Origin of the sequence: Sphaerisporangium flaviroseum (assembly GCF_039537005.1) — a bacterium.
Lineage (GTDB): Bacteria > Actinomycetota > Actinomycetes > Streptosporangiales > Streptosporangiaceae > Sphaerisporangium > Sphaerisporangium flaviroseum.
This window is the reverse complement of the sequence record NZ_BAAAZR010000057.1, coordinates 1-45,407: the sequence shown is the minus strand read 5'-3', so window position 1 is coordinate 45,407 and position 45,407 is coordinate 1. Positions and strand designations below refer to the sequence as shown.

General features: G+C 69.2%; 45 protein-coding genes. 25 read left to right on the top strand and 20 right to left on the bottom strand.

Annotation, left to right across the window (positions count from 1 at the left end; genetic code table 11):
- Positions 1-394: 394 nt before the first annotated feature.
- Positions 395-1,474: a trypsin-like serine peptidase gene (locus ABD810_RS38405; protein ID WP_344952739.1), complete on the top strand. Its 1,080-nt coding sequence runs from the start codon at positions 395-397 to the stop codon at positions 1,472-1,474.
- A gap of 250 nt (positions 1,475-1,724) precedes the next feature.
- Positions 1,725-2,801, top strand: a complete 1,077-nt coding sequence (locus ABD810_RS38400; RefSeq protein ID WP_344952737.1) for a trypsin-like serine peptidase — start codon at positions 1,725-1,727, stop codon at positions 2,799-2,801.
- A gap of 180 nt (positions 2,802-2,981) precedes the next feature.
- Here ABD810_RS38400 and ABD810_RS38395 read toward each other — a convergent pair whose 3' ends face one another.
- Positions 2,982-4,343, bottom strand: coding sequence for an NsdA family TPR-like regulatory protein (locus tag ABD810_RS38395; protein WP_344952735.1), 1,362 nt, complete (start codon positions 4,341-4,343; stop codon positions 2,982-2,984).
- A 182-nt stretch (positions 4,344-4,525) separates the two neighbouring features.
- Between ABD810_RS38395 and ABD810_RS38390 the strand changes: the two genes are divergently transcribed.
- Positions 4,526-4,924 (top strand): hypothetical protein, encoded by a 399-nt coding sequence (locus tag ABD810_RS38390; RefSeq protein WP_344952733.1) that lies wholly within the window; start codon positions 4,526-4,528, stop codon positions 4,922-4,924.
- A gap of 34 nt (positions 4,925-4,958) precedes the next feature.
- Here ABD810_RS38390 and ABD810_RS38385 read toward each other — a convergent pair whose 3' ends face one another.
- On the bottom strand, positions 4,959-6,089 hold the full coding sequence (locus ABD810_RS38385) for an NAD(P)-dependent malic enzyme (RefSeq protein ID WP_344952747.1): 1,131 nt from the start codon (positions 6,087-6,089) through the stop codon (positions 4,959-4,961).
- A 461-nt stretch (positions 6,090-6,550) separates the two neighbouring features.
- On the opposite strand from ABD810_RS38385, the gene ABD810_RS38380 reads away from it, so the two are divergent.
- Positions 6,551-7,093: a CGNR zinc finger domain-containing protein gene (locus ABD810_RS38380; RefSeq protein WP_344952731.1), complete on the top strand. Its 543-nt coding sequence runs from the start codon at positions 6,551-6,553 to the stop codon at positions 7,091-7,093.
- Here ABD810_RS38380 and sodX read toward each other — a convergent pair.
- Positions 7,051-7,386 (bottom strand): nickel-type superoxide dismutase maturation protease, encoded by a 336-nt coding sequence (gene sodX, locus ABD810_RS38375; protein ID WP_344952729.1) that lies wholly within the window; start codon positions 7,384-7,386, stop codon positions 7,051-7,053. The two genes, ABD810_RS38380 and sodX, sit on opposite strands and share 43 nt — an antisense overlap.
- Positions 7,387-7,477: 91 nt before the next feature.
- Here sodX and sodN point away from each other — a divergent pair, with 91 nt between their 5' ends.
- The 3 genes from sodN (at position 7,478) to ABD810_RS38360 (ending at position 9,342) form a co-directional block, all read left to right on the top strand.
- A complete protein-coding gene (sodN, locus tag ABD810_RS38370) occupies positions 7,478-7,879 on the top strand; it encodes a superoxide dismutase, Ni (protein ID WP_344952727.1) in 402 nt (133 codons plus the stop codon).
- Between the two features lie 228 nt (positions 7,880-8,107).
- Positions 8,108-8,545 carry an ATP-binding protein gene (locus ABD810_RS38365; protein ID WP_344952725.1) on the top strand — a complete coding sequence of 146 codons (438 nt, stop codon included), beginning with the start codon at positions 8,108-8,110 and terminating at the stop codon, positions 8,543-8,545.
- Entirely contained in the window at positions 8,542-9,342 is an 801-nt protein-coding gene (locus tag ABD810_RS38360) for an RNA polymerase sigma factor SigF (RefSeq protein ID WP_344952723.1), read from the top strand. The genes ABD810_RS38365 and ABD810_RS38360 overlap by 4 nt, the downstream gene beginning before the upstream one ends.
- Before the next feature lie 78 nt (positions 9,343-9,420).
- On the opposite strand, the gene ABD810_RS38355 is transcribed toward ABD810_RS38360, so the two are convergent.
- Complete coding sequence (locus ABD810_RS38355) at positions 9,421-9,798, bottom strand: hypothetical protein (protein WP_344952721.1); 378 nt, start codon at positions 9,796-9,798, stop codon at positions 9,421-9,423.
- A 60-nt stretch (positions 9,799-9,858) separates the two neighbouring features.
- On the opposite strand from ABD810_RS38355, the gene ABD810_RS38350 reads away from it, so the two are divergent.
- Complete coding sequence (locus ABD810_RS38350; protein WP_344952719.1) at positions 9,859-10,854, top strand: diacylglycerol/lipid kinase family protein; 996 nt, start codon at positions 9,859-9,861, stop codon at positions 10,852-10,854.
- Positions 10,855-11,141: 287 nt separating this feature from the next.
- A complete protein-coding gene (locus ABD810_RS38345) occupies positions 11,142-11,396 on the top strand; it encodes a WhiB family transcriptional regulator (protein WP_344952717.1) in 255 nt (84 codons plus the stop codon).
- A 165-nt stretch (positions 11,397-11,561) separates the two neighbouring features.
- Here ABD810_RS38345 and ABD810_RS38340 read toward each other — a convergent pair whose 3' ends face one another.
- The gene (locus tag ABD810_RS38340; protein ID WP_344952715.1) at positions 11,562-13,019 is read right to left on the bottom strand and encodes a histidine kinase N-terminal domain-containing protein; all 1,458 of its coding nucleotides are present in this window, start codon (positions 13,017-13,019) and stop codon (positions 11,562-11,564) included.
- 69 nt (positions 13,020-13,088) lie between these two features.
- On the opposite strand from ABD810_RS38340, the gene ABD810_RS38335 reads away from it, so the two are divergent.
- The 5 genes from ABD810_RS38335 to ABD810_RS38315 all read left to right on the top strand — a co-directional run bounded on the left by ABD810_RS38335 (position 13,089) and on the right by ABD810_RS38315 (position 18,584).
- The gene (locus ABD810_RS38335; RefSeq protein ID WP_344952713.1) at positions 13,089-14,315 is read left to right on the top strand and encodes an 8-amino-7-oxononanoate synthase; all 1,227 of its coding nucleotides are present in this window, start codon (positions 13,089-13,091) and stop codon (positions 14,313-14,315) included.
- The gene (locus ABD810_RS38330; protein ID WP_344952711.1) at positions 14,312-15,055 is read left to right on the top strand and encodes a GntR family transcriptional regulator; all 744 of its coding nucleotides are present in this window, start codon (positions 14,312-14,314) and stop codon (positions 15,053-15,055) included. Before ABD810_RS38335 ends, ABD810_RS38330 begins: the two co-directional genes overlap by 4 nt.
- 64 nt (positions 15,056-15,119) lie before the next feature.
- Positions 15,120-15,836: a dethiobiotin synthase gene (gene bioD, locus ABD810_RS38325; protein WP_344952709.1), complete on the top strand. Its 717-nt coding sequence runs from the start codon at positions 15,120-15,122 to the stop codon at positions 15,834-15,836.
- A 28-nt stretch (positions 15,837-15,864) separates the two neighbouring features.
- On the top strand, positions 15,865-16,863 hold the full coding sequence (gene bioB, locus ABD810_RS38320; protein ID WP_344952707.1) for a biotin synthase BioB: 999 nt from the start codon (positions 15,865-15,867) through the stop codon (positions 16,861-16,863).
- A 74-nt stretch (positions 16,864-16,937) separates the two neighbouring features.
- A complete protein-coding gene (locus tag ABD810_RS38315; RefSeq protein ID WP_344952705.1) occupies positions 16,938-18,584 on the top strand; it encodes an acetolactate synthase in 1,647 nt (548 codons plus the stop codon).
- Positions 18,585-18,645: 61 nt separating this feature from the next.
- Here ABD810_RS38315 and ABD810_RS38310 read toward each other — a convergent pair whose 3' ends face one another.
- Together ABD810_RS38310 and bsaP are read right to left on the bottom strand one after the other, a co-directional pair.
- Complete coding sequence (locus ABD810_RS38310) at positions 18,646-20,322, bottom strand: protein kinase domain-containing protein (protein ID WP_344952703.1); 1,677 nt, start codon at positions 20,320-20,322, stop codon at positions 18,646-18,648.
- A 170-nt stretch (positions 20,323-20,492) separates the two neighbouring features.
- A complete protein-coding gene (bsaP, locus tag ABD810_RS41300; protein ID WP_486387635.1) occupies positions 20,493-20,675 on the bottom strand; it encodes a biotin synthase auxiliary protein BsaP in 183 nt (60 codons plus the stop codon).
- Positions 20,676-20,902: 227 nt separating this feature from the next.
- On the opposite strand from bsaP, the gene ABD810_RS38305 reads away from it, so the two are divergent.
- A complete protein-coding gene (locus ABD810_RS38305; protein WP_344952701.1) occupies positions 20,903-21,283 on the top strand; it encodes a thioesterase family protein in 381 nt (126 codons plus the stop codon).
- Between the two features lie 36 nt (positions 21,284-21,319).
- Here the strand turns inward: ABD810_RS38305 and ABD810_RS38300 are convergent, their stop codons facing one another.
- The 8 genes from ABD810_RS38300 to ABD810_RS38265 all read right to left on the bottom strand — a co-directional run bounded on the left by ABD810_RS38300 (position 21,320) and on the right by ABD810_RS38265 (position 28,051).
- Positions 21,320-21,532 (bottom strand): biotin/lipoyl-binding carrier protein, encoded by a 213-nt coding sequence (locus tag ABD810_RS38300; RefSeq protein WP_344952699.1) that lies wholly within the window; start codon positions 21,530-21,532, stop codon positions 21,320-21,322.
- 101 nt (positions 21,533-21,633) lie between these two features.
- A complete protein-coding gene (locus ABD810_RS38295; RefSeq protein ID WP_344952697.1) occupies positions 21,634-23,019 on the bottom strand; it encodes an acetyl-CoA carboxylase biotin carboxylase subunit in 1,386 nt (461 codons plus the stop codon).
- A 195-nt stretch (positions 23,020-23,214) separates the two neighbouring features.
- Positions 23,215-24,498, bottom strand: a complete 1,284-nt coding sequence (locus ABD810_RS38290) for an HD-GYP domain-containing protein (protein WP_344952695.1) — start codon at positions 24,496-24,498, stop codon at positions 23,215-23,217.
- Positions 24,495-25,859: an HD-GYP domain-containing protein gene (locus ABD810_RS38285; RefSeq protein ID WP_344952693.1), complete on the bottom strand. Its 1,365-nt coding sequence runs from the start codon at positions 25,857-25,859 to the stop codon at positions 24,495-24,497. The genes ABD810_RS38290 and ABD810_RS38285 overlap by 4 nt, the downstream gene beginning before the upstream one ends.
- A 32-nt stretch (positions 25,860-25,891) precedes the next feature.
- Positions 25,892-26,014, bottom strand: coding sequence for a hypothetical protein (locus ABD810_RS38280; protein ID WP_344952691.1), 123 nt, complete (start codon positions 26,012-26,014; stop codon positions 25,892-25,894).
- Between the two features lie 117 nt (positions 26,015-26,131).
- The gene (locus ABD810_RS38275; RefSeq protein WP_344952689.1) at positions 26,132-27,064 is read right to left on the bottom strand and encodes an NAD-dependent epimerase/dehydratase family protein; all 933 of its coding nucleotides are present in this window, start codon (positions 27,062-27,064) and stop codon (positions 26,132-26,134) included.
- A gap of 29 nt (positions 27,065-27,093) precedes the next feature.
- Positions 27,094-27,363, bottom strand: coding sequence for a mycothiol system anti-sigma-R factor (rsrA, locus tag ABD810_RS38270; protein WP_344952687.1), 270 nt, complete (start codon positions 27,361-27,363; stop codon positions 27,094-27,096).
- 82 nt (positions 27,364-27,445) lie between these two features.
- Positions 27,446-28,051 carry a sigma-70 family RNA polymerase sigma factor gene (locus ABD810_RS38265; RefSeq protein WP_425567038.1) on the bottom strand — a complete coding sequence of 202 codons (606 nt, stop codon included), beginning with the start codon at positions 28,049-28,051 and terminating at the stop codon, positions 27,446-27,448.
- Positions 28,052-28,287: 236 nt separating this feature from the next.
- Between ABD810_RS38265 and ABD810_RS38260 the strand changes: the two genes are divergently transcribed.
- Positions 28,288-29,034: a class I SAM-dependent methyltransferase gene (locus ABD810_RS38260; protein WP_344952685.1), complete on the top strand. Its 747-nt coding sequence runs from the start codon at positions 28,288-28,290 to the stop codon at positions 29,032-29,034.
- 100 nt (positions 29,035-29,134) lie between these two features.
- On the opposite strand, the gene ABD810_RS38255 is transcribed toward ABD810_RS38260, so the two are convergent.
- Positions 29,135-29,467, bottom strand: a complete 333-nt coding sequence (locus ABD810_RS38255) for a TraR/DksA family transcriptional regulator (RefSeq protein WP_344952683.1) — start codon at positions 29,465-29,467, stop codon at positions 29,135-29,137.
- A gap of 243 nt (positions 29,468-29,710) precedes the next feature.
- Positions 29,711-30,472 (bottom strand): SOS response-associated peptidase, encoded by a 762-nt coding sequence (locus ABD810_RS38250; protein WP_344952681.1) that lies wholly within the window; start codon positions 30,470-30,472, stop codon positions 29,711-29,713.
- Between the two features lie 77 nt (positions 30,473-30,549).
- Between ABD810_RS38250 and aroA the strand changes: the two genes are divergently transcribed.
- The 8 genes from aroA (at position 30,550) to ABD810_RS38210 (ending at position 38,639) form a co-directional block, all read left to right on the top strand.
- Complete coding sequence (gene aroA / locus ABD810_RS38245) at positions 30,550-31,827, top strand: 3-phosphoshikimate 1-carboxyvinyltransferase (RefSeq protein WP_344952679.1); 1,278 nt, start codon at positions 30,550-30,552, stop codon at positions 31,825-31,827.
- A 26-nt stretch (positions 31,828-31,853) separates the two neighbouring features.
- Positions 31,854-32,894 (top strand): ribosome small subunit-dependent GTPase A, encoded by a 1,041-nt coding sequence (rsgA, locus tag ABD810_RS38240; RefSeq protein ID WP_344952677.1) that lies wholly within the window; start codon positions 31,854-31,856, stop codon positions 32,892-32,894.
- Between the two features lie 56 nt (positions 32,895-32,950).
- The gene (gene hisN, locus ABD810_RS38235; RefSeq protein WP_344952675.1) at positions 32,951-33,736 is read left to right on the top strand and encodes a histidinol-phosphatase; all 786 of its coding nucleotides are present in this window, start codon (positions 32,951-32,953) and stop codon (positions 33,734-33,736) included.
- A gap of 366 nt (positions 33,737-34,102) precedes the next feature.
- Positions 34,103-35,206: a phosphate ABC transporter substrate-binding protein PstS gene (gene pstS, locus ABD810_RS38230; protein WP_344952673.1), complete on the top strand. Its 1,104-nt coding sequence runs from the start codon at positions 34,103-34,105 to the stop codon at positions 35,204-35,206.
- 43 nt (positions 35,207-35,249) lie between these two features.
- On the top strand, positions 35,250-36,191 hold the full coding sequence (gene pstC, locus ABD810_RS38225) for a phosphate ABC transporter permease subunit PstC (protein ID WP_344952671.1): 942 nt from the start codon (positions 35,250-35,252) through the stop codon (positions 36,189-36,191).
- A gap of 2 nt (positions 36,192-36,193) precedes the next feature.
- Positions 36,194-37,075, top strand: coding sequence for a phosphate ABC transporter permease PstA (pstA, locus tag ABD810_RS38220; RefSeq protein WP_344952743.1), 882 nt, complete (start codon positions 36,194-36,196; stop codon positions 37,073-37,075).
- Between the two features lie 13 nt (positions 37,076-37,088).
- Complete coding sequence (pstB, locus tag ABD810_RS38215) at positions 37,089-37,865, top strand: phosphate ABC transporter ATP-binding protein PstB (RefSeq protein WP_344952669.1); 777 nt, start codon at positions 37,089-37,091, stop codon at positions 37,863-37,865.
- Between the two features lie 57 nt (positions 37,866-37,922).
- The gene (locus ABD810_RS38210) at positions 37,923-38,639 is read left to right on the top strand and encodes a response regulator transcription factor (protein WP_344952667.1); all 717 of its coding nucleotides are present in this window, start codon (positions 37,923-37,925) and stop codon (positions 38,637-38,639) included.
- A gap of 42 nt (positions 38,640-38,681) precedes the next feature.
- Here ABD810_RS38210 and ABD810_RS38205 read toward each other — a convergent pair whose 3' ends face one another.
- The 3 genes from ABD810_RS38205 to ABD810_RS38195 form a co-directional block, all read right to left on the bottom strand.
- On the bottom strand, positions 38,682-39,587 hold the full coding sequence (locus tag ABD810_RS38205) for a phenylalanine 4-monooxygenase (RefSeq protein WP_344952665.1): 906 nt from the start codon (positions 39,585-39,587) through the stop codon (positions 38,682-38,684).
- Between the two features lie 1,525 nt (positions 39,588-41,112).
- Positions 41,113-41,598: an Lrp/AsnC family transcriptional regulator gene (locus tag ABD810_RS38200; protein WP_344952662.1), complete on the bottom strand. Its 486-nt coding sequence runs from the start codon at positions 41,596-41,598 to the stop codon at positions 41,113-41,115.
- Between the two features lie 251 nt (positions 41,599-41,849).
- Entirely contained in the window at positions 41,850-43,538 is a 1,689-nt protein-coding gene (locus ABD810_RS38195; protein ID WP_344952660.1) for a substrate-binding and VWA domain-containing protein, read from the bottom strand.
- 626 nt (positions 43,539-44,164) lie between these two features.
- On the opposite strand from ABD810_RS38195, the gene ABD810_RS38190 reads away from it, so the two are divergent.
- On the top strand, positions 44,165-44,821 hold the full coding sequence (locus tag ABD810_RS38190) for a nucleotidyltransferase domain-containing protein (protein WP_344952741.1): 657 nt from the start codon (positions 44,165-44,167) through the stop codon (positions 44,819-44,821).
- The last annotated feature ends 586 nt before the right edge of the window (positions 44,822-45,407 follow it).

Below are 45,407 nucleotides of genomic sequence, written 5' to 3'. Positions count from 1 at the left end.
GTCCGGCAAGATCGTCACCTCCGATGGCGACCTCGTCACCAAGGCCTGACGTTCTAGTCGGCTAGAGCACAGCACCACCTAGCGGGACCCGGCATTCGTGCCGGGTCCCGCGACTTTTACACGCTTCGCTGGTTGAGTGATATAGGTCACATCGTGCAGAAAAGGTACGTCCCTAAAGCGCGTGCCAGAGGGTCCATTGGACCGTTTCCACCTGTGCCTGTGCGGATGGCAGCCCGACTCGTGGGCGCCCTCCCGGACGTCCTGATGGGCCGCGAAAGCCAACCATTGTTGAGCTTTACTGTCCATTTCTCAGGATCAGACCGATAGGTTCTTACCGTCCCTTTTGGGGCGAGTGGGGCAGGAGTCAGCTCCTGCGGCAGAACAAGGAGTCTCATTGAACACCCGAGTCAAGCGCCTCATGCTCCCTCTCGGTGGCGTCGCCGTCGCCACCGGCATGATCGCGGCATCCCTCACGACCGCCGCCGTCGCGTCCTCCGCGGCCGCGCCGGCGTCCGATGGCCTGTCCGCCTCCAAGGGCGCGGCCATGGACACCCTCAAGTTCTGGACGGCCGGTAGCGGCAAGGCACTCAAGGCCGCCACCAGGTTCACGGATGACGCCTCCGTCAAGGGCAGGATCCGGCTGGGCGGCGGCGACGCCGAGCCCGACGGCAAGACCGGCACCGTCCCGCCCACCGGGCAGGAGAAGATCACCCCCACCAGGGTGAAGAACGTCAACCTGCCGAGGACCATCGGCAAGGTGTTCTTCCGCCTCAACGGCAAGACCTACTGGTGCTCCGGGTCCTCCATCCAGGGCAAGTACCGCAACCTCGTGGCGACCGCCGCTCACTGCGTCTACGACACCGACGCCAACCGCGAGACGCTGGACCGCTGGGTCTTCATCCCCGGCTACTACCAGGCCAAGGCTCCCTGGGGCATCTACGTCGGCAAGTCGGCGTACACGCACTACGACTTCGCCGTCTACGAGGACTTCGATAGCGACTACGCTTTCGTCACCGTCCACAACGGTGTCGAGGCGGGGACGTGGAAGGACGTCGGCCGCCTGGGCGACAACGTCGGCGGCCAGGGCTTCTCCTGGAACCAGCGGATCGGCCAGCAGGTCTACGCCTTCGGCTACCCCGCCGGCCCGCACCCCGACGGTGACAAGCCGTTCACCGGTGCGACGCCGAAGTACTGCTACGGCAAGACCTCCGCGGCCGGCCCCGTCTCCGGGTTCAAGGCCGAGGCGCAGATCGCGATCAAGTGCTCGATGACCGCGGGCGCCTCCGGCGGTCCCTGGATCGCGCAGTACAGCAGCACGAAGCGTCTCGGTTACGTCAACGGCGTCACCAGCCTGGTGGGCGACACCGACGCCAACGGTCGCTTCGACTTCGCCACCTCGCCGTACTTCGACAGCGAGACCTACTCGATCTACAAGTCGGCCGAAAACCTCTGGTCCGGCAAGATCGGCAAGTGATCACCGCATGACGTCGGCTGCCTGACCGCGGCATGACTGGAGGAGGGCCCGGCTTCGGCCGGGCCCTCCTCACTTTCAACCTCACCTTCCAGTGAGGTTTCCCTTGCTGCAACTCCCACCTAATAGCGATATGTCCGATTTAGGGGCTGCGTTATACGGCGCAGGTAAATACTTCACATAGGCTCGGGCAGATCCCCTCTGGGACGTATGAGACATAAGTCGTGTCTCATATCAGAACAAGAGGAGTTACATGAATACCCGAGCAAAGCGTTTCATCCTCCCCCTCGGCGCCGCCGTCACCGCCACCGGCATGATCGGCGCCGCCCTCACCACGTCCGCAGGGGCCACGGCCAAGCCCTCGCCGACGAACGTCAACCTCGCCTCCAGCAAGTCGAAGGCGAACGAGACCGCGAAGTTCTGGAGCGCCTCCGGAGGCAAGCAGCTCAAGGCCGCCACCCGGTACTCCAACGACTCCTCGGTGAAGGGAAAGGTCAAGTTCGGCGGGAGCGACGCGGCTCCTGACGGCAAGACCGGCACCGTCCCGCCCATCGGGCAGGAGAAGATCACCCCCACCAAGGTGAAGAACGTCAACCTGCCGAGGACCATCGGCAAGGTGTTCTTCCGCGTCAACGGCAAGCCGTACTGGTGTTCCGCTTCGTCGGTGCAGGCCAAGTACCGCAACCTCGTGGCGACCGCCGCTCACTGCGTCTACGACACCGACGCCAACCGCGAGACGCTGGACCGCTGGGTCTTCATCCCCGGCTACTACCAGGCCAAGGCTCCCTGGGGCATCTACGTCGGCAAGTCGGCGTACACGCACTACGACTTCGCCGTCTACGAGGACTACGACAGCGACTACGCCTTCGTCACGGTCTACAACGGCATCAACGTGCGGACCTGGAAGGACGCCGGCCGTCTCGGTGACAACGTCGGCGGCCAGGGCTTCTCCTGGAACCAGAAGATCGGCCAGCCGGTCTACACCTTCGGCTACCCCGCCGGCCCGCACCCCGACGGCGACAGGCCGTTCACCGGTGTGACGCCGAAGTGGTGCTACGGCAAGACCAGGGCGGCCGGTGTCACCGCCGCCTACAAGGCCGAGGCGCAGATCGCGCTGAAGTGCTCCATGACCGCGGGCTCCGCCGGCGGCCCGTGGATCGCCAAGTACAGCAGCACAAAGCGTCTGGGCTACATCAACGGTGTCACCAGCCTCATCGGCGACTCCGACGGCAACGGCCGGTACGACTTCAGCACCTCGCCGTACTTCGACAGCGAGACCTACGCGGTCTACAAGAAGGCCGCCAACCTCTGGTCCGGCTCGATCCGCTAGCCGTTCGTCAACGGTCGGCATCAGCACATCGGTATCAACGCGGGGCCCGGCTTCGGCCGGGCCCCGCGCCGCGTTCCGGGCCCCGTCCCGCGTTCCGAACCCAGCGCCAGGTCCCGAACCCAGCGCCACGTCTCGAACCCAGCGCCACGTCCCGAAGCCGACACCCGCCTGCCCGCTCGTTCACGCCGCCGGAGCCAGCTCCCTGCTGCGCCGGACCAGGACGGCCACGGCCGGCTCCCTGCTGAGCGGCTCCAGCCGTTTACGCAGGTCGGCGACGTAGGACCTCGTCCGTACGGACTGGAGGCCGACCGCCAGGTCGAGCGCCGAGGTACCCACCTGACAGGCCTCCTCCACGTCGCCGCACAGAGCGTGGGCCGAGGCGAGCAGCGAGAGGTTGAACATCCTCCCCCGGACGAACCGCCCGTCCATGTCGAGGGACCGGCGCGCGTACCGCACGGCCTGCGGCCCATCTCCCAGGTCCCTGAAGCAGTGGGCGTACTTGGCCGCGAGGTAGGCCTCGTCGAAGTAGCGGATCCACTCGGGTTCCTCATCGGGCCGGCGGCGGTCGAAGGCGAGATCGGCCTCGTGCAGTGCGAGGGCGCAGGACGCGCCGTCGGAGAGCGCCGCGTGGGCGTGGGCCTCCAGCACGTACGCCTCGGCCAGCAGGGACGGGACCTGCGCGCGGCGTGCGGAGAGCTGTGCCGCCCTGGCGAGGTCGAGGGCATGTCGTGGCTGACCTATGTAGATGGCTTGGTGGGCCATGCCGGCGAGGATCTCCCCGCCGAAGCCGTGGTCGCCGGCACCGCGCGCCAGGCTCAGCGCCTGGATGAGGTGGCGTTGCGCCAAGCCGTGCTGCTCCAGGTCGTAGGCCATCCAGCCCGCCAGGCGGGTCACCTCCGCCGCGGCCGACGCCAGAGCTCTGCCGGTCGCCTCGCCGTAGCTGCCCTCCTTCAGCAGCGGAGCGACCGCCGAATCCAGGTACTTCACGACGGCCGACCGCACCCGGCCTCCGCCGAAACGGTTGTCGAGCTCACCGAAGGAACGGGTGACCTCGCGAATCGCGGCGATGTCGGGCGCACCGACCTTACGCACCCCGCTGACCTCGGGCTTGCCTTCCAAGGGGAAGGTAAGCCAGCGCAGGGCTCCCGCCGAACCCGCTCCGACGGCGAAGGCGGAGTCGAGCAGGAACCTGCGCCTCTCCATGTCCGCCCTCCAAAGTGCTGTCACGGTCTCGACACCCTCCTGCCACGAGTGAGTGAATTCCTGCCCGAGGTCGAGGGGCGTGGCTCCCCCCGCCATACCAAGGTCCTCCGAGGTGACCGGCCGGCCGAGCTTCAACGCGAAGATCTCCGCCAGCAGCGTCGGCACCGGATCGCGCGGCTGCTGGCCCGCCATCCAGCGCAGCACCGAACTGTGGTCGTACCTCAGCCCCATGAGGCCCCGCGCGGCTCCCAGGTCGTTGAGCCTGCGCGCCAGCCCCTTGTGGGAGAAGGCGGCCTCGGCGACGAGATGCCGGAGGAGAAGGTTGGGCTCGCGTTGCATCGCTACATCCCCAGGAGGACTACGCGGACGGTCATGGACGCTCCGCCCACCGCAAGCCCCCTGCGCACACACATGCCCTTCGTGCACACCCTTGCCCGATCGGTAACGGAGGGTTTTTGTTATAGCACGATGAGTGACATGGTGTGGGAATTCCCAAGACTTGACCACAGGAGCGGTACGTCATGACGAAGGCAAGGGTTTTCGACTGGGATGTCTACACCGGCCACGACCCGGAAGGGTGGTCGGCCTGCGGGGTGACGACCACCGAGAGGCTCGCCATGGAGCGGGTGCGGACCACCTTCGCGGACATCCCATACGGGACCTGCGCATGGGCGGAGATCACCCGGGTACGGCTCGATCCCGCGCACCTGGCGCCGCGCGAGCGACTGGCGGACGGGCGGAGGGTGGCGGTACGGCTGTGGGACGGCAGCGTCGTCTGGTCGCTGCCCCGGAAGAGCCTGCATGCCCTGCGCCGTCCGAACACGCGCAGGCGCCCGCCCAGGCCGGACCTTCCCGGCGACTACGGAGGGCCCGCCGGCGGGCCGTACCCGCTCGGCGGCCCGAGCCCCGAGACCCGCTGAACGCGGACCCCGGGGCCTTGGCGGAACCGGCCTGCTACGCGCGTGCCACACCGTCCAGGCGGGCCTGGCCGGCGACGGCCTCCACGACCGCCGGGGCGACCCGGGGGTCGAAGGGACTGGGGATCACGTAGCTCTCCGACACGTCGTCACCGACGACGGAGGCGAGGGCGTGGGCGGCGGCGACCTTCATGTTCTCGGTGATCGTCGATGCCCGGACGTCCAGGGCGCCCCGGAACACCCCGGGGAACGCCAGCACGTTGTTGATCTGGTTGGGGAAGTCGGAACGGCCGGTGGCCACGACCCGCGCGTGCCTGCGGGCGACCTCGGGGTGGATCTCCGGTGTCGGGTTCGACAGGGCGAACACCATCGAGTCGCCCGCCATGGAGGCCACCGCCGTCTCCGACAGCGTCGAGCCGGACAGGCCGATGAAGACGTCGGCTCCGGCCAGCGCCTCCTCCGTGGAGCCGGTGAAGCCTCCGCGGTTGGTGTCCCTGGCCAGGGCCTCCTTGTAGGGGTTCAGCCCTTCGCGGCCCTGGTAGATCATGCCCTTGGAGTCGGAGACCGCGATGTCGCCGATGCCGGCGTTCAGCAGGATTCTGGTGACCGCCACACCGGAAGCTCCGGCGCCCGCCACCACGGCCCGCAGGTCGCCGAGGGATCGCCCGGTGAGGCGAGCGGCGTTCTGCAGGGCGGCGAGCACCACGATGGCGGTGCCGTGCTGGTCGTCGTGGAAGACCGGAATGTTGAGAAGCCCGCGCAGCCGCTCTTCGACCTCGAAGCAGCGGGGAGCGCTGATGTCCTCCAGGTTGATGCCGCCGAACGACGGCGCGAGCCGCACGACGGTCTCGACGAGGGCGTCGACCTCCGTGCAGTCGAGGCAGATCGGCACCGCGTCGACGTTGCCGAACTCCTTGAACAGCAGCGCCTTGCCCTCCATGACGGGCATGGCGGCGGCAGGGCCGATGTCGCCGAGGCCGAGGACGGCCGTGCCGTCGGAGACGACGGCGACGACGCCTCCGGCCCAGGTGTAGTCGTTGACGAGATCGGGTTGGTCGGCGATCGCGGTGCAGACCCTGGCGACGCCCGGCGTGTACGCCAGGGACAGGTCATCGGCATCGCGGACCGGGACGGTGGAGCGGATCTCGATCTTGCCGCCGCGGTGCATCGCGAAAACGGGATCGAGATCGAGGGATTCGAGAGAAACGGAGAACGGCGTGACTGCCACAGCGACCCCTGTGTCGTAAGGACGGTTTCCTTCGGTAGACGCCGCATGCGAACGAGGGCCCAGGCTTCTGTAGCCGCCCGGCGGCCGTCGTCGTTGACGGTCGTCTCTTGAGGGGGTACGGGGGTCACCCGTTGCTTGATTGTGCCACATGTCGAGACGCCTGCCGATGTTCGCTGCGCCACACATCTGCGGGTCACTTTCGTGCGCCAGGCGTATCCAACCGGACATATCCATACTTCTCCCCCTGTCCAGCTCATACCCGAAGCACCTGGTCCCGATACCCCTCCCCCACCCGAGGGCCTCCGCCGCAGGCCCCTAACCCGCCCGCCGAGGCCCTCCGCCGGCCGTTCCATGTAATACTCGATATCCCGACTCGTCTCTTACCTGCGGTGGAATTCCACGTGGACCTGACCTCGTACGCCGAGCTCGCGGTGCTGCTGGTCAACAGCGAAGACGCGCTCGATTCCCTGGAAGGCGCCAAGCGGTTCCTCGTCGAGGCCGGGCGCGCCAGGCACGCCGGCCGCCTCACCCGAGCCGACCTTCAGGCGCTGCGCGAGCTGCGCAGCGAGCTGGCCGCCGTCTTCGCCGCCGCCGCGCGCCACGAGGAGCAGAGCGCCGTCGACCGGCTGAACGCGCTCCTGATCCGGCACCCGGTCCATCCGCAGATCTCGCGGCACGACGGGCAGCGCTGGCACCTGCACCTCACCGAGGGCGGGCAACTCTCCGGCGAGTACGCCGCGGGCGCGATCATGGGGCTGACCGCCCTGGTCACCGAGCTCGGCGTCGACCGGCTCGGGATCTGCCAGGCGGCGCCGTGCGGTCGCGCCTACCTGGACACCTCCTCCAACCGGTCCCGCCGCTACTGCTCGGAACGCTGCGCCAGCCGGGCCAACGTGGCGGCCTACCGCGCTCGCCGCCGGGACCTCAGCGGCCACCGCGCCTGACCGCGCCTCAGCGGCCAGTAGCGGAACACCACGCGGCCGACCAGGAGCGACGAGGGCACCGCGCCGAAGTCCCAGCTGTCCTTGCGCCCGGGCGCACGCTGGTTCTCGCTCTCCAGCCACCACCCGTCCTCGTCCCGCCACGCCGCCCGCTTGACGATCATCAGCGCCGGGTCGGCGGGCAGCCGGGCGACCACGAGATCACCGGGCCGCACCTCCGCTCCCCTGCGTACGACGAGCCAGTCCCCGGCCCGGAGAACGGGCGACATCGAGTCGCCCTCGACGCGGACCCTCATGCGCCGCATCCCCTTCCGATCCGGTGAATCAAGGCTAGTAAGTTGGGCATTGGAAAGTGCTCCCTGATATCAGCTTCAAGGAAGGAAACCGATGCTCGCACGACTGCTGCGGCCGGGCCACGTGGCCTCCGCGCACTGCGACCTCCCCTGCGGGGTGTACGACCCCGCTCAGGCTCGCATCGAGGCGGAGTCCGTGAAGGCGATCATGCAGAAGTACGCCGACAACGACGACCCCGTCTTCCGCGCCCGCGCGCTGGGCATCAAGGAGGAGCGAGCCGACCTGGTCAAGCACCACCTGTGGGTGCTGTGGACCGACTACTTCAAGCCTCCGCACCTGGAGCAGTACCCCCAGCTTCACCAGCTGTTCTGGGATGCCACCAAGCTCGCCGGAGCCGCCGGGGCCAAAGGCACCGTCGACGTGAGCAAGGCGGACGAGCTCCTCGGAAAGATCGACGATATCGCGAAGATCTTCTGGGAGACCAAGGCCGCCTGAGCCTTCATGCCGGTTCTGGCCTCGCACGGTCTTACGGTCGCGCGGGGCCAGAGGCTTATCGCGGGTCGGCCGCGTCGTGGGGAGGACGCGATGTCAACGAAAGGACAGCGGGACGTCAGGGAAACTGGCCGCATTTCTACAAGATCACGACTATCGGCGCGTCCCAGTCCTGCAACACGGGGCACGGGGCGGTAAGTTGCTAATCAGCAGCTCTGTGCGAGGAGGAACGTGACCGACGAGACAGCGACGCGTGCTGACGGTATCCCTGGTGGCCTCGCGGGGATCCGTGACGCGGTGAGCGTGCGTCTGCCCGCTGCGAGTGCCTACTTGTCCGTGCTCCGCACGGCCACCGCCGGCCTGGCGGCACGGCTCGACTTCACGCTGGACGAGATCGAAGATCTTCGTATCGCGGTCGACGAGGCGTGCGCCATGCTGCTCGGCCACGCCGTGCCCGGCACCGATCTGATCGCCGAGTTCGAACTGACCGGCCAGGAGATGATCGTCCGCGTGGAGGTGAGCACGGTCGGCCAGGCCGAGCCCAAGCGCGACGACTTCGCCTGGATGGTGCTCACGGCGCTGGCCGACGACGTCGACGCCGAGACCGATACCCCCGACCGCATGGCAATCGTGCTGCATAAGCGCCGAGGCGCTGCGAGGCTGTCGTGACGGAGAGGACCCGGGCCGTGGCCGGCAGTGACAGCACCGTCCCCGACAGGGTGCGGGCCCGCGGGCTGTTCGGTGAGCTGGCCGAGTTGCCCGCCGACGATCCGCGTCGCCAGCGCATCCGTGACGAACTGGTCGAGCTCCACCTGCCCCTGGTCGAGTACCTGGCACGGCGCTTCCGCAACCGCGGCGAGTGGCTCGACGACCTCACCCAGGTCGCCACCATCGGCCTGATCAAGTCGATCGACCGCTTCGACCTGGCGCGGGGCGTTGAGTTCTCCACGTACGCCACCCCGACCATCGTGGGCGAGATCAAACGTCATTTCCGCGACAAGGGCTGGGCCGTCCGGGTGCCGCGTCGCCTGCAAGAGCTCAAGCTCTCGCTGACCAAGGCGATCAGCGAGCTGTCGCAGCGGCAGGGCCGTGCGCCCACCGTCGCCGAGCTGGCCGCTCACCTGCAGATGACCGAGGAAGAAGTGCTGGAGGGCCTGGAGTCGGCCAACGCCTATTCCACGGTGTCCCTCGACGCTCCCGACTCCGGTGACGACGACGCTCCCGCCGTATCCGACTCGCTCGGCATCGTCGACGAGTCCCTGGAGGGCGTCGAGTACCGCGAGTCGCTGAAGCCGCTGCTCGAGCGGCTGCCGCCTCGCGAGAAGCGCATCCTGCTGCTGCGGTTCTTCGGCAACATGACCCAGTCGCAGATCGCCACCGAGCTCGGCATCTCACAGATGCACGTCTCACGCCTGCTCGCCCGCACCCTCGCCCAGCTCCGCGAGGGCCTCACCGCAGAAGACTGACCGCATCGCCGCCACAGCCTCACCGCCGGAGACCGCCGATCCGGCCGGAGGCGTCGACCCGCCCGGCCACCGGCCGGGCTAGTCCTCGATCATGGCGCGCGTCGTGGCGGGCGCCAGCAGCGTGACCAGACCGGCCAGCGCGACGACGATCAGCAGAACGCCCGGCACATACTGACCCGACTGGACGAGCGAGACGGCGACCGGCAACGCGAAGATCTGCGTGACCACGCCCGGGGCCCGGCTCCATCGGGCGGCGTGCAGGATGCCCCACGCCACCCAGAGCAGGGCGGCGCCGACGACGACGCCGAACGCCGAGACGATGATGGAGCTGCTCACGTCGACCGGCGAGCCGACAACGGTCTGCACGCCGGCATAGCCGCCGAGCACGACGGCCGTGACGCCCTCCAGCGCGAGGACGGCGGCGGCGACGGTCAGGGTGACCGGACGGTTCGACATATCCGGTCACCCTACTTGAGCGAGGTCCCGGGTGCGGGACCGGTGGATACGCTGGTCGGCATGCGCGCACTCCTCCTGATCAACCCCACCGCGACATCGACCAACCGGCGTACGAGAGACGTCCTCATCCGCGCTCTGGGCGCGGCCGTCGATCTGTCGGTGGAGGAGACCGGGTACCGAGGGCACGCGACCATCCTGGCCGGCGCCGCGCGCGAGAAGGGGTTCGACGTCATCGCGGTCCTCGGTGGCGACGGGACCATCAACGAGGCGGTCAACGGCATGATCGCCGGCGAGCACGCGCGGCCGGCGCTGATCGTCCTTCCTGGCGGGAGCGCCAACGTCTTCGCCCGGGCTCTGGGCCTGCCGAACGATCCGGTGGAGGCGACCGGCGCGGTGCTGGAGGCGATCCGCGAGGGCCGGCGCCGCACGGTCAACCTGGGCCAGGCGATCTGGGAGCTCGGGGCGCTCGGCGAGGAGGCCCCCGGCGACGTCCCCGAACCGGCTCCCGGCACCGCAGCGCCCCCCAACAGCCGATATTTCACCTTCTGCGCGGGGCTGGGGTACGACGCGGAGGTGGTCAGGGCCGTAGAGGGCCTGCGCGGCGCCGGATACAAGGCCTCGCCGAGCCGGTACATCAACACCGCGCTGCGCCACTACCTGATGACCGACCGCCGCAACCCCGCGCTTCGGCTGGAGCGCCCCCACCAGGCGGCCGTCGACGGCATCTTCATGACGATCATCTGCAACACCGCGCCGTGGACCTATGCGGGCAGCCGTCCGATCAACCCCACACCCTGGGCGGGGTTCGACACCGGCCTCGACATGCTCGGCCTGCGGCGCATGGGTGCACTGGCCATGCTCAGGCTGCTCCGCCAGATCACCGGCGAGCGCATAGGCCTGCCCCGGGGCGGGCATCTCGTGCATGTGCACGACGAGGAGATGTTCACGCTTTCGGCCCGGCGGCCCATGGCCTTCCAGCTCGACGGCGACTATCTCGGCGAGCGCGAGCGCGTCACGTTCCGGTCCGTCCCAGGCGCATTACAAGTTCTGGTCTAAATCGTCACATCTGGTCATAGTGTGATGCATCCGACAGCTATATCCGGCAAAACGTTCTCCCAAACCTCTTGCGTGACCTGGGCACGCCTGAAAAGCTCAACACGACGTCGGAACGTAGGACGTTTGAGGATCCACCCATGCTTCCTCAAAGGTCTGCGGCGATCACGCGAGCATTCCTGGACGCCCAACCATGGCACAGGCAAAAGTTCGCCTTGGTTAGTGAAAGTGTTCACAAACATCCGTCACCGGACGGAGCCGCAGGCTCCACCTACGAAGGAGTGGAACGCATGGACTGGCGCCACCGCGCTGCCTGCCGTGACGTGGACCCCGAGCTGTTCTTCCCGATCGGCAACACCGGCCCGGCACTCATGCAGATCGAAGAGGCCAAGCAGGTCTGCCACAGTTGCCCCGTCAGCGAGCCGTGCCTGAAGTGGGCCATCGAGTCCGGCCAGGACGCAGGCGTGTGGGGCGGCCTCAGCGAGGACGAGCGTCGTGCGCTCAAGCGCCGCACGGCCCGCGCCCGCGCCCGCGCGGGTGTCTGAACCCGCCGAACGACCCCCTGCCTGTGCCAGTCGCGGAACGAATACCACATCCACACAGGCCTTCCGCACCGCCCCAGCGTCGCGGCGTACGGAACGGACACGCCCGGCATCGCACCATGCGATGGCCGGGCGTCGCAGTTCACGGGCCCATCCCTCGCAACCTACTCACGCGGGCTGCACCGGGATGGTCAGCGAGACCTCGGTCCCCCCACCCTGACGGGGCTTGACGGCCAGCCGCCCCGAGAGCTCCCCGACGACGAGCGTGCGGACGATCTGCAGCCCCAGGCTGGTCGACGCCTCCAGCTCGAAGCCTTCTGGCAGCCCCTCGCCGTCGTCGGCCACGATGAGGTCGAGCCTCTCCTCGGTGCGTGACACGATCACCTTGATGGTGCCGGACCCGTAGGCGAAGCCGTGCTGCACGGCGTTCTGGAGCAGCTCGGTCAGCACCATGGCGACCGGAGTGGCGATCATCGCGGGCAGCATGCCGAAGCTCCCCACGCGGCGCGGCATCACCTTGGACGCCGACACCTCCCCGGTCATCATGATGACGCGGTCGGCGATGTCGTCGAAGTCGACGATCTCCTCGGGCGTGTGGGACAGCGTCTCGTGCACGATGGCGATCGAGCCCACCCGGCGTACAGCCTCCTCCAGCGCCTCGCGGCCCTCGGGCACCTGCAGGCGCCGCGCCTGGAGCCGGAGCAGCGCCGCCACCGTCTGCAGATTGTTCTTCACCCGGTGGTGGATCTCGCGTATGGTCGCGTCCTTGGTCAGCAGCTCGCGCTCGCGGCGGCGCAGCTCGGTGACGTCCCTGATGAGCACGAGCGCGCCGATGCGGCCACCGCCCACGATGAGCGGGATCGCACGGAGCTGCACCACGTTGGCGCCCGCCTCCACCTCGGTCTCCCGGGGCGCGCGACCGCTCGCCACCAGCATGAGGTCCTCGTTGATGGGCTCGTCGCGGTAGCACAGCGCGGCGGTCGTCTTGCCCAGCTCCGAGCCCACCAGATCGGCGTTCAGCCCAAGGCGCCGGTAGGCGGACAGCGCGTTGGGCGAGGCGTAGGTCACCCGCCCCGCGCGGTCGAGCCTCAGCAGCCCGTCACCGACCCTCGGGGAGCGGACCAGGATCGGCGCCTCCTCCGGAAAGGGGAAGCGCCCCTCGGCGACCATCTGCGCCAGGTCGGAGGCGCTCTGCAGGTAGGTGAGCTCCAGCCGGGACGGCGTGCGCGCCGAGGACAGGTTGGTGGACCGCTGGATGACCGCCACGAAGTGGTCGTCGCGCCGCACCGGGATGGTCTCCTCGCGCACGGGAACGCCGCTGGACCAGTCGGGGTCGCCCTCGCGGCAGATGCGGTGCTCGTTCCAGGCCGTGTCGATCAGGGGGCGCTCTCCCGCCGCCACGATCGAGCCGACGACGTCGTCGTGGTAGACCGTCGGACCCGTTGTCGGGCGCATCTGCGCCACCGCCACCCATCCCGGCTCGTCGCGCAGCGGGATCCACAGGATCAGGTCGGCGAAGGACAGGTCGGCGAGAAGCTGCCAGTCGGTGACCAGCGAATGCATCCACTCCACGTCGGCGGGATCGAGAGTGGTGTGGCGCGCCACCAGGTCGCTGAGAGTCGGCACCTGTGCATCATGCGTGCTAACCACCGCCCAAAGCGAATCGACGGCGCGAGGCCTGGGAAGATTCCTCAGATGGAGCACAAAGAAGTGCCCGCTTACCCCCTGGAGCGTACGGCGAGCGTGGCCGCCGGCACGAGCGAGGCCATGAACACCGATCCTCTGGCGCGGTTGCGCACGGCGGCCGCCACTCGCGAGGCCGCCGGGCTCAGGCGCGCCCTGCGTCCCCGCACTCCCGACCACGACGGCCTGGTCGACCTGGCCTCCAACGACTATCTCGGGCTGGCGCGCGACGAGCGGCTGGTCGCCGCGGCCGTACGGGCGACCGAGCGGTGGGGCACCGGCTCAACGGGGTCTCGGCTCGTCACCGGGACCACCATGCTGCACGCCGAACTGGAGGAGCGGCTGCTGTCGTTCGCCCGCGCCCAGCGGGCGCTGGTCTTCTCGTCGGGGTACCTGGCGAACCTCGCCGCGGTGGCGACGCTGGGGGCCGGCGGGCTGGTGGTCAGCGACGAGGGCAACCACGCCTCGATCATCGACGCCTGCCGCCTGTCGCGCGCGCGGGTCGCCGTCACCCCGCACAAGGACGTCGAGGCGGTGGAGAAGGCTCTGGCGAACCGCACCGAGGAGCACGCGCTCGTGGTCACCGACGCGGTCTTCTCCGTCGATGGAGACCGCGCGCCCATCCGGGACCTCTACGCGGCGGCCGTACGGCACGGCGCGCTGCTGGTCGTGGACGAAGCCCATTCCCTGGGCGTGGTGGGCGAGCGGGGGCGCGGAGCGGTGGACGAAGCAGGGCTCGCGGAGGCGCCTACAATTGTGAGAACCATCACACTTTCGAAGTCGCTCGGATCACAGGGTGGAGCTGTGCTAGGCGCTTCTGAGGTGGTGGAGACGCTGATCGACACAGGCCGGGCGTTCATCTTCGACACCGGTCTCGCGCCCTCGGCCGTGGCGGCCGCACTCGCGGCCCTTGATATTGTGGTCGACCATCCTGACCTGCCAAGACAGGCTCGTGACAACGCATCGGCACTGGCCCGCGCGGCCGCGGAACGTGGACTCCCCACCACGGACCCGGCGGCGGCCGTCGTACCGGTCGTGCTCGGCCCTCCGGACGTCGCGCTCTCCGCCGCCGCGGTGTTCGCGAAGCACGGAGTACGCGCCGGGTGCTTCCGTCCGCCGTCGGTGCCGTCTGGCCGGTCTTGTCTGAGATTGACCGCACGGGCCAATCTGAGTTCGGATGATCTCGCGGTGATCGGACGCGCGCTCACCGCCGTGGCCGAGATGAAGGTGAACGTGTGACGGAAGACTCTCCCCGGATTCCCAAGTACTACGACGTCAAACGGAACTTGCTGGAACTCACCAAGTCTCTGCCCGCCGGCGCGGCGCTGCCGCCCGAGCGTGCCCTCGCCGTGCGCTTCGAGACCTCGCGCACGACCGTGCGGCAGGCGCTCACGGAACTGGTCATCGAAGGGCGGCTCCTGCGCATCCAGGGCAAGGGCACCTTCGTCGCCCAGCCCAAGGTGGCCCAGGTGCTGCAGCTCACGTCGTACACCGGGGATCTGCGCACGGTCGGCCTCGAGCCGGACACCAAGATCCTCGACATCAACTACATCACGGCCGACGAGACCCTGGCCCGCCGGCTGTGCATCAACCCGGGCGGCCGGGTTCTGCGCATCCACCGGCTCCGCCTGGCCAACGGCGAGCCGATGTCCATCGACACCACCCATCTGTCCGCCCGGCGCTTCTCCCGGCTGCGGCGGGAGCTGGAGGTGCACGCCTCCCTGTACGAGACCCTGCACAACGCCTACAACGTCCAGCTCACCGACGCCGAGGAGATCATAGAGACGGTGCTGGCGACGCCCTACGACGCCCAGGTCCTGGGAGTGGACGTCGGGCTGCCGATGCTGCTGCTCACGCGGCACGCCTTCGATGCCGAGGGCAACCCGGTGGAGTGGGCGCAGTCCCTCTACCGCGGCGATCGGTACAAGTTCGTCACCCGCCTCCGCAGGCCGCCGGAGACCGGCGGCCCCGAGCGCTGAGGCACGCGGACAGGCGGCCGCAGGGGCGGCGACCGCCTGGTCCCGACCCTCTAGTGTGGTGCCGGTGAGCATCCTGGTGGTCACGGGCACCGACACCGGCGTGGGCAAGACCGTGGTCACCGCCGCGGTCGCCGCCCTGGCGCGCGAGAGGGAAGTGCCCGTCGCGGTGGTCAAGCCCGCGCAGACGGGGGTCGCGGCGGAGGAGCCGGGAGACCTGGACGAGGTCATCCGGCTGTCCGGGGTGTGCACCACATTCGAGTTCGCGCGATTTCCCGACGCGCTCTCGCCCGCCGCCGCGGCCCGGGCGTCCGGCCTGCCCCCGGTCTCCCTCGCCGAGGTGGCCGAGCGGACCGGCGAGCTCGCCGCCACCCACCGGCTGGTGGTCGTCGAGGGCGCGGGGGGGCTGCTCGTGCGCTTCGACGAGGAAGGCGCCACCATCGCCGACCTGGCCCGCCTGCTGCGCGCCCCCGTCCTGGTGGTCGCCAGAGCCGGGCTGGGCACGCTCAACCACACCGCGCTGACGCTGGAGGCGCTCGCGGGGCGCGGCCTCGACCTCGCCGGGGTGGTGATCGGCTCCTGGCCGCGCGAGCCCGGGCCGGCCGACCGCAGCAACGTCACCGACCTGGAGACGCTGGCCGCCCGCCCGCTGGCCGGAGCCCTCCCGGAGGGGGCCGGCGCGCTCGACCGTACGGCTTTCGCCCGAGTGGCCCGAGATGGACTGGGACCCCTGCTCGGCGGCGGGTTCGACCCTTCCCGGTTCCGGGCAACCCTTAGTCTGTGACGCAACCGACAAGGGAGCAACAGGACCGATGAGTATGGACATCCTGGAGATCGCCCGGGTTCAGGTGCTCGAAGAAGGCCGTGGGCTCTCCTCCGCTCAGGCCCTGCGGTGCCTGGAGCTGCCCGACGACCGGCTTGCCGAGCTGCTGGCCCTCGCCCACGAGGTGCGCATGGCGTGGTGCGGCCCCGAGGTCGAGGTGGAGGGCATCGTCTCCCTCAAGACCGGCGGCTGCCCGGAAGACTGCCACTTCTGCTCGCAGTCCGGGCAGTTCACCTCTCCGGTGCGTTCGGTCTGGCTCGACATCCCCTCGCTGGTCCAGGCGGCCGTCGAGACGGCCCAGACGGGGGCGACCGAGTTCTGCATCGTGGCGGCCGTGCGCGGCCCCGACCAGCGGCTGATGGACCAGGTCCGCGAGGGCGTCAAGGCCATCCGTGAGGCCGTCGAGATCAACGTCGCGTGCTCGCTCGGCATGCTCACCCAGGAGCAGGTCGACGAGCTGGCCGAGATGGGCGTCCACCGCTACAACCACAACCTGGAGACCGCGCGCTCCCACTTCGGCCAGGTGGTGACCACCCACACCTGGGAGGAGCGCTGGCAGACCTGCGAGATGGTCCGCGAGGCCGGCATGGAGCTCTGCTGCGGTGGCATCATCGGCATGGGCGAGACCAGGGAGCAGCGCGCCGAGTTCGCCGGTCAGCTCGGCGAGCTCCGCCCCGACGAGGTCCCGCTGAACTTCCTCAACCCCCGCCCCGGCACCCCGTTCGCCACGCTCCCGCTGGTCGAGGGGCCCGAGGCGCTGAAGACCGTGGCGACGTTCCGGCTGGCGCTGCCGCGCACGATCCTGCGGTACGCCGGGGGCCGTGAGCTGACCCTGGGCGACCTCGGCACCCGCGACGGCATGCTGGGCGGGGTCAACGCCATCATCGTCGGCAACTACCTCACGACCCTCGGCCGCGCACCCGAGCGCGACCTGGAGCTCCTGGCGGACCTGAAGATGCCCATCAAGGCGCTGTCGCCGACGCTGTGACTTTAGAGTCGCCTTCTGAGCAGCTCAATGGGTGCTCAAGGATTGACCGGGGACAGAAAAGGTAATTAGACCTCATGGAGTCTGCAAAGCATGCCGGTGACGTCGCGGTCGCCGTCTCACGAGCCTATGGTGCCGAAGTCATGTTCACCCTCTCGGGCGGGCACGTCTTTCCCTTGTACGACGGCGCCGTCCACGACAACATGCGCATCGTCGATGTGCGACACGAGCAGAGCGCGGTGTTCGCCGCCGAGGCCACGGCCCGGCTGACGCGGCAGCCCGGCCTCGCGGTGCTGACCGCCGGCCCCGGCATCACCAACGGGGTCAGCGGGGTCGCCACCGCCCACTACAACGGCTCGCCGCTTGTGGTGATGGGCGGGCGCGCCCCGGCGTCCCGCTGGGGGTCGGGCGCGCTCCAGGAGATGGACCACCCCCCGATCTTCGAGACGATCACCAAGCTGGCCTTCACGGCCGGCGGCGCCGACTCGATCGGGCAGGACGTCGAGATGGCCTTCCGCACGGCGATCGCCCCCCATCGCGGCCCGGTCTTCCTCGACTTCTACATGGACCACCTGTTCTCGCCGTCCCCGGCGCATGAGGCCGAGACGCTGACGCCCTCCCCGCTGGAGCCCGACGGCGAGACGCTGGCCACCATCGCCCGGCTGATCGCCGAGGCCGAGCGTCCGGTGCTCGTGGTGGGCTCCGACGTGTGGATGGACCGCGCCGAGGAGGCGGCCCGTGACTTCGCCGAGGCCTACCGGGTTCCGGTGGTACCTAACGGGCAGGGGCGCGGCATCGTGCCCGCCGGGCACGAGCTTCTCGCCACCCGGGCACGCGGCATCGCCCTCTCCCAGGCCGACCTGGTCATCGTCGCGGGCACCCCGCTCGACTTCCGCCTCGGCTACGGCTTCTTCGGCGGCAGGAACGGCGTTCCGCTGGCCAAGGTCGTGCACCTCGCCGACGCCCCGTCACAGCTCGCCACCCATGTCGAGACGGCCGCCTCGACCGCGGGAGACCTGTCCCTGCTCTTCTGGGGCCTCCGGTCGGCCTGCGCGGAGGCGGGCGTGTCCCCCACCTCCCACGACGCCTGGGTCACGAGGCTGGCCGAGGAGTCGCGGGCGGCGATCGCCGACGACGTCGAGTTGATGGAGTCGGACGCCGACCCCATCCACCCGATGCGCATCTACGGCGAGCTCAACCGCATCCTCGACGACGACGCCGTGGTGATCGGCGACGGCGGCGACTTCGTCTCCTACGCCGGGAAGTACATCGAGCCCCGCAAGCCCGGATGCTGGCTCGACCCCGGGCCGTACGGCTGCCTCGGCACCGGACTCGGCTACTCCATCGCCGCCCGCATCGCCCGCCCGTCCTCTCAGGTGGTGCTCCTGGTCGGCGACGGCGCGGCGGGGTTCTCGCTGATGGACGTGGACACGCTGGTGCGCCACAAGCTCCCGGTCGTGATGATCTGCGGCAACAACGGCATGTGGGGGCTCGAGAAGCACCCCATGCAGATGCTCTACGGCTACGACGTCGCCGCCGAGCTCCAGCCGCAGTGCAGGTACGACCAGGTCGTGACCGCCCTCGGCGGCGGAGGCGAGCTGGTGACCTCCCCCAAGGAGATCGGGCCCGCGCTGCGACGCGCGTTCGACTCGGGCGTGCCCTACATGGTCAACATCGCCACCGACCCGCAGATCGCCTACCCCCGCACCACCACGGGCATCTGACCACGCGGCCGCCGGCACCCGGCGGCGTCCGACGACAGCCTCCGGAAGCAGGGCGGAGGTCTCAGGAGGCCGTAGGGGTCGGCGTCCCGCTCGTGGGGCCACTGGGCTCGCCACAGGGGATGCCCTGCTCCACGACGATCGCGACGCGGCGGTCCACCGCCCACGACGTGCCCGGCGCCGGGTTCTGGTCGAGCACCCGGGTGCAGCCCTCTTGGCTCGGCTCGCCGCTGATGTCCACGCTGACCTTGAAGCCGGCGGCCTGGAGCTTGGCGGTCCCCAGCTCCTGAGTCAGGTTGATCACCCTGGGCACGACCTTCTTGGCCACCTGTGACGGGGTCGGGCTGGTCGTCGCCTTAGGCGGCCTGGACGGCGTGGGGCTCTTCACCGTCGGAGTCGGCGAGCGCGGCTCATCGGTCTCCTTGGTGCTGTCGACCGTGGGACGCGCCACCGGAGCGGTCGACCGGGGCGGGCGGAGCGTTCGCTTGGGGGACGGGCTGACCTGGGTGGGGGTCTCGGTCGGGGTCACGGCCACCTGGGCCGCCGATGCTCCGGAGTTCGCGACCTGGTTGAAGGCGACCGCGCCGACACCGCCCAGCAGGGCTCCCACCGCGATGACCCCGACGACCAGCCCGGTCCTGCCGCCCCTGCGAGCGGCACGGCGACCGCGGGCGCCGCCTCGCTGCCCGGGAGGCCCGGACGGCCCCGCAGAGCCCCCTGAGGGGGAGTGGGCCGCGGTAGGTGAGGTCGCGGCGGCCAGGATGTACGGAGGAGGCGTGGAGGTGACGGCCTTGCCTGCGTCGCCCTCCTGCCACGGCGGCCGGGCCGCGTGCGCGCCGGTCTCGGGGGTGGCGAGCTGCGACGGGTGGCCCACCCCGGTCGTCGTGCGCTCCGCGGAGATCATGCCGGTCAGCCCGGCCATGCCGGACACCGCCATCGAGGCCCCGGTGTCGTCGCGCATGGTCTGGCGCGCGGCCACGCTCATCTCCGCGGCACTGTGCCACCTGCGCGCCGGGTCCTTGACGAGGGCGCGTTCCACGAGATGCCGCACGGCCGGCGGCACGTCGGGCGGCAGCGGCGGCGGGTCCTCGCGGATGTGCTTCAGCGCGATCGTGACAGGGGTGTCACCGTCGAACGGCCGGTGGCCGGCCAGGCACTCGTAGGCGACCACTCCAAGGGCGTAGAGGTCGACGGCCGGGGTCACCGGCTGGCCCTCCGCCTGCTCGGGCGCGCAGTAAGCGGCCGTGCCGAGCACCATGCCGGCGTCGGTGAGCCGGTGCCCCATGTCGGCGCGGGCGATGCCGAAGTCGGTCAGGACGAGCGTGCCATCTGGGCGGACCAGCAGGTTGCCGGGCTTGACGTCGCGGTGCACGATGCCCCTGTCGTGCACGGCCTGCAGGGCCGAGGCGGCCTGCGCGATCAACTCCATCGCGGGCTCGGGCGCGATGCGGGTGAGCCGGGTGAGCAGCCGGTCGAGCGGCTCGCCGTCGACGAACCGCATCACGAGGTAGGCGGTGGGGCCGTCCCCCGGCACATCGCTCACACCGTAGTCATAGACGTCGACGACACCCGGATGGTTGATCGTGGCCATCGCGCGTGCTTCCCCCTGGAAGCGGGCGGCGAAGCCCGGGTCATCCATCCGGCCTGGTAACAGCACTTTCACGGCGACGGTGCGGGCGAGGACCGTGTCCTCACCGCGCCACACCTCGCCCATGCCACCGGCACCGAGACGGACGTCCAACCGGTAACGTCCCGCCAGTGTGGTCCCTTGGGCCACCATGCTTCCCCCGCTTACTCCAATCCGGCCAACCCGACGTCACCCCAGAGTCCTCAAACAAAGCGGATTTGTGTCGCGGCCAGGTCACGCCGTGGTCACAAAATCCTGGTGGTCCCAGGGTTCACGCCTGCCTGTCAGCAGGCCGTCACACCGTGTTCTCCGCAGCGGGCGGACCAACCCCGCGGCGTCACCTGCACGACCAGCCGGCGTCGGCAATCCGGGCAGTAGCGAGGTGGCTCCATGAGCCGCGCGGCCTGGCACGCGGAGTGATCGTGGTCTCCTTCAAGACGCCCGCAGTGGTCGCAATAAGGGCTCACGCGAGAAAGCGTATTGCATCGTTCCCCGCCAAGGCCGCCAACCGGCGAAGGTGGTGCGAGACAGCGCGAACGGGATGGCGGTCGGCGGACCGCCTGGTCGCGTACCGTAGCGGCCGGTCCGCCTGTTCCCGTCGTACCTGGACGGCGGGCCGTCGCCCGTCGTACCTGGACGGCGGGCCGTCGCCCGTCGTACTTCGACGGCGGGCCGTCGCCTTAGGCTTGCGCCCATGACGATCGAGCCGGGGATGCGTGCCGAGGTTCTCATCATGGTCGAGAGGAGCGACACCGCGATCAAGATGGGGAGCGGCGATGTTCCCGTGCTGGGAACTCCGCGCCTCCTGGCGGTCGCGGAGGCCACCACCATGCGCGCCGTGCACGGCCACCTGGCCCCCGGCCAGACGTCGGTCGGGACCAAGGTGACACTGGAGCACCGCGCGGCGAGCCCCGTCGGCACGCATGTGGAGGTGTCCGCGGAGCTGGTCGAGGTGGACGGACGACGCCTGGTCTTCGAGGTCGTCGCCAGGGACAGGGTGCGCACCGTGGCCACCGCGACCATCGAACGCGTGATCGTCGACCGCGACCGCTTCCTCTCAGGCCTCACCCGCTGACCCAGAGCCCCGTCCGGCCGTGGCCGGTTCCCGGGCTCATTCGATGACCGCGATCAGGTCACCCTCCTGGATGACGTCGCCTTCGGCCACCTTGAGCTGGGTCAGGACGCCCGAGTCCTCGGCGAGCACCGGGATCTCCATCTTCATCGACTCGAGGATGACCAGCGTGTCGCCCTCACTGATGCTGTCGCCCTCACTTGCGACGATCTTCCAGACGTTCGCCACCATCTCGGCACGTACTTCCGCCACCGGAACTCCCCTCAATCAATGATCCAACTGTGCCAGAAGGGTCGTGCTCATCGTCGCACCCGAACGGTGCTCATCGGCGATGGCCTGCGGCCCCTCTGACCTCACGCACGCATGCGGGCGACCAGCCCGGTGTCGTAGTCACCACCGGTGAACTCGGCGTTCTCCAGCAGTTCGGCGCAGAACGGCAGGTTGTTCTTCGGCCCTTCGACGCGGAACGCCGCCACGGCCTCGCGGGCCCTCGCCAGCGCCTCCTCGCGGTCGGCTCCGTGAACGCACAGCTTGGCCATCAGCGGGTCGTAGAACGGCGTGACGGTGTTCCCCGCGACGTATCCGGAGTCGACGCGGACACCGGGCCCGGACGGCTCCTCCCAGACGTCGATCTTGCCGGGTCCGGGGAAGAACCGTTTGGGATCCTCTGCGTACACCCGAAGCTCGATGGCGTGCCCGGTGACCTCGACCGGATGCTCGGGTGAGGCCGTGGGGAAGTCGGCGGGCTCTCCCGCCGCGATCAGCAGCTGCTGCCGCACGAGGTCGACGCCGGTGACGAGCTCGGTCACCGGATGCTCCACCTGGAGCCGCGTGTTCATCTCAAGGAACACGAAGTCCTGTGCGTCGGCGTCCACGAGGCACTCGACGGTGCCCGCGCCGCGGTAGCCGACCGCCTCTCCGGCCCGCACGGCGGCGGCCAGCATGCGTTCGCGCAGCTCGGGGGTGACACCGGGAGAGGGGGACTCCTCCACGACCTTCTGGTGGCGCCGCTGGACCGAGCAGTCGCGCTCGCCCAGCGCGACGACGGTGCCGTCGGCCAGGCCCAGGATCTGCACCTCGACATGGCGTGCGCGCTCGATGTAGCGCTCCAGCAGGATCGCCGGCCCCCGGGACGCGCCTTCGGGGTCGCCGCCCGTGCCGCCGCCGAAGCGCTCCGCCGCACGGGCGGCCGTTTCGTACGCCTTGGTGAGCCCGGCCTCGTCGTGGGCGACGCCCATGCCGATGCCGCCACCGCCGCCCGCGGCCTTGACCATGACGGGGTAGCCGATCTCGGCCGCCGCGATGCGGGCCCGCGCCAGGTCGGTCACCGACTCCCGGGTGCCCGCGGCCACCGGAACCCCGGCCCGCTCCATGAGGTTCCGAGCGTTGATCTTGTCGCCCATGCGCTCGATCGCATCCGGAGAAGGCCCGATCCACACAAGGCCCGCGTCGATGACGGCTTGGGCGAAGGCGGCGTTCTCGGCGAGGAATCCGTAGCCCGGGTGAACGGCCTGCGCGCCCGTCACGCGGCATGCCTCGAGCACCTTGGCGGTGTCGAGGTAGCTGTGGGCCGGGGCCGAGGGGCCGAGCAGGAAGGCCTCGTCGGCCTCCAGGACGAATGGAAGATCGGCGTCGGCCTCGGAGTGCACCACGATGGCCCGCAGGCCCATGGCTCTCACCGTGCGGACGATCCGCCGCGCGATCTCCCCGCGATTGGCCACCAGAACGCTCTCGAACACCGGCCGCACTCCCTTCGACGGTTCACACCTTATGGCCCGAGCCACGCCGGACCCCTCGCGCGAAACCACCGATCCCCCGTGTCACGTCTGTAGGAAGTCCACAACGGCACGTAGCGGGAAGACCGTTCCCCCATCGAGCCCCGCCGATGCCTCAGCAGGGACGCGGCGTGCCGGGAAGCCGGCTCGACGAGGAGGTCAGAGGCGGTTGAAGGGCGTCTGGCGGTCGATGACCTTGGCCATCGCCTCCACCACCGCGGGATCGTACTCGTCGCCGCCGTCGAGACGCAGCCGCTCCAGCGCCGCGGCCGCGCGGTCGCGGTCGGTCGAGCCCCCGACCAGGTCGTCGTAGGCGTTGGCCGCCTTGATGATGCGGCTGGCCGGCGGCGGCAGGTCGGGGCCGGTGAACGGGTCGCCCTGGCGGCGCACGATCTCGGCCACCCGGTCGAGCACTCCGGTCTTCTTGATGACCTCCGCCCCCAGCTCCGCGATGCTGCGGGCCTGCTCGCGATCGGTGAGCACGGTGGCGCCGCCGGGAATGGGGTCGCGCAGGGACAGCTGGCCGATGTCGTGCATCAGCGCGGCGTACTCGAGCTCCAGCAGCTCGGGCTCTGCCATGCCGAGCTCCCGGCCGATCGCGAGGGACAGGCGGCTGACCCGGCGCGAGTGCCCCGGCTCGACGTACCCACCCACCTCCGTGACGCGGGCGAGCGCCCGGACGGTCTGGAGATAGGTGGCACGGATGCCGGCGTACTTGCGGAAGGCCACCTGGGTGACGAGCAGCGGCGCCGCGAACACGACGAGGGCGGCGAGGTTCATGCTGTGCGAGGCCAGGGCCAGCAGGGTGCCGGACGCGGCGACGGCGGCGCCGAGCGGCGCGGCCATGCGCAGCTCGTCGCGGACGGCCACGTGGAAGGCCGTGCGCACCTGCTCGGCGCGGAGCACGGCGGCGATGACCACGTCGGCCGTCAGCATCGCCGTGATCAGCACGGCCATCACACCGAGCACCACCCACCAGGTGTCCCTGCCGGCGCCGGTCGTGGTGGCGTAGAGCGTCGAGGCGAGGGGCCGGTAGGCGAAGGCGAGCAGGGCCCCCGACAGCAGCCGGCGCGCGATCGCGTCGAGTTGCGGTGGCCTGCCGACCGCGAGATGGGGCAGCGCGCCCACGGCCATGCCCGCCGCCATGACCGCGACCACCTGGAGCGCGGAATGCCGCGTCGGCTCACCGCCCACGTCGAGGAGCAAGGTGTATCCGAGGGCGGCGGCGGCCCCGATGGGGGCGACCTCACGGTTTCCCGGCATGGTGAGCCGGGCGAGCTCCCCGGCCGCCACCAGCACGCCGAACGCGATCGCGATCTGGGGGTCGAGGAGCCCCACCGCGGCCGTGTGGGCGACGCCGGCGATGGTCACCATGCCGGCCGCGCAGATCAGCAGCAGCTGTCCGGAGTCGAGCCCTTGCAGGGGCCGGGTCGCGATGGTCACCGCTCCGACACCACTTCGATCGGCATGGTGGGGTCGTCGTGGTCCTTGGCCGCGGTCTCGACGACCTCGTCGTCCTGGGGGGCGGGGACCTTGCCGGGGGGATCCCAGCCTCGCCGGTTCACGGCCCGGATGAAGGCGCCGACCATGACGGGGTCGAACTGCGTGCCGGCTCCCTTGCGGAGCTCGGCCGTCGCCTCCTCGATCGACTTGGCCTTGCGGTAGGCGCGGTCGGAGGTCATGGAGTCGAAGGCGTCGGCGACCGCGATGACGCGGGCGAACTCGGGGATCTCGGCGCCGGCCAGCCCCATGGGATAGCCCTTGCCGTCCTGACGCTCGTGGTGGTGCATGATGCCGGCGAACGCCTCGTCGAGGAAGTCGATGCCGCGCACGATCTCCAGGCCGCGCATGGGATGGAGCTGGATCGCGGCGTACTCCTCTTCGGTCAGGCGGCCCTCCTTCTGCAGGACCTTCGTCGGGACGCCGAGCTTGCCGACGTCGTGCAGCATCCCGGCGTAGCCGATGGCGCGCGTGCGTTCAGGGCCCATGCCGATCTCCTGCGCGATCATGGTCGAGGCGCTGGAGACGCGCGTGCAGTGGCCCCGGGTGTAGTAGTCCTTGGTCTCCACCGCCTGGCACAGGGCGGCGATCGTCGCGTCGTACGACCGCTGCTGGGCCAGGTATTGGCCGAAGGCCCATCGCGCGACGAACAACGGCAGCAGCACCAGCACCGCCGAGATCGACTGGACGGTGGCCCACAGCCCGGCGATCAGCAGCCCGAAGGTGGCGTAACCGAGGTAGGACACCAGGAACTGGACGAGCCCGCGCAGGGGGACCTCGTCCATGTGGAGCCCGCCCACCAGCGACAGCATGACCGCGAACAGCACGAAGTTGAGCGGCACGAACACCGCCGCCGCGCCCATGAAGGGGCCGAGCATGTCGGTGAACCGGTGGTCGGCCGGCACGCCGGGGTGGCCCCCGAGCCAGTGGAAGACCTGCCCGGCCACGTAGCCGCAGATGGCGAACTGCGCCCCGTTGAACAGACGCTTGTGCACCGCGAGGCCAGGCCGCACGCTCAGTACGGCGGTCGCCCCGACCAGCGCCGCGCCCACATCGCCCACCAGGACCACCGCGGCCAGCGCCGCCGAGAAGCTGACCGACATCGCCGCCTGCTCGACGTTGAGCAACGTCGGAACCGACTCGCAGACCAGGAACAGCAGGGCCAGGACGAGCAGCGTGGGCCACTCGGCCGCGCCCAGGCCCGTGGGGGTCCCTGGGAAGAGGAACCCCCGCCCGATCAGTGCCGCGGCCACCCCGACGATCAGTACGAGGTAGACCTTCGCCGGCCAAGGTAGATCACGCACAGCCGCCGCCTAGGGCCGTCACGGGCACGCGCTCAGGTCCAGGAGATCCCCGAGGGCACTTCGATCGCGCCCCCCAGGAGAACCGCCAGAGCCAGCAGCCCGAGACCCCATCCCGGAGCGCTGAGCCCTATGGCCGCCACCATGCGTGTGGCCATTGCCTTCACCATGTGCCGCCTCCCCATCGAATCCGGCTTCAGGCTACAGAAACCGAGGTGAGCCGTACGGGAAGTCGAAGAATCGCATCCAAAGCGTAATCAAACCACTACCCGGAGCTAACGCGATCTGGCCCATTCGACCGTGGCCTTCAGACCCGTGAGAAGGTCGGTGCGCGGGCGCCAGCCGAGACCGGCGAGCGCCGGGGCGGGGTCGACCGCCATGGCGGGCAGGTCCCCCAGGCGCGCGGGCTCGGACCTCGGCCGGTCGGGCGCCCCGGCGGCGGCGGCGATGAGGGAGTGCAGCTCGCGGTCGGTCGTCTGCACGCCCGTACCGAGGTTGAACCTGCCCCCGCCGCCTCGCTGGCCGCAGGCGCGGACGAATCCGTCCACGACGTCGTCGACGTAGATGTAGTCGCGGGTCTGGGATCCGTCGCCGTAGACGACGGTCGGCTCGCCGCGCAGCAGCGCGTCGGTGAAGATCGACACGACCCCCGCCTCGCCGACCGGCGACTGGCGCGGGCCGAAGACGTTCGACAGGACCAAGGTGGTGTAATCGAGGCCGTGCAGCGCGCGGTACATCGAGAGGTAGACCTCGCCGCTGAGCTTGGAGGCGGCGTACGGCGAGCGGGCGTCGGTGACCGCGTCTCCGGGCACGGGGATCACGGCGGGCCGGCCGTACACCGCGACGGAGGAGGCGTAGAGGACCTTCCTGGCACCGGCGGCGCGCGCGGACTCGAGGACGTTGACCGTGCCCTCGACGTTGAGCCGGGCGTCGAACACGGGATCGGCCACACTCGCGCGGACGCTGATCTGCGCCGCGAGATGGCACACGACCTCGGGCCGCCACTCGGCCATCAGCCCGTTCAGCGCGGGGTTTCTGATGTCCATCTCGTGCAACCGGAACCCCGGGCCGGCCGCGGCGGCGCTGAGGTTGTCGCGGTCGCCCGACGACAGGTCGTCCACCACGGCGACCTCGTGCCCGTCGGCCAGCAGCCGGTCCACAAGGGTCGATCCGATGAACCCGGCACCGCCGGTTACGAGTAGCCGCATCCCGGCATCCTAGGGGATCTCCCCGCAGGTCACTCCGAGGCGAGCTGGGCCCGGACGGCCGCGATGCGCTTGAGCACCTTGGAACGCAGTTCGTCCGGCGCGGTGTCGCATCCGCAGTGCTTGGCGACCAGTTGCTTGACGACCTGTTCCAGGCCGTATTCCTCCAGGCAGGGCCCGCACTCGTCGAGATGCTCCCTTATATCCGACCGGCGCCGGGCGTCCAGCTCGCCGTCGAGAAAGGTGTACACCTTGTCGAGGACTTCCTTGCAGTCGGTGTCATGCGGCTTGCCACAGCTCATGCCCAACACCTCGCGAGCGCGCCGGCGCCGCATCCACGACCGCCTCGTACAAATGATGTTCGACCAATGTCGCCGCGCTCCGTCACGACGGGTCCTCCGATCGCACAAGCCCGCGTCCGCGTGCGTAATCCTCGAGTTGCGTCCGCAGCTGCCGCCGCCCCCGGTGCAGACGGGACATCACCGTCCCGATGGGGGTGCCCATGATGTCGGCGATCTCCTTGTAGGGGAACCCCTCGACATCGGCCAGATAAACCGCCATACGGAAATCTTCTGGAAGCGCGGCCAGCGCATCCTTGATATCACTGTCGGGCAGGTGCTCCAGCGCCTCGGCCTCGGCGGACTTCAGACCGGCCGACGTGTGCGACTCCGCACGCGCGAGCTGCCAGTCTTCGATGTCCTCGGTGCCGGACTGCTTGGGCTCCCGCTGCTTCTTGCGATAGGTGTTGATGAAGGTGTTCGTGAGGATGCGGTAGAGCCAGGCCTTGAGGTTGGTGCCTTCCTGGAACTGGTGGAAGGACCCGAAGGCCTTGGCGAAGGTGTCCTGAAGCAGGTCCTCCGCATCCGCGGGATTTCTGGTCATCCGGAGTGCGGCGGAGTAGAGCTGGTCGAGGTACGGCATTGCGTCGCGCTCGAACCGCTCGCTGCGCTGCTCCAGAGTCTCCTCGGCTGTCTTGGAGACCGAACCCACCCCCTTATACGTGCCGTACACAGCCGAGAATACCGGCTTGTGCCCGACCGTCCGATCACCGACCTCGGCCATCAGCATGGGACGGAACCTCCTCGCGTGTTTACACGCGTCTGCAACACACGAGGCATAGCATCTGTTCCCGGTAACTAGAAGGTGACGAACGACCCGGTACGGGGAAAAAGATACGTACCGGCTGGTAGCGATGCCCGGAGCCCCGACCCGTCCAGGAGCCACTTGTGCTGCCCATCCCAGCCAACGAACTGAACGGCTCAGGCGCACTCGGGCCGTACTGGACCTTCTACCACGCCGTCGTCGCCGAGCAGCTGAGACGGTGGCTGCCCCGGCGGCCCTGCCTGCTCCTCGACCTGTCCGGCGGGCGAGGGCGCTGGCCCTCGCAGGCGGCCGGCGCCGGCCACCACGTCATCGAGGTGGTCGACTTCCGGCGTCCCGCCGATCCCTGGCTGCGGGACGCCTCGAACAGGATTCGCAGGGTCCGTGCCGACGATCTCGGCTTCCTGCCCGACGCCTCCGTGGACGCGGTGATCGCCGAGGAGCGCGTGCTGTCACTGGAGCTGATGGCCGAGTCGACCGTGGAAGACGTCGTACGGGTGCTGAAGCCGGGCGGGCGCGTGCTCGCCTGCGTCGACTCGCTCGTGCTCGGCATGGCGATCATGGCCGAGCAGAACTACTGGGCCCACCTGTGTCAGACGGGCACCGGTGAGGTGATGCTCGTGCCGTGGCCGGACGGGAGCATCACCCGCTGCTTCACCAGCGCCCAGCTCCGCGAGCTGCTGGCGGACGCCGGCCTGGAGGTGGAGTGGGTACGGCCGCGCACGGTGCTGTCGCCCTCGACGGTGGACCACGTCCTGGCCGCCGACACCCGGGCGCTCAACTGGCTCGTCCGTACGGAGCTGGAGGCGCACCCCGATGACGACGACACGGTCGGCATCCACCTGGTGGCCAGTGCCCGCAGGCCCGAGTAACCCTCCGGGCACGCGTGCCACCCGCCGCGGGCGTGCATGACCCTACGCACGAGGGCGTGCACGGCCGGACGTACGCGGCGGGCGACGAGAGCGGCGCCCGTCAGCGGCGGCGCTCCCGTTCGGATTGGCACTGGACACAGCGGGCGGCCTCCGGGCGTGCCGCGAGGCGGCCCTCCGGGACGGGTTTCCCGCAGTCCACGCACTCGCCGTAGACGCCGGCGTCCAGTCGCTTGAGGGCCTCGACCACCGCCGTGCGCTGCCGCGTCGCCACGTCGATCATGGCCTGGGCGCGGTCGGCGTCGGTGAGGTCGGATCCCGCGTCCGCCGCCGAGCGGTCGCCCACGGCGACGGGATCACCCCTCAGCACCATGATCGACCGGTCCAGTTCGGCCAGCATGCTTTCCAGTTGAGCCCGAGCGGTCGCGTCGTCCACGAATCCGCACCTCCGGGAAGATTGCGTAAGGGCATCGACGGGATCCCCCGGAACTCCCGCCTGCCTGTAAGGAATGTCATCAGGGCGGTGACTCTGAGTTGATGAGGCATCGCTTTCCTCACCGGATGCCCATTCGGACGGGGTCTTACACCGATGTGACTCGGCCTTTTCCCATCCCGCCCTTTCCGGAACGTGCCCCGCTACGGAAAGACCCTTCCCGGAGGCGGATCCGCCCTCGGGCGCTCAGGAGAGCGCGGTCTCGGGGCTTTCGGGCTCCAGCAGGTGGGGTCCGTTGTTCCTGACGCTGTTGACCTCGCTCGACACCGGATAGGCGGCGAGCCCGCTCGGGCGTCCCGTGTTCAGCAGGTCGAGCACCTTGCCGGGCTCGGTGTGCCCGGGGTCCAGCCAGTCGGCCCACCTGTCGCGCGCGACGACCACGGGCATGCGGTCGTGGATGTGCCCGAGCGAGTCCTCGGCGGTCGTGGTGATGACCGTGCAGGTGACGAGCCACTTCAGCGGGTCGTCGTCCGCGCGGGTGGGGTCCTTCCAGAACTCGTACAGCCCGGCCATCGCCATCAGCCCGCCGTCAGAGGGGTGGATGAAGTAGGGCTGCTTGCTCTTCTTGTCGGCCCTGTACCACTCGTAGTAGCCGTCGGCGGGCAGCAGGCACCTGCGCTGCGCCAGGGCCCTGCGGAACGAGGGCTTCTCTGCCAGCGTCTCCACCCGTGCGTTGATCATGCGCGAGCCGACGGAGGGATCCTTGGCCCAGCTGGGCACCAGCCCCCACTTCAGCACGCGGAGCTGCCTGGTGGGCTCGGCCTTCCCGTCCCCCTCCTCGCCCTTCGCCGGCTCGTGGGGGCGTGTGAGCACGGCGTAGACCTTCTTGGTAGGGGCGACGTTGTAGTCCGGGGGAAGCTCGTCGGGCGTCGCGTCCAGCCCGATGTCGAACTCCTCCAGCAGTTCCTGGCGCTTCTTCGTTGAGGCGTATCTCCCGCACATGCTCATAGACTGCCGCACCATCGCGAGTGGCGCGGCCCCTCTGCGCGGGGGATTTCCGGGAGGGTCCCGGTAGGCTCAGAGCTATGTCAGCTCCCTTGTGGCCCGCGCCTGAGGCGACGGCGCCCGTCGACGCGACGGTCCCGCTGCCCGGGTCCAAGTCGGTGACCAACCGCGCCCTTCTGCTCGCCGCGCTGGCCGACGGCCCCGGCGAGGTACGACGGGCGCTGCGCAGCCGCGACGCCGACCTGATGGTCGCGGCCCTGCGGTCGCTGGGGTCTGAGCTGATCCCCTCGGACGAGAGCGTGTCCGGCGTCGACTGGCACGTCGTCCCCGGCCCGGTCCGCGGCGGGGCGTCGATCGACGTGGGCCTCGCCGGCACCGTCATGAGGTTCGTCCCGCCGATGGCGGCGCTCGCCGACGGCGAGGTGGCCTTCGACGGCGACCCGCACGCACGCAAGCGGCCGATGGGCCCGCTCCTCTCCGCCCTGCGCACCCTGGGCGCCGAGGTCGTCGGCGACGCGCTGCCGTTCACGATCCGAGGGCCGCTCTCGGGGGGCGAGGTCACGCTCGACGCCTCCGCCTCCTCGCAGCTCGTCTCCGGGCTGCTCCTGGCCGCCGCGCGCTTCGACAAGGGCGTGACCGTGCGGCACAACGGCCCCCCCGTGCCCTCCATGCCCCACATAGAGATGACCGTGCGCATGCTCCGCAGCGCGGGAGTGCGCGTCGACGATGGCGAGCGGGACGTCTGGCGGGTGGAGCCGGGCCCGATCGCGGCCCGCGATCTCACCGTCGAGCCCGACCTGTCCAACGCCGCGCCGTTCCTGGCCGCGGCCATGGTCACCGGGGGAACCGTCACGATCCCCGGCTGGCCGCAGGAGACCACGCAGCCGGGCGACGCTCTGCGCGAGTTGCTGCCCCGCATGGGCGCGACCGTCACGCGCGTCCCCGAAGGGCTGAGGCTCACCGGCGGGGGGCGCGTCGACGGCATCGACGCCGACCTGCACGACGTCGGGGAGCTGACCCCGGTGATCGCCGCCCTGGCCGCGCTGGCCGGCTCTCCGAGCACGCTGCGCGGCGTCGCCCACCTGAGGGGGCACGAGACCGACCGGCTCGCCGCGCTGGCCACCGAGATCAACCGGCTGGGCGGAGACGTGAGCGAGACCGGCGACGGCCTGGTGATCAGGCCGCGTCCGCTGCGCGCCGGGGTCTTCCACAGCTACGCCGACCACCGCATGGCCACCGCCGGAGCGGTGATCGGCCTCACCGTCCCGGGGGTCCAGGTGGAGGACATCGCCACCACCGCCAAGACCCTCCCCGAGTTCGCCCGCATGTGGGCGCTGATGTTGGGGGAAGCCCGCTGAGAAAACGGGAGTACGACGAGGATGACGTGCGGGTCCGGCCGGGCAAGGGGTCCCGGCCGAGGACCAGACGCCGTCCAGCGCACGAGGACGCCGTCGCGGCGTTCGTCGTGGCGGTCGACCGTGGCCGCTACACATGCCTGGTGGGCGACGATGTGGCCGAGGTGCCCGGCGCGGCCGGCGGCCGCGGCGCCAGGGAGCGCAGGGAAGCGGCGCGCCCGGTTATGGCGATGCGCGCCCGCGAGCTCGGCCGCAAGGGCATCGTGGTCGGAGACCGCGTCAGCCTGGTCGGGGACACCTCAGGGCGGCCCGACACGCTCGCGCGTATAGTCCGGCTGGAGCCGCGCACCTCGATGCTGCGGCGCAGCGCCGACGACACCGACGAGGTCGAGCGTCCCATCGTCGCCAACGCCGACCAGCTCGTGATCGTCACCGCGCTGGCCGACCCTCCGCCAAGGCCGAGGATGATCGACCGCATGCTGGTCGCCGCCTTCGACGCCGACATCGAGCCGCTGCTCTGCCTCACCAAGGCCGACCTGGCGGCACCGGACGACCTCGTCTCCCATTACGAGCCCCTCGGCGTGCCCTACATCGTGGTGGAGAAGGGCGGTGACCTCGCCGAGGTGCGGTCCCGGCTGAACGACCGGCTGAGCGTGCTCGTCGGCCACTCCGGGGTCGGCAAGTCCACCCTGGTGAACGCCCTGGTGCCGGACGCCGGGCGGGCGGTGTCCCACGTGAACGCCGTCACGGGGCGCGGCCGCCACACCTCCAGCTCCGCCGTCGCGCTCGAGCTTCCCGGCGGGGGCTGGATCATCGACACCCCCGGCGTGCGCAGCTTCGGCCTCGGGCACGTCTCGATCGACAACGTGCTGGCCGCCTTCCCGGCCCTGTCCGAGGGCACCGTCCACTGCCCGAAGGGCTGCAGCCACCGGGGCGGCGAGTGCTCGCTGGACGCCTGGGTGGCCGAGGGTCACGCCGACGCGAGGAGCCTGGAGTCGCTCCGGCGCCTCCTGGCCAGCCGCGACGGCGCTCCGGAAGACGACCCGGCACCCCACCCGGACGGCGCCTGACCCAAGCGCGATGCGGGACTGCTGAAAGCGGCGCGGGCACGATAGCGTTTGTCCCTGTGACGGGCTATAGCGACGACCTGCGCCTGGCGCACATGATGGCAGACAGCGCCGATGATCTGACCATGCGCCGGTTCAAGGCCGTCGACCTGCGGGTCGACACCAAACCTGATCTCACCCCGGTGAGCGACGCCGACCGGGCCGTGGAGGAGACCATCCGCGGCACACTGCGGCGCGCCCGGCCACGTGACGCGGTCGTGGGCGAGGAGATGGGCAAGACCAGCGGGTACGGCACCCGTTGCTGGATCGTCGACCCGATCGACGGCACCAAGAACTACGTGCGGGGCGTCCCCGTGTGGGCCACCCTCATCGCGCTCATGGAACACGGGAGGGTCGTGGTCGGCGTGGTCTCGGCTCCGGCGCTGGGCCGCCGCTGGTGGGCCGCCCGTGACGGCGGCGCGTGGACCGGGCGCAGCCTCACCAAGGCCACCCGCTGCCACGTCTCCTCCGTGAGCCGCCTGCAGGACGCGTCGTTCTCCTACTCGAGTTTCGGCGGCTGGGAGGAGCGCGGGCGCCTCGACGAGTTCCTCGACCTCGGCAGGGCCGTCTGGCGCACCCGCGCGTACGGCGACTTCTGGTCGCACATGATGGTGGCCGAGGGCGCGGTCGACATCTCCGCCGAGCCCGATCTGTCCGCGTGGGACATGGCCGCCCTGACCGTGATCGTCGAAGAGGCCGGCGGTGTCTGGACCGACCTGTCCGGCACACCCGACGTCGACGGCGGCAGCATGGTCTGCGCCAACCCCACCCTGCACGCCGAGGTGCTCAAGCGCCTCGGCGACTGAAAGCGCGAGCCCGGCCTCAAGGAGACCGGGCCCTTGGTCGTCAGCGTTCGTCCGGCGGCCGGGATATGACCCGGTCGTCGAGGTAGCAACTGCAGTTACCGCATCCTGGAAGTACACCGAATCCTGGAAGCACGCCGACCCTCCTCGCCCGTCGTGCCACTGACGCTACGGCAGATCCGCCTGTTCGTCACTGTCCGTAAGGGCACAGTCGCGTGTGATGGGTCAGGTCGCGGCGATAAGGCGTAAGCGTCGACAACGAGAGCGACCTGGCCCGTTCATTCCTCGTTCACCTTTAACCGGGCTTTACGTCACCTTGACTACCTAGCGTCCTACCCGTTGAGAGAACCACGTGGGAGGACAAGAACCGTGAAGTATGCAGGCCGGCTCGCCGTAGCCGCCATTGCCGGCGTGCTCTCGCTCGCCGCGTGCGGCACAGATAACAATTCGGGAGGCACCGGCGCAGCGTCGGCGCCCGCCGCCAGTGCGGGAGGTGGCCTCAGCGGCACGATCAACGCCGCCGGCTCCTCGGCTCAGGCCAACGCGATCGCCGAGTGGAAGAAGGCGTTCCAGTCGTCCAACCCTGGCGTGAGCATCAACTACCAGCCCAGCGGCTCCGGTGCGGGGGTCCAGTCCTTCATCCAGGGCACCATCGCCTTCGCCGGTTCCGACTCGGCGCTCAAGGAGGACAAGGGCGAGCCCGCCCAGGCCGACGCGCGTTGCAAGACCGGTAAGGCGATCAACCTTCCCATGGTGATCGGCCCGGTCGCGGTCGTCTACAACCTCCCGGGCGTGGACAGCCTTCAGCTTTCGCCGGCGACCATTGGTGGCATCTTCAGCAGCAAGATCACCAAGTGGGACGACGCGGCGATCAAGAAGGACAACCCCGACGCCAAGCTGCCCTCGACCCCCATCCAGGCGTTCCACCGCTCGGACGAGTCGGGCACCAGTGACAACTTCACCAAGTTCCTCAAGGCCACGGCCGACTGGCCGTACGAGCCCGCCAAGGCGTTCCCCGCCGAGGCCAAGGGCCAGGGCGCCAAGGGGTCCGACGGCATCGCGCAGGCCGTCAAGGGCGCCGAGGGCGCGATCAGCTACGTGGAGCTTTCCTTCGCGGAGAACTCCGGACTGAGCAAGGTCAAGGTCGCCAACGGCTCGGGTGAGTTCGTCGAACTGACCCCGGAGAGCGCGGCCAAGACCGTCGAGGCCGCCAAGGTCGAGGGCAGCGGCAACGACCTGAAGCTGTCGATCGACTACGCCACCAAGGCCCCGGGCGCCTACCCGATCGTCCTTGTGACCTACGAGATCACCTGTGAGAAGGGGCTCACCCCCGAGGACACCAAGCTGGTCAAGTCCTTCCTCACCTACACCGCGAGCGAGGCGGGCCAGACCGCGCTGACCGGTCTCGGCTACGCACCCCTGCCGGCCACCCTGGTCGCCAAGGTCCGCACGGCCGTCGAGGCGATCTCCTAACTCAATGGCCACGTCACTTCGTACACGCGAAGGCGGGCCGGCCATGGGCCGGTCCGCCTTCCGGCGCAGTCGCGGTGAAGGGCTCTTCCGGTTCGCGACGACCGGCGCCGGCATCCTGTTGCTCGTCATCATGGCGGCGATCGCGGTCTTCCTCATCGTGAAGGCCGTTCCCGCCCTCCAGGCCAACACCTCGCGCTTCCTCACCGAGAAGGTCTGGACCCCGAACGCCACCGAGCCCGTCTTCGGCATCGCGGCGCTGGCGTTCGGCACCGTGATCAGCTCCCTCCTGGCACTGATCATGGCCTTGCCGATCGCGATCGGGGTCGCGCTGTTCATCTCGCACTACGCCCCGCGCCGGCTCGCCGGCATCCTCGGCTACGTCATCGACCTGCTGGCGGCCGTCCCCAGCGTCGTCTACGGCCTGTGGGGCGTGATCTTCCTGATCCCGTTCATGAAGGGCCCCTCGGAGTTCCTCAACACCTACTTCGGGTGGATCCCGCTGTTCGCGGGAGACGCGGTCTACGGCAAGTCGATCCTCACCGGCTCGATCGTGCTCGCCATCATGATCCTGCCGATCATCGCGGCGATCTCGCGTGAGGTGTTCCTCCAGGCGCCCACGATGCTGGAGGAGGCTTCGCTGGCCCTCGGCGCCACCCGCTGGGAGATGATCAGGATGTCGGTGCTCCCGTTCGGGCGCGCCGGCGTCATCAGCGCGGCCATGCTCGGCCTCGGGCGGGCCATGGGCGAGACGATCGCGGTGGCGCTCATCTTCCCCGCCACCTTCACGATCACGCTGCAGGTGCTCTCCGCCAACGGCAACAGCATCGCCGCCAACATCGCCAACGGGTTCGGAGAGGCGACCCCCATCGGGCAGGGCGCGCTGATCGCCTCCGGACTCGTGCTGTTCGTGATCACTCTGATCGTGAACATGGCGGCACGGCTGATCATCGCCCGCCGCAAGGAGTACTCGGGGGCCGCCGCGTGACCATGTCGCCCAGTGTCATCGCCCCGGTCTCGTTCAACCGGCGGCTGAAGAACCGCATCGTCCAGAGCCTCGTGTGGCTGGCCTTCGCCGTGGCGGTCGTGCCCCTCGTCTCGGTCCTCTGGCTGGTGGTGAAGAACGGCGCCGCCCGCTTCGACGCCGAGTTCCTGACGCACTCGATGCGCAACATCGGCCCGCGCGACGCCGGGGGTGGCGCCTACCACGCCGTCCTCGGCACGCTGGAGCAGGTCGGGCTGGCCACGCTGATCTCGGTGCCGATCGGCCTGCTCACCGCCATCTACCTCGTGGAGTACGGCGAGGGCCGCCGGCTCGCTCGCACCATCAGCTTCTTCGTGGACGTCATGACCGGCATCCCATCTGTGGTGGCCGGTCTGTTCATCTTGGCGTTCTGGGTGCTGGTGCTCGGACTCGGCTATTCAGGCTTCGCCGGAGCGCTCGCGCTGTCGATCCTGATGATGCCCACGGTGGTCCGCGCGTCCGAGGAGATGCTCCGCCTCGTGCCGAACGAGCTACGCGAGGCCTCCTACGCCCTGGGCGTGCCCAAGTGGAAGACGATCGCGCGCATCGTGCTTCCCACGGCGTTCACCGGCATCGTGACCGGCATCATGCTGGCCATCGCCCGTGTCGCGGGCGAGACCGCACCGCTGCTGCTCACGGTGTTCATCACCGACTCCATCAACTCGGACCCGTTCAAGGGCCCGCAGATGGGCCTTCCGCTGTACGTCTTCGACCAGGCACAGCGGCCGAACGTCACCGCGGTCGACCGGGCGTGGGCCGGAGCGCTCACGCTCATCCTGATCGTCATGCTGCTCAACCTGGTGGCACGCCTCATCACGTGGTGGCGTTCGCCCGCCAAGGGCCGATAAGGGGTTATCGACAATGGCCAAGCAGATCGAGGTCGCGGACCTCGACGCGTACTATGGGTCGCACAAGGCGATCGAGGGCATCACGATGACGATCGAGCCCCGCTCGGTCACCGCTTTCATCGGTCCTTCCGGTTGCGGCAAGTCGACGTTCCTGCGCACGCTGAACCGCATGCACGAGGTCATCCCGGGTGCCCGTGTCGAGGGGAAGATCATGCTGGAGGATCAAGACCTGTACGGCACGGACGTGGACCCCGTCTCCGTTCGCCGTACGGTCGGCATGGTCTTCCAGCGGCCGAACCCGTTCCCGACCATGTCGATCTTCGACAACGTCGCCGCGGGTCTGCGTCTCAGCGGCCGGGTCTCCCGGTCCGAGACCGAGGGCGTCGTCGAGAGCTCCCTGAAGGACGCCAACCTCTGGAACGAGGTCAAGGACCGCCTCAACAAGCCCGGCTCGGGGCTGTCCGGCGGTCAGCAGCAGCGCCTGTGCATCGCACGGGCCATCGCCATCAACCCGGCCGTCCTGCTCATGGACGAGCCGTGCTCCGCCCTCGACCCGATCTCGACGCTGGCCATCGAGGACCTGATCGCCAAGCTCAAGAACGACTACACGATCGTCATCGTGACCCACAACATGCAGCAGGCGGCGCGCGTCAGCGACAGGACGGCGTTCTTCAACCTGGCGGGCCAGGGCCAGCCGGGCAGGCTGGTCGAGATGGACGAGACGTCCAAGATCTTCACCAACCCGACCCAGAAGGCGACCGAGGACTACATCACCGGACGATTTGGATGACCGGTTGGTAGAAGAGCACCTCGGATGCCCGGTGTATCCGGTTTATAAGGAGATGGTGTGATCCAGCCGCAGGCGGCACCCGCAGTGGACGGGGACACGAGGTCGGCGCCCATGCTGCTGGTCGCCGACCCCGACGCCGACATGGTCAGCGAGCTGGCCGCGGCGCTGGAGCGCGAGGGTGTCTTCGTGGCCGGAGCCGCCGACGGCGCACAAGCGCTCCTGCAGGCCGGTGCTCTACGGCCCGACGTGGTCCTCGTCAGCGCCTCCCTGCCCGTCATCGGGCCGGTCGACTTCGTGCGCGCGGTACGGCTGGCGCGAGCCGTGCCCGTGCTGCTGGGCGTGGGCGAGGGCCACGCGGAGCAGGCCGTCCAGGCGCTGGCCGCCGGAGCGACGGCCTGTGTGGCCCGGCCGTACCGCGTGCCGGAGTTGCTGCCACTGGTGCAGGCGGCCTTCCCCAGCAACGCCGGCTCGCGAGGCGCCCTGACGGTGGGCGGCGTCATGCTCGACCCGGGCGCCTACCAGGTCCGGGTCGCCGGGATCCCCGTGCACCTTCCGCTACGCGAGTTCGAGTTGCTGCACTACCTGATGCGCCACGCCGACCGCACGGTGACGCGGGAACAGATCATGCACCATGTGTGGCACGCGGCGGACGGCATGTCGACGAACACCATCGCGGTGCACGTCAAGCGCCTGCGCGCACGACTCGGGGACCACGAGGACCAGCTGATCCAGACGGTACGCGGAGTCGGCTACCGCCTGGTCACCCCGACCTGACCCCGCGCGCGCAGGCCGTTGGGTTTGCTGTTGGCAGGTCGGTCAGACCACGCTCTTGGCCGCCGCCTTGTCGGTGACGATGCGGGAGATGGTCTCGTCGTCGCAGGTCGCCCAGAAGGTGCCGACCACGTCCTCCAGGTGGCTCATCGACTCCGCCCGGAACAGCACATCCTGATATTTCGTGATGTCGTAGCTGGTGGTGCCCATCACGGCCAGGTCGAGCGGGAGGATGTCCATGCCGCGGAACTCCTCGATCTCGCCATAGGACGACAGGATGCCCGCTCCGTAGGCGCGGTCTTCACCGTTCTCCGCGAGCACGCCGAACTCCATCGTGAACCAGAACACCTTCGAGATGAACTCCAGAGCCGCATCCGTCTCCACCCGGCGGGCGGCGGCACCGGCCAGCCGGTAGAGCCGGGCGAACCGGTCGGACGCCAGCGCGTTGGCGTGCCCGATGACCTCGTGGATCACGTCGGGTTCCGGAGTGTAGAACGGCACCGAGTGATGGCGGATGTACTGGGTCGAGTGGAACAGGCCGTCGGCCAGAACGCCGTAGAAGTCACGCAGCGGCACGAGCCCGGCGGCCGGAAGGTAACGGAACCCGGTGAGCGGTTCGAGGAGGTCACCGACCTCCTGGAGCTGCGGAATGCGGTCCTGGGGAAGGCCGAGGCGCTCGTAGCCGCGGAGGTACTCCCCGGCCGCGTACTTCCGGTGCTTGATCGCAAGCTCCCGGGAGACCAGCGCCCACACCTCGTGCTCCCGCTCGGTGTAGGCGGCCTCGGGGATCGGCTCGCCGGGAGTGTGGTTCAGGGCGAGAGCGGCGATGGCGTTGCGACGCTCACGGTAGACCGGGTCCGCGACGCCCGGGTGGTTCGCGGCGAGCTCGACCACGACGGAACCGTCGTCCCGGGTTGCCACCGGAGCGAAGTACTGGGCTTCTTCGAACATGTCAGAACTATCAGCAATAGCGCCTTTTGCTGGCAAGAGTGAGTGCTTTAGGTAGTCATATCTCCCAGGATGCGGCCCTCTCAGCGGAGAAACGCTGGTCATTCCGCACAGCAACACGAGCCCCCGCGCCCCCACCTACCGAACGGCGACCACACGCCTGCCCGTCGACTGGACAGACGATCGGGACGGGCAACGGTCAGCCCGTAGCCGACATGAACCCGTAACCAGCATGAACGTGGAAAGATCAAGATCACCGGGCATGAACCCGTGGAATGGTTCGGCGAGCATAGGCCCCGACTTGCCCACCCACCCCCCGTTCCCCGCCGCACAACGGCGCCGGATTCACCACCCCGCGTCCCGCCGCATCGGCACCGTGACACACAACCCGGGTACCGGAGGTGATCCGCGCCCTCGGCCCGTCGACTTGAGCCTTAGTGGGCATGAACCCGTGGAACGGTTCGGCGAGGAACCCATTGGAATGGTTCGGCGAGCATAGGCCCCGGCTCGCCCACCCACCCCAGGTTTCCCGCCACACTACGGCGCCGGATTCACCGTCCCGCGTCTCGCCGCATCGGCGCCGTGACACACGACCCGGGTACCGGAGGTGATCCGCGCCCTCGGCCCGTCGACTTGAGCCTTAGTGGGCATGAACCCGTGGAATGGTTCGGCGAGGAACCCATTGGAATGGTTCGGCGAGCATAGGCCCCGGCTCGCCCACCCACCCCAGGTTTCCCGCCACACTACGGCGCCGGATTCACCGTCCCGCGTCCCGCCGCATCGGCGCCGGCTAAAGGTCTACCGGGCGCCGGTTGGGAAGTCCCGCATGGAACGGGGACTACCGGCCGCGAGCCCATCGCGACGAGACACGATCGCCAGCACGGATCTTGAAGGCGGCCACAGGGATGGATTGTGGTGAGGTCTTGGTGGTGTGGTCGAGGGGACGGGCACGAATCACTTCCGGTGCCCGGGCCGTGACTTGCGGCGCCGACGCGGCGGGACGCGGGGCGGTGAATTCGGCGCCGTAGTACGGCGAGGAACCAGGGGCGGGTGGGCGAGCCGGGGCCCATTCTTGCCGACCAACCTCCCGGATCATGCTCGCTGATGCTCGGGTCGCGGGCGATGCTGGCGCCGATCACCTCCGGAGCACGGGTGGCGTGTTTCGCGCCGACACGGCGGGAGGTGTCGCGGTGAATCCGGCGCATCACCCCCGGTGTCCCGGTGGTGTGTTGCGGCGCCGACGCGGCGGGACGCGGGGCGGTGAATCCGGCGCCGTCTACGGCGAGGAACCAAGGGCGGGTGGGCGAGCCGAGGCTCATTCTGGCCGGTCGTCCTTCCCCTCGGATCTGCCGTCCTCCCCACCAGCAAGACCTCACACCATTCCAGCCCTGACCCCAACCATGCCGCCGCACCACCCCAGGAGAACGAGAGTGGGCGGACCCTCCACAGAAGAACGGGACCTGTGCATCCACAGGTGGAAGGTCCGGCAAGATCGACGCCGGGAGCTCAGTTCTCTGCTGCACTTACATCAGATCGCATCCGGATGGGCGGCGGCGTGGAGCAGGGGTTCGATCCGGTAGGGGACCTGCGTCGACAGCGCGATGGTGGTGTCGGTCCGCTGGACGGCCGGTGACGCCAGCACCCTGGCGATGATCTCCTGAAGATGTGCCGTGCTCTGCGCGACCACCCGGCAGAGGAGGTCGGCCTGGCCGCTGGTGCCGTACACCTCGATGATCTCCGGGACGGACGCGAGCGCCTGTACGGCTTCCGCCAGCCTGCCCTGGGATATCTGCAGGGAAACGAACGCGAGGATGGGGTACCCCATCTCGGCTGGCACGATGGTCGGTCCGAAATCTCCGATCACGCCACGCGCGACGAGCTTGTCCACGCGTGCCTGCACCGTGCCGCGGGCGACTCCAAGGAGCCGGGCCAGCTCGGTCAGGCCGATGCGGGGATGCGCGCGCATGGTGGTGAGGAGCCTGCTGTCCAAGGGGTCGACGGGACCGTGAGCCATAGGCATGGCCAGAGACTACGGCTGCGGCGGCATCCGGCGTACGGGGGATATGGAAGGGCGGCAGGCGCGCGTGCGACCACCGATCGGTACGCGGGAGCGCGGAAGCTCGTACGGCTGTGCGAGCGGGTGATCAGCACCACGAATCGGCTCTGCCCGCCAGTGTGCACCTGCCGGCGCGCAGGCGAACGTGCGCGATCTCACGCCGCGAAGTCGGGGCGGGCGGTCAGCGGTGAAACGGGCCTGCGGAGGGGTCAGCCTTCCTGAGAGGCGCATCTCTCCCTGTCCACGCAGACCCGGTTGGACACGACCTGAAGGAAGATCTGCCGCGCCTGGTCGAACGTCTGCGCGACCATGGCGGCCCCGTTCGTGACCCCCGCGATCTGCCGCAACTCCTTGGCGTCGACGCCCTCGCCGTATCCGATCAGCGTGACGGTGACCGGCTGGGCGGGCGTGAACTCCCTGCGCAGCGTGGCCAGGAGCTCGTTGAGCGAGATGCCCCGGGGGTCCTTGTTCCTGCCGTCGGTGAACACGATGACCGAGCTCAGCATCCCCTTGACCTGGTTCTTCGCCATCGACCGGAAGGCCGCCAGCACGGAGTCGTACAGGCCGCCGTCCCCACGGGTGTGCCCGGGGAGCTTACGGAGTTCCTCGATGACCTCCGGAGCCTGTTCCTTCAGCGGGCCGACCGGCACGATCTCCTTGTAGTCCTTGTCGCCGTCGAGCTTCGTGGAGAACACCCACAGGCCGATGTCGCTCCCCTTGGGCAGAGCGCGGATCCCCGCTTCGGCGAAGTCGGCCGTGGCCCGCATACGGGTCGCCTGCTGCCCTGGGACCTTCTTCGCCATGGAATCGCTGATGTCCAGCAGGAGCAGCGTGCGGGTGTCGGCGAGCAGCAGTTTCATCGACAGCAGCACGCGAAGCATGGTTTCGGTGTCGGGCGCGGGGATCTCGCGTGGGGGCGCTGGACGCACGCCGTGGCGCGCGTCCAGAGAGGACCCGGCCTTGCCCGCGGTGTCGCGGAAACCGGCCGACTGCAGGACCGTACGCCCCGCCGGTGAGAGCACCGCCTGCCGGAAATCCTCTGCCGCCTGGCGTAGGACCGGGTCTCGGGTCAAGGGCACGTATGGATAGTCGAGGGAGATCGCCCCCTCCTTGGGGTACAGGCCGACCGCCTGCTGGCCGGCGCCTGAGGTGTTGTACCGCCATACGGCCTGCTCGCTGAGCACGACGAGGGGGTCCTCTCCGCCGCGCGCTTGGCCGACGAGGTCGAACAGCGCTTCCTCGGAGGAGACGACGGACCGTTTCAGGTTCACCGTGATGCCCCGCACGATCTTGAGCATGTCTGGGCGATCGGCCACCACCGCGTTCAATACGCTGAGCGCCGCGAGGCCCGACCCGAACCTGCTGGGCGCCGGCAGGGTGGTGGACGCCTTGGGCAGCTTCTTCTTGGTTCCCGAGGTGGGGATCAGCAGGGTCCATGAGGGTTCGCCGCGATGGGACGCGAGCTTCTTGGCCGTCTCCTGGTTCACCGCCATGATGACCGGCGAATGAGCGATCGACGTGCCCGGCAAGAGCGCCGCCCTGTCCCCGCCCTGCACCCGCGCCAGGTCCAACCACACCGACGCCTCGGGCACCCACACATCTGTGACGTTCTTCCGCGCACCCAACTGGTCCGCCACGTCCGCGGAGTTCCGGGTGGCGACGGATATCGCGGCACAGCCGCCGTCCCGCGTGTACTGCTCTGCCATCCGGACCAGCGCCGGTCCGATCTCGGGCGAGGCCGTGACCCGCAACCGCGGACGCTCGCCACAGTCCCCTCGCGTTATCAGCGCGTACGCCCCGCCGGCGAGCGTCACCAGCAGCACGGCGCCCAGGGCGACGGCCGTGATGGCCTGGCGCCGGGCGCGCACCATTGGGCTGACGGCATTCATGGAGTTCATCGCGCGTTCTACGAATCCTGGCAGCCGGGAGGGGGGATCGGATCGTACGGGGGGATCGCCGCCCCAGGCGTCATAACCAAGGGGGTCCGGATTACGATGCCTGCCGGCCACGACCTCACACCCTTTAGCACCAACCAGCCACCTGCAGCGAAGATCTACCCCATGAGTATCGCGAAGCGTAGCGCGTCACTGTGATCTCAACACGGTGTTTAACCAACCGCCCGAGTAACAGACCGGCAGCGATTGTCAGAAGCCCCATCAGCCCAGGTCAGCCCCCACAACGCCCTCCACACCACACTGACACCGGACACCGCCGAGACACCCGGATGTGATCCGCGCCCGCATCAACCGAGAGGCGACCATCAGCGAGCATGAACGCGGGAAGCGATCGGCAAGAATGGACCCCCCGCTCACCCGCCCACCCGGGGTCTCCGCCGTAGCACGTCGCCGGATTCACCGCGTCAACCTCCCGCCGCCTCGGCGCCGCAACACACCACCGGTGCCTGTTGCAATATATGTAGCTTCCTTTACAATTTGAGCATGATCACCGCTGAGAACAACTCGAAATTATTAGCGCCGACCTTTCGCTCAGCGGTGAGGGTCGGCGCTTATGGTTTGGAGGCGTGATGAACGTTATCTTAGAAGGCATCACAGGATCTCGCGCGTATGGGCTCGACACAGAGACCAGCGATACGGATATTAAGGGCGTGTATGTTGCGCCAACCTCGGAGGTATTGGGTCTCTTCCCTCCAGCCGAGACTATCGACCGCACAAATCCCGACGTGACCTACCATGAGATACACAAGTTTATTCGGTTAGCGCTCAAGGGCAATCCGACCATTCTGGAAATGCTTTACCTGGAGGGATACACACAGCTGACCAAGCACGCCCGGATGCTCGTCGACAACCGTCACAAGTTCCTGAGCAACGTCATCTACCGATCCTACGGCGGGTACGCCATCAGCCAGGCGCGCAAGCTCAATGCTCGCCAGGACAGCTTTAGTAGCGCCACAAAGAACCGTTACGCCAAACACGCCCGACATTGCTTCCGCTTACTCCAGCAAGGCCGTGAGTTATTGGAGACCGGATCGCTAACAGTGCGAGTGAAGAACCGGGATGAGCTATTTGCTATCGGCGAGCTAGAGCCCTCAGCGCTCGTCGACAAGTTCGAGCAGGAGTTCGCCGAGTTCGATCGCATCACGAGCATCCTACCTGATAAGCCGGATTACGAGGCTATCAACGGCATCCTATTAGAGATCCGAAAGGGAAACTGGGATGCTTGAGCAACAAGTAAGCGAAATAGTTTCTCCGGTCTACATGGTGAGCGGTTGCGTCCGTGACGAGCTGCTTGGCCGTGAGCCGAAGGACTGAATCCGGCGCCGTGCTAACGGCGGGCAACCGGGGGTGGGTGGGCGAGCCGGGGCCACTTCTCGCCGAACCATTCCATGGGTTCCTTGCCGAACCATTCCACCGGCTCATGCTCGCTGAGGCTCTGGTCGGCGGGCCGCGGGCGCGGATCACCGCCGGTGCCCGGGTGGTGTGGTGCGGCGCCGATGCGGCGGGAAGCGGGGCGGTGAATCCGGCGCCGTGGTACGGCGGGCGACCTGGGGCGGGTGGGTGAGTCGGGGCCCTTTCTGGCCGGGCCTTGTTGATCGATTGCTCGCCGCTGCCGGCGGGAGCCCGCCGGGTCGGGGGTCGGAGGCCGAGCCGTTGCAGGCGGTGGCCAACGACCGGGTGCTGGGAGAAGGGCGGGGGCCTGGAGCGTGAAAGAAGGTCTAGACGCTCAGGAAGGCTCTGATCCGCGGAAAAGGGGTCTGGAACGCAGGAAAGCCATCCACGTGTGTGGATGGCTTTCCTGGGTGCACCCCC

What these genes read in the sequence shown, in the direction of transcription:
- ABD810_RS38200 (WP_344952662.1), bottom strand. Translation starts at nt 41,598, where the DNA reads ATGGCTCACGGTCCCGTCGACCCCTTGGACAGCAGGCTCCTCACCACC.
- ABD810_RS38195 (WP_344952660.1), bottom strand. Translation starts at nt 43,538, where the DNA reads ATGAACTCCATGAATGCCGTCAGCCCAATGGTGCGCGCCCGGCGCCAG.
- ABD810_RS38400 (WP_344952737.1), top strand. Translation starts at nt 1,725, where the DNA reads ATGAATACCCGAGCAAAGCGTTTCATCCTCCCCCTCGGCGCCGCCGTC.
- ABD810_RS38315 (WP_344952705.1), top strand. Translation starts at nt 16,938, where the DNA reads ATGGAGTCTGCAAAGCATGCCGGTGACGTCGCGGTCGCCGTCTCACGA.
- ABD810_RS38280 (WP_344952691.1), bottom strand. Translation starts at nt 26,014, where the DNA reads ATGGCCACACGCATGGTGGCGGCCATAGGGCTCAGCGCTCCGGGATGG.
- pstB (WP_344952669.1), top strand. Translation starts at nt 37,089, where the DNA reads ATGGCCAAGCAGATCGAGGTCGCGGACCTCGACGCGTACTATGGGTCG.
- sodN (WP_344952727.1), top strand. Translation starts at nt 7,478, where the DNA reads ATGCTCGCACGACTGCTGCGGCCGGGCCACGTGGCCTCCGCGCACTGC.
- ABD810_RS38275 (WP_344952689.1), bottom strand. Translation starts at nt 27,064, where the DNA reads ATGCGGCTACTCGTAACCGGCGGTGCCGGGTTCATCGGATCGACCCTT.
- rsrA (WP_344952687.1), bottom strand. Translation starts at nt 27,363, where the DNA reads ATGAGCTGTGGCAAGCCGCATGACACCGACTGCAAGGAAGTCCTCGAC.
- ABD810_RS38250 (WP_344952681.1), bottom strand. Translation starts at nt 30,472, where the DNA reads ATGAGCATGTGCGGGAGATACGCCTCAACGAAGAAGCGCCAGGAACTG.
- ABD810_RS38395 (WP_344952735.1), bottom strand. Translation starts at nt 4,343, where the DNA reads ATGCAACGCGAGCCCAACCTTCTCCTCCGGCATCTCGTCGCCGAGGCC.
- ABD810_RS38305 (WP_344952701.1), top strand. Translation starts at nt 20,903, where the DNA reads ATGACGATCGAGCCGGGGATGCGTGCCGAGGTTCTCATCATGGTCGAG.
- ABD810_RS38335 (WP_344952713.1), top strand. Translation starts at nt 13,089, where the DNA reads ATGGAGCACAAAGAAGTGCCCGCTTACCCCCTGGAGCGTACGGCGAGC.
- sodX (WP_344952729.1), bottom strand. Translation starts at nt 7,386, where the DNA reads ATGAGGGTCCGCGTCGAGGGCGACTCGATGTCGCCCGTTCTCCGGGCC.
- aroA (WP_344952679.1), top strand. Translation starts at nt 30,550, where the DNA reads ATGTCAGCTCCCTTGTGGCCCGCGCCTGAGGCGACGGCGCCCGTCGAC.
- ABD810_RS38205 (WP_344952665.1), bottom strand. Translation starts at nt 39,587, where the DNA reads ATGTTCGAAGAAGCCCAGTACTTCGCTCCGGTGGCAACCCGGGACGAC.
- ABD810_RS38390 (WP_344952733.1), top strand. Translation starts at nt 4,526, where the DNA reads ATGACGAAGGCAAGGGTTTTCGACTGGGATGTCTACACCGGCCACGAC.
- pstC (WP_344952671.1), top strand. Translation starts at nt 35,250, where the DNA reads ATGGGCCGGTCCGCCTTCCGGCGCAGTCGCGGTGAAGGGCTCTTCCGG.
- bioB (WP_344952707.1), top strand. Translation starts at nt 15,865, where the DNA reads ATGAGTATGGACATCCTGGAGATCGCCCGGGTTCAGGTGCTCGAAGAA.
- ABD810_RS38345 (WP_344952717.1), top strand. Translation starts at nt 11,142, where the DNA reads ATGGACTGGCGCCACCGCGCTGCCTGCCGTGACGTGGACCCCGAGCTG.
- ABD810_RS38190 (WP_344952741.1), top strand. Translation starts at nt 44,165, where the DNA reads ATGAACGTTATCTTAGAAGGCATCACAGGATCTCGCGCGTATGGGCTC.
- ABD810_RS38385 (WP_344952747.1), bottom strand. Translation starts at nt 6,089, where the DNA reads ATGCACCGCGGCGGCAAGATCGAGATCCGCTCCACCGTCCCGGTCCGC.
- pstA (WP_344952743.1), top strand. Translation starts at nt 36,194, where the DNA reads ATGTCGCCCAGTGTCATCGCCCCGGTCTCGTTCAACCGGCGGCTGAAG.
- ABD810_RS38350 (WP_344952719.1), top strand. Translation starts at nt 9,859, where the DNA reads ATGCGCGCACTCCTCCTGATCAACCCCACCGCGACATCGACCAACCGG.
- ABD810_RS38355 (WP_344952721.1), bottom strand. Translation starts at nt 9,798, where the DNA reads ATGTCGAACCGTCCGGTCACCCTGACCGTCGCCGCCGCCGTCCTCGCG.